At 66.0% G+C, this 57,027-nt stretch carries 46 protein-coding genes and 2 tRNA genes (2 of these 48 running past the window's edge); 22 read left to right on the plus strand and 26 right to left on the minus strand.

Annotated features, from left to right (window positions below):
- From AC1Q6P_RS02575 to AC1Q6P_RS02600, 6 genes are all read left to right on the plus strand, one after another.
- Positions 1-2 carry a 2-nt sliver of a hypothetical protein gene (locus AC1Q6P_RS02575; RefSeq protein ID WP_492662907.1) on the plus strand. It extends 250 nt beyond the left edge of the window, so just 2 of its 252 coding nucleotides fall inside the window; its start codon lies beyond the left edge, outside the window; the stop codon is cut by the window's left edge — 2 of its three bases fall inside, at positions 1-2.
- A 12-nt stretch (positions 3-14) separates the two neighbouring features.
- Complete coding sequence (locus tag AC1Q6P_RS02580) at positions 15-410, plus strand: hypothetical protein (protein WP_492662908.1); 396 nt, start codon at positions 15-17, stop codon at positions 408-410.
- Positions 397-603, plus strand: a complete 207-nt coding sequence (locus AC1Q6P_RS02585) for a hypothetical protein (protein ID WP_492662909.1) — start codon at positions 397-399, stop codon at positions 601-603. The genes AC1Q6P_RS02580 and AC1Q6P_RS02585 overlap by 14 nt, the downstream gene beginning before the upstream one ends.
- A gap of 229 nt (positions 604-832) precedes the next feature.
- Positions 833-1,747: a DNA cytosine methyltransferase gene (locus AC1Q6P_RS02590; protein ID WP_492662910.1), complete on the plus strand. Its 915-nt coding sequence runs from the start codon at positions 833-835 to the stop codon at positions 1,745-1,747.
- Entirely contained in the window at positions 1,744-2,169 is a 426-nt protein-coding gene (locus tag AC1Q6P_RS02595; RefSeq protein WP_492662911.1) for a hypothetical protein, read from the plus strand. The genes AC1Q6P_RS02590 and AC1Q6P_RS02595 overlap by 4 nt, the downstream gene beginning before the upstream one ends.
- Positions 2,166-2,711, plus strand: coding sequence for a Gp49 family protein (locus AC1Q6P_RS02600; RefSeq protein WP_492662912.1), 546 nt, complete (start codon positions 2,166-2,168; stop codon positions 2,709-2,711). The genes AC1Q6P_RS02595 and AC1Q6P_RS02600 overlap by 4 nt, the downstream gene beginning before the upstream one ends.
- Before the next feature lie 131 nt (positions 2,712-2,842).
- Here AC1Q6P_RS02600 and AC1Q6P_RS02605 read toward each other — a convergent pair whose 3' ends face one another.
- Entirely contained in the window at positions 2,843-3,223 is a 381-nt protein-coding gene (locus AC1Q6P_RS02605) for a hypothetical protein (protein ID WP_492662913.1), read from the minus strand.
- 164 nt (positions 3,224-3,387) lie between these two features.
- Here AC1Q6P_RS02605 and AC1Q6P_RS02610 point away from each other — a divergent pair, with 164 nt between their 5' ends.
- The 6 genes from AC1Q6P_RS02610 (at position 3,388) to AC1Q6P_RS02635 (ending at position 8,098) form a co-directional block, all read left to right on the plus strand.
- Entirely contained in the window at positions 3,388-3,645 is a 258-nt protein-coding gene (locus AC1Q6P_RS02610; RefSeq protein WP_492662914.1) for a type II toxin-antitoxin system RelE family toxin, read from the plus strand.
- The gene (locus tag AC1Q6P_RS02615; RefSeq protein WP_492662915.1) at positions 3,629-3,958 is read left to right on the plus strand and encodes a helix-turn-helix domain-containing protein; all 330 of its coding nucleotides are present in this window, start codon (positions 3,629-3,631) and stop codon (positions 3,956-3,958) included. Before AC1Q6P_RS02610 ends, AC1Q6P_RS02615 begins: the two co-directional genes overlap by 17 nt.
- A gap of 289 nt (positions 3,959-4,247) precedes the next feature.
- Positions 4,248-6,407, plus strand: coding sequence for a TonB-dependent siderophore receptor (locus AC1Q6P_RS02620; protein ID WP_492662916.1), 2,160 nt, complete (start codon positions 4,248-4,250; stop codon positions 6,405-6,407).
- Between the two features lie 36 nt (positions 6,408-6,443).
- Positions 6,444-6,519 (plus strand) — tRNA-Asn (locus tag AC1Q6P_RS02625).
- Between the two features lie 69 nt (positions 6,520-6,588).
- Positions 6,589-6,664, plus strand: a tRNA-Asn gene (locus AC1Q6P_RS02630).
- A gap of 93 nt (positions 6,665-6,757) precedes the next feature.
- Complete coding sequence (locus AC1Q6P_RS02635; RefSeq protein ID WP_492662917.1) at positions 6,758-8,098, plus strand: leucine-rich repeat-containing protein kinase family protein; 1,341 nt, start codon at positions 6,758-6,760, stop codon at positions 8,096-8,098.
- Positions 8,099-8,111: 13 nt separating this feature from the next.
- Here AC1Q6P_RS02635 and AC1Q6P_RS02640 read toward each other — a convergent pair whose 3' ends face one another.
- Positions 8,112-9,692, minus strand: a complete 1,581-nt coding sequence (locus AC1Q6P_RS02640; RefSeq protein WP_492662918.1) for a PH domain-containing protein — start codon at positions 9,690-9,692, stop codon at positions 8,112-8,114.
- Complete coding sequence (locus AC1Q6P_RS02645; RefSeq protein WP_492662919.1) at positions 9,685-10,191, minus strand: PH domain-containing protein; 507 nt, start codon at positions 10,189-10,191, stop codon at positions 9,685-9,687. Before AC1Q6P_RS02645 ends, AC1Q6P_RS02640 begins: the two co-directional genes overlap by 8 nt.
- 193 nt (positions 10,192-10,384) lie before the next feature.
- Here AC1Q6P_RS02645 and AC1Q6P_RS02650 point away from each other — a divergent pair, with 193 nt between their 5' ends.
- Positions 10,385-10,579 carry a hypothetical protein gene (locus AC1Q6P_RS02650; protein ID WP_102767601.1) on the plus strand — a complete coding sequence of 65 codons (195 nt, stop codon included), beginning with the start codon at positions 10,385-10,387 and terminating at the stop codon, positions 10,577-10,579.
- A 12-nt stretch (positions 10,580-10,591) separates the two neighbouring features.
- On the opposite strand, the gene AC1Q6P_RS02655 is transcribed toward AC1Q6P_RS02650, so the two are convergent.
- The 4 genes from AC1Q6P_RS02655 to rsgA all read right to left on the minus strand — a co-directional run bounded on the left by AC1Q6P_RS02655 (position 10,592) and on the right by rsgA (position 17,047).
- A complete protein-coding gene (locus AC1Q6P_RS02655) occupies positions 10,592-12,856 on the minus strand; it encodes a diguanylate cyclase (RefSeq protein ID WP_492662920.1) in 2,265 nt (754 codons plus the stop codon).
- 80 nt (positions 12,857-12,936) lie between these two features.
- On the minus strand, positions 12,937-15,261 hold the full coding sequence (locus AC1Q6P_RS02660; RefSeq protein WP_492662921.1) for a TonB-dependent receptor plug domain-containing protein: 2,325 nt from the start codon (positions 15,259-15,261) through the stop codon (positions 12,937-12,939).
- A 170-nt stretch (positions 15,262-15,431) separates the two neighbouring features.
- On the minus strand, positions 15,432-15,803 hold the full coding sequence (locus AC1Q6P_RS02665) for a nuclear transport factor 2 family protein (RefSeq protein ID WP_492662922.1): 372 nt from the start codon (positions 15,801-15,803) through the stop codon (positions 15,432-15,434).
- Between the two features lie 95 nt (positions 15,804-15,898).
- On the minus strand, positions 15,899-17,047 hold the full coding sequence (gene rsgA / locus AC1Q6P_RS02670) for a ribosome small subunit-dependent GTPase A (RefSeq protein ID WP_492662923.1): 1,149 nt from the start codon (positions 17,045-17,047) through the stop codon (positions 15,899-15,901).
- Between the two features lie 879 nt (positions 17,048-17,926).
- Between rsgA and AC1Q6P_RS02675 the strand changes: the two genes are divergently transcribed.
- Positions 17,927-18,913, plus strand: a complete 987-nt coding sequence (locus AC1Q6P_RS02675; protein WP_492662924.1) for a helix-turn-helix transcriptional regulator — start codon at positions 17,927-17,929, stop codon at positions 18,911-18,913.
- A gap of 102 nt (positions 18,914-19,015) precedes the next feature.
- On the opposite strand, the gene AC1Q6P_RS02680 is transcribed toward AC1Q6P_RS02675, so the two are convergent.
- From AC1Q6P_RS02680 to AC1Q6P_RS02705, 6 genes are read right to left on the minus strand one after another with little or no spacing between them, the layout of a single operon-like run.
- Positions 19,016-20,191, minus strand: a complete 1,176-nt coding sequence (locus tag AC1Q6P_RS02680; RefSeq protein ID WP_492662925.1) for a BMP family ABC transporter substrate-binding protein — start codon at positions 20,189-20,191, stop codon at positions 19,016-19,018.
- Between the two features lie 49 nt (positions 20,192-20,240).
- Entirely contained in the window at positions 20,241-21,161 is a 921-nt protein-coding gene (locus AC1Q6P_RS02685; RefSeq protein ID WP_492662926.1) for an ABC transporter permease, read from the minus strand.
- Positions 21,162-21,168: 7 nt separating this feature from the next.
- On the minus strand, positions 21,169-22,254 hold the full coding sequence (locus AC1Q6P_RS02690; RefSeq protein WP_492662927.1) for an ABC transporter permease: 1,086 nt from the start codon (positions 22,252-22,254) through the stop codon (positions 21,169-21,171).
- Complete coding sequence (locus tag AC1Q6P_RS02695) at positions 22,241-23,776, minus strand: ABC transporter ATP-binding protein (protein WP_492662928.1); 1,536 nt, start codon at positions 23,774-23,776, stop codon at positions 22,241-22,243. Before AC1Q6P_RS02695 ends, AC1Q6P_RS02690 begins: the two co-directional genes overlap by 14 nt.
- Positions 23,777-23,819: 43 nt before the next feature.
- A complete protein-coding gene (gene guaD / locus AC1Q6P_RS02700) occupies positions 23,820-25,172 on the minus strand; it encodes a guanine deaminase (protein ID WP_492662929.1) in 1,353 nt (450 codons plus the stop codon).
- A 39-nt stretch (positions 25,173-25,211) separates the two neighbouring features.
- Entirely contained in the window at positions 25,212-26,201 is a 990-nt protein-coding gene (locus AC1Q6P_RS02705) for a LysR family transcriptional regulator (RefSeq protein WP_492662930.1), read from the minus strand.
- Between the two features lie 131 nt (positions 26,202-26,332).
- On the opposite strand from AC1Q6P_RS02705, the gene xdhA reads away from it, so the two are divergent.
- Together xdhA and xdhB are read left to right on the plus strand one after the other, a co-directional pair.
- A complete protein-coding gene (xdhA, locus tag AC1Q6P_RS02710; RefSeq protein ID WP_492662931.1) occupies positions 26,333-27,874 on the plus strand; it encodes a xanthine dehydrogenase small subunit in 1,542 nt (513 codons plus the stop codon).
- A gap of 11 nt (positions 27,875-27,885) precedes the next feature.
- A complete protein-coding gene (gene xdhB, locus AC1Q6P_RS02715; protein ID WP_492662932.1) occupies positions 27,886-30,243 on the plus strand; it encodes a xanthine dehydrogenase molybdopterin binding subunit in 2,358 nt (785 codons plus the stop codon).
- 278 nt (positions 30,244-30,521) lie between these two features.
- On the opposite strand, the gene AC1Q6P_RS02720 is transcribed toward xdhB, so the two are convergent.
- Positions 30,522-32,921 carry a YCF48-related protein gene (locus AC1Q6P_RS02720; RefSeq protein WP_492662933.1) on the minus strand — a complete coding sequence of 800 codons (2,400 nt, stop codon included), beginning with the start codon at positions 32,919-32,921 and terminating at the stop codon, positions 30,522-30,524.
- A gap of 89 nt (positions 32,922-33,010) precedes the next feature.
- Positions 33,011-35,389 (minus strand): hypothetical protein, encoded by a 2,379-nt coding sequence (locus AC1Q6P_RS02725; protein WP_492662934.1) that lies wholly within the window; start codon positions 35,387-35,389, stop codon positions 33,011-33,013.
- A 224-nt stretch (positions 35,390-35,613) separates the two neighbouring features.
- Here AC1Q6P_RS02725 and AC1Q6P_RS02730 point away from each other — a divergent pair, with 224 nt between their 5' ends.
- From AC1Q6P_RS02730 to AC1Q6P_RS02740, 3 genes are all read left to right on the plus strand, one after another.
- Positions 35,614-36,003 carry a DUF4124 domain-containing protein gene (locus AC1Q6P_RS02730; RefSeq protein ID WP_492662935.1) on the plus strand — a complete coding sequence of 130 codons (390 nt, stop codon included), beginning with the start codon at positions 35,614-35,616 and terminating at the stop codon, positions 36,001-36,003.
- Between the two features lie 388 nt (positions 36,004-36,391).
- Positions 36,392-36,874, plus strand: a complete 483-nt coding sequence (locus tag AC1Q6P_RS02735) for a hypothetical protein (RefSeq protein ID WP_133155148.1) — start codon at positions 36,392-36,394, stop codon at positions 36,872-36,874.
- Positions 36,871-37,908 carry an RDD family protein gene (locus tag AC1Q6P_RS02740; RefSeq protein ID WP_492662936.1) on the plus strand — a complete coding sequence of 346 codons (1,038 nt, stop codon included), beginning with the start codon at positions 36,871-36,873 and terminating at the stop codon, positions 37,906-37,908. Before AC1Q6P_RS02735 ends, AC1Q6P_RS02740 begins: the two co-directional genes overlap by 4 nt.
- 79 nt (positions 37,909-37,987) lie before the next feature.
- On the opposite strand, the gene AC1Q6P_RS02745 is transcribed toward AC1Q6P_RS02740, so the two are convergent.
- Together AC1Q6P_RS02745 and AC1Q6P_RS02750 are read right to left on the minus strand one after the other, a co-directional pair.
- The gene (locus AC1Q6P_RS02745) at positions 37,988-39,163 is read right to left on the minus strand and encodes a M23 family metallopeptidase (RefSeq protein WP_492662937.1); all 1,176 of its coding nucleotides are present in this window, start codon (positions 39,161-39,163) and stop codon (positions 37,988-37,990) included.
- Between the two features lie 234 nt (positions 39,164-39,397).
- A complete protein-coding gene (locus AC1Q6P_RS02750; protein WP_492662938.1) occupies positions 39,398-39,769 on the minus strand; it encodes a hypothetical protein in 372 nt (123 codons plus the stop codon).
- 373 nt (positions 39,770-40,142) lie between these two features.
- On the opposite strand from AC1Q6P_RS02750, the gene AC1Q6P_RS02755 reads away from it, so the two are divergent.
- From AC1Q6P_RS02755 to AC1Q6P_RS02765, 3 genes are read left to right on the plus strand one after another with little or no spacing between them, the layout of a single operon-like run.
- Positions 40,143-40,640, plus strand: a complete 498-nt coding sequence (locus AC1Q6P_RS02755) for a MarR family winged helix-turn-helix transcriptional regulator (RefSeq protein ID WP_102767620.1) — start codon at positions 40,143-40,145, stop codon at positions 40,638-40,640.
- On the plus strand, positions 40,631-42,514 hold the full coding sequence (gene arsN2 / locus AC1Q6P_RS02760) for an arsenic resistance N-acetyltransferase ArsN2 (RefSeq protein ID WP_492662939.1): 1,884 nt from the start codon (positions 40,631-40,633) through the stop codon (positions 42,512-42,514). Before AC1Q6P_RS02755 ends, arsN2 begins: the two co-directional genes overlap by 10 nt.
- Positions 42,507-43,742, plus strand: a complete 1,236-nt coding sequence (locus AC1Q6P_RS02765) for an MFS transporter (protein ID WP_492662940.1) — start codon at positions 42,507-42,509, stop codon at positions 43,740-43,742. The genes arsN2 and AC1Q6P_RS02765 overlap by 8 nt, the downstream gene beginning before the upstream one ends.
- A 169-nt stretch (positions 43,743-43,911) precedes the next feature.
- On the opposite strand, the gene AC1Q6P_RS02770 is transcribed toward AC1Q6P_RS02765, so the two are convergent.
- The 9 genes from AC1Q6P_RS02770 to AC1Q6P_RS02810 all read right to left on the minus strand — a co-directional run.
- Complete coding sequence (locus tag AC1Q6P_RS02770) at positions 43,912-45,810, minus strand: M48 family metallopeptidase (RefSeq protein WP_492662941.1); 1,899 nt, start codon at positions 45,808-45,810, stop codon at positions 43,912-43,914.
- A gap of 161 nt (positions 45,811-45,971) precedes the next feature.
- On the minus strand, positions 45,972-46,619 hold the full coding sequence (locus AC1Q6P_RS02775; protein WP_171825679.1) for a DUF47 domain-containing protein: 648 nt from the start codon (positions 46,617-46,619) through the stop codon (positions 45,972-45,974).
- Positions 46,620-46,656: 37 nt separating this feature from the next.
- Positions 46,657-47,670: an inorganic phosphate transporter gene (locus tag AC1Q6P_RS02780; RefSeq protein ID WP_102767624.1), complete on the minus strand. Its 1,014-nt coding sequence runs from the start codon at positions 47,668-47,670 to the stop codon at positions 46,657-46,659.
- Between the two features lie 9 nt (positions 47,671-47,679).
- Entirely contained in the window at positions 47,680-48,318 is a 639-nt protein-coding gene (locus AC1Q6P_RS02785) for a DUF47 domain-containing protein (RefSeq protein WP_171825678.1), read from the minus strand.
- Positions 48,319-48,643: 325 nt separating this feature from the next.
- Positions 48,644-49,486, minus strand: a complete 843-nt coding sequence (locus AC1Q6P_RS02790; RefSeq protein ID WP_133155150.1) for an HDOD domain-containing protein — start codon at positions 49,484-49,486, stop codon at positions 48,644-48,646.
- A 162-nt stretch (positions 49,487-49,648) separates the two neighbouring features.
- Positions 49,649-50,413, minus strand: a complete 765-nt coding sequence (locus AC1Q6P_RS02795; protein WP_171825677.1) for a Crp/Fnr family transcriptional regulator — start codon at positions 50,411-50,413, stop codon at positions 49,649-49,651.
- Between the two features lie 140 nt (positions 50,414-50,553).
- Positions 50,554-51,891, minus strand: a complete 1,338-nt coding sequence (locus AC1Q6P_RS02800) for a glycerate kinase type-2 family protein (protein WP_492662942.1) — start codon at positions 51,889-51,891, stop codon at positions 50,554-50,556.
- Complete coding sequence (locus tag AC1Q6P_RS02805; protein ID WP_492662943.1) at positions 51,864-53,087, minus strand: urate hydroxylase PuuD; 1,224 nt, start codon at positions 53,085-53,087, stop codon at positions 51,864-51,866. Before AC1Q6P_RS02805 ends, AC1Q6P_RS02800 begins: the two co-directional genes overlap by 28 nt.
- A 246-nt stretch (positions 53,088-53,333) precedes the next feature.
- Positions 53,334-57,027, minus strand: the 3' portion of a protein-coding gene (locus AC1Q6P_RS02810; RefSeq protein WP_492662944.1) for a DUF7379 domain-containing protein. The gene runs 2,345 nt beyond the window's last position; the window shows 3,694 of its 6,039 coding nt (coding positions 2,346-6,039); its start codon lies off the right edge, out of view; its stop codon occupies positions 53,334-53,336.

Genomic DNA, 57,027 nt, shown 5'->3' on the forward strand with positions numbered 1-57,027 from the left:
GAGGACCGCGCGCCATGCAAGCCACCATCACCATCACCGTCGATACCGACAGCCTGCAGAGCTACACGGACACCTATCTGGCGCAGCTCTGGCATGTCGCCCAAGCCAACCCCATGGACGGCTTTGCCAACTCAGAGCCTGGGCAACTGGCCGAGCGCATCGGCCGAGAAATCATCCGCCGCTTTCTGGCCAACACAGCACCGGAGCTGTGGCACCACCAGGGCAGCCACCACCCTTTCCATTTGCACCTCAACGAGCAAGGGAAGCAGGCCGCCGAAACCATGGATCGCTTCGCCATGTGGGCTGATGCACAGCCAGCTGATGGCTGGCGAGGCCGCACAGCCAGCGACATGGCCCGCCAGTTCGCCAAGACCTTGACCCCGGAGGGCGCACCCCATGCGGACGCTTGAACTCAAGGTCTACGACCTGCCCGAGCTGCCCGACGCCGACACCGATGTGATCGTGTTTTTTGAAGCAGGCGGCAGCACCCTCGGCGCCTGGGATGGCGAGCGCTGGATTGATTGCACCGGCATGACATTGAATCAATACAACTCGTTTGACCGGGTTATCGCCTGGGCGGACTTCCCAGAGCTGGAGGCCTGATGCGACTCAACAGCCACCCTCACCAGAGCAAGGCACCGCTCTGGATGCGCATCGAAACCTACCGCGCTTGCGACCTCTGCATACATGTGCAGGCTGGCCAAGTAGAGCGCCATTGCGGCCACGCAAGCGCCACCCGAGCCAGCGGCCAGCTGCCCGTCAATGAGGCCCGGGCATCCGATGGCCCCTGCGGACCGAACGCTAACCACATGGCCGCAGCAGGATGGCAAGCATGATCGCCATCGACATGTTTGCCGGCCTCGGCGGCTTCTCGACCGGCGCCACGATGGCAGGCGCCTTTGTCGCCTGGGCCGCCAACCACTGGCCCACGGCCGTGCGATGGCACGCAGCCAACCACCCAGACACCACCCACGCCTGCCAAGACCTGCAGCAGGCCAACTTTCACGACGCGCCAGCACATGACATCCTGCTGGCCAGCCCCGCATGCCAGGGCCACAGCTTGGCGCGCGGCGCCGAGCGTCCGCACCACGATGGCCAGCGCTCGACAGCCTGGGCCGTGGTGACTTGCGCCGAAGTCCACCGCCCACAAGCCGCTATCGTTGAGAACGTGCCCGAGTTCGCCAGCTGGCAGCTCTATCGCGCATGGTGCGCGGCCATGCATGCCCTGGGCTACGCCCTCGCCCCCATGGTGCTGGATGCCGCCGACCATGGCGTACCCCAAAACCGCCGCCGCCTCATCATTGTGGCCACCCGCAGCAAACACCCCATCGAGCTGCAACTGAAGGCCCGCGCACCGCGCAGCGCCGTCGATTGCATCGACATGAACGCCGGCCGCTGGAGCCCCATCGAGCGCCCCGGCCGCAGCCCGCGCACCCTCGCCCGCATCGCCGCAGGCCGCGCCCGCTTTGGCGAGCAATTCCTGGCCCCGTACTACGGCAGCGGCTCAGGCGAAACCGGCCGCAGCCTGCAGCGCCCCATCGGCACCCTCACCACCCGCGCTCGCTGGGCTGTCATCAACGGCGACCGCATGCGCATGGTGCTGGCCAGCGAGGGCCGCGAGCTGATGGGCTTCCCCACCACAACCCAGCTACCCGCCAACGAGGCCACGGCCTGGCACCTGATCGGCAATGCCGTCTGCCCACCGCTGGCCGCCGATGTCATCACCGCACTGAAGGAGGCAGCGTGACCAATCTCGACCTTTTCCCCGAAACCCAGGGCCTGGCCATCAGCACCGTCACCGCCTGGACCGGCACGCGCCGCGACGAGTGGGGCCACCCCATTTCGGTGTTGCGCCTGATCCCCTCATGGAGCCCACAGAAGGGCTGGACCTGCGGCTGGTTCCTGCAGATCGGCCGGGCCGTGGACGAGTGGCACCCCAACAACCCGAACAAACACAAGGAGCTGCAGCACTACCCCTGGCACCGCCCCGAGCAGATGGCCACCAGCAAGACCTTGGCCATCGCCGCAGCCATCGCAACTCGGGCCGCCAATATCGTGCTGGAGCAGATGCTGCCCTACGCACTCGATGCCGACCACGCCGCCGAAATCAAGATCGTGCAGGAGACGGCCGAGGCCCGAGCCAGGCACTGGCTGTGCGAGGAGCCATGAACGAAGACGACGACAGCCCAACTGTGCAGCTTGCGATGCGCCGAGCCTCGCCCTGGCCAGCAGCCCGCACCGTCATCACCAGCAATTACGAACCGGGCCGCCGCGACGGCTTCGCAACCTTTCACTGGCCCGGCCACACCCGACGCCACCCCATCAAGCATTTGCAATCAACGCCGCTCGCTGCCACGGCCTCCAATGGCAGCACAACCCAGAGACCACGAATGAACGACGCTCAGATTGAACAAGCCATCCAGGCCAAGAGCCTCAACGCCCCGCGAGTCACACCCGATGAACTCATGGACAACATCGCCGATGTGGAATACGTCAAGCACGTTTCCAAGTCCGGCCAGGTGCTGCGCTGGGCCGTCATCACCACCCGCAACGGCTTCGCCGTGGCCGGCCGACCGAGCTGCGCAGCATCTTCCGCAAACGATGACGAAGAACTGGGCAAAGACATGGCCTTCGCCAACGCAAAAAACGAGCTATGGCCACTGATGGGCTACGAGCTGCGCAGCCGCATCGCCGCAGCCGCCGCACGCTGAGCGCGGCGAGTTAAGCCTAACGCCTGAACTACACTACCCTCCCATCCCGCTGCAGCTCCCTCCTGAAACATGCGCAGCGGCCTCAGCCCAGCCCTCACCCGGCTGGGCTTTTTTTTTACCAAGGCGGCAAGTCAGTAGGCCCACAACTCACGAGCGCGCCAACCAGTCAACCCAACCAGAGCGGCCAAGACCGAATACTTGATGTACGGCACCACCGCTGGCACCTTTTCAAACATGCCCAAGTTGTTCGGGTCCGAGCCATTGAGAGCAACGCTGTCAATCACCGGGAAGCCAAGCGCCCACAGCATCACCGATGCCACCAGGGCACAAAACAAGGCGTCCAACCCACCCCGGAAGGCGAGGAATGCCAGCGTCAAAATGACCGCCGCCGCAGCCACAAACTTCATGAGCGTCGGGAAATGGCAACCTATCTGCTTCGACAGCAGAAAGACCCCAACCACCCCGGCAACTATCGCCGCAAAGACAAGCTGACCTCGCGCATCTGAGTTCATTGGCGCTCCGTTTGAGAGTTAGCACGAACGCTAAGTCTGCACGGGATCTTTCCAAAACTTTGCAACGAGTTGCAGCCAAGTGTGTCAAATCGCGTCCGCGACTCTCGGGCCTCAATTTATTAGATTTATCTTGATATTCCTAATAATTTGCTTATACTTGCGGCATGAACACAATCAACTGGCAACCCAAAGCATTCAAGCAACTGCGCAAGCTGCCAGCCCCTGCCGCCCAGAGCATCACGGCCGCCGTCAAGTCAGAGCTGACCGACCTGGCCCAGGCACGCAACGTCAAGAAGCTGACCGGCCATGAGTATGGCTACCGCCTGCGAGTCGGCAACTACCGGGTACTTTTTGACTTTGACGGCACCGTCCGCATCGTCACCATTGAAGAAGTAAGGAAGCGCGATGAACAAACCTATTAACTTCCAGACCATCCTCGGAGAGGATGGCAGCCCCGCCTTTGTGGTGGTGCCCTACGCTGAGTTCGTGCGCCGCTTCGAGCAGGCCGGCGACCTCATCCCTCATGCCGTGGTGGAGCTGGTCATTGACCAAGGGATGACCCCGGCCAAGGCCTGGCGCACCCACCTGCAGCTGACTCAGGAAACGGTGGCCAAGCGCTTGGAAATCACCCAGGGCGCTTATGCCCAGTTGGAGGCCAGCCCCAAGCCGCGCAAGACCTCGCTGGAGCGCATCGCCAAGGCGCTCGGCATCAGCGCCGCACAGTTGGATGTCTGAGAAAACGGCCACCACATAGAATGGCCGCCCCGGCACTTGTTGCCGGGCACGCTAGGGGTGCTGGCCAGGGAAACCGGGCCGGCTGAGAAAGTCCCTTTGAACCTGATTGACGGCGCTTTTGCCGTCAGGCCACAAATGTTTATCTTTGTGGCACGAGTTAATCCTCGCGCAGGGAAGCATCTGAGGCACAGCCCGTCGGCTCGCAGCACCCGCGCTGCGGCCTGCCGCGGCGCCCTGGCTTGCCGCCCTGCAGCGTCTGTTGTTGTTCTTGACTTCACTGCAGTTCCCGATGCCCACATTCCTTTCGCCCCGCCCTGCCCTGGCCCTGCGCCCGAGCCTTGTTTCATCCGCCCTGGCCCTGCTGCTCGGCAGCAGCCTGGCCCAGGCGCAAAGCCTGCCCGCCGTCTCGGTCAGCGGCCGCACGGCTGAGATGCCGGCCCAGGTGGGCGGCTTCGGCGAAACCCCGGTGGCCAAGCTGCCGCTGCAGATCAGCCTGTTCAGCCAGGAGCGTCTGCTGGACGCCGGCATCTCGGCTCTCTCGGGCCTGACCGCCCTGGACGCCAGCGTCGGTGATGCCTACAACGCCGCCGGCTATATCTCCTACCTGAAGATCCGCGGCTACGACCTGGACAACCGCTTCAACTACCGCCGCGACGGCCTGCCCATCAACGGCGAGACCATGCTGGACCTGGGCAACAAGAGCAGCATCGAAGTGCTCAAGGGCAGCAGCGGCATCCAGGCCGGCACCAGCTCGCCCGGCGGCCTGGTGAACCTGGTGGTCAAGCGCCCGACGGCGCAAGCACAGACCATCCTCAGCGGCGGCTTCAGCGAGCGCGGCACGTTTGAGGCGGCCATCGACTGGAGCCAGCGCTTCGGCGGCAGCGGCGAGTTCGGCCTGCGCGTCAATGCAGCCGCGGCCGACCTGCATCCGCAGCTGCGCGATGCCACGGGCACGCGCCAGCTGCTGGCCGTGGCCGGCGAGTGGCGCGTGCAGCCGGGCACCCTGCTCGAGGCCGAGTTCGAACTGAACCGCCACAGCCAGCCCAGCCAGCCGGGCATGAGCCTCTTGGGCAACAAGCTGCCCGACGCCAAGGCTTTTGATCCCCGCACCAATCTGAACAACCAGACTTGGACCCTGCCCGTCGAGTTCGACAACCAGCACGCCTCGCTGCGCCTGCAGCAGCGCCTGAGCGCCGAATGGAGCGCCCAAGCCCATCTGGCCGTGCAGCGCCTCAAGACCGACGACCGCCTGGCCTATGCCTACGGCTGCGACAAGGAAGGCAACTACGACCGCTACTGCAGCGACGGCAGCTACGACATGTTCGACTTCCGCAGCGAGAACGAGCGCCGCAACAGCGAAGCCCTGGACCTGACCCTGAGCGGGCGCTTCGACACCGGCCCGCTGCGCCACCAGCTGAGCACCGGCTTCCTGATCAGCCACTACAAGAGCCGCGCTCAGGCCCAGGCCTACAACGGCGTGGGCCCCGGCCGCATCGACAGCAGCGCGGTCAACCCCGCCGACCCCAGCCTGACCGACCAGAACACCTTGCGTGACGAACGCAGCCGCGAGTTCTCGCTGCGCGACGCGGTGCAGCTGAGCGCCGAGCTGCAAGCCTGGGTCGGCCTGCGCCACACCCAGCTGAACCGCAGCAGCGTGCGCACCAATGGCTCACGCCCGACCGACTACAGCCAGAGCCTGAGCACGCCCTGGCTGGGCCTGAGCTATGCCATCAACCCGCAGCTGATGGCCTATGCCAGCTGGGGTGAAGGTGTGGAAAGCGAAGTCACGCCCAACCGCAAGCGCTACGGCGACGCGGCAGGCCGCGCCCTGCCTGCGCTGAAGAGCCGCCAGAGCGAGATCGGCCTCAAGGCCGGCAGCAAGGCCGTGGACTGGTCGATCAATGCCTTCCAGATCAACCGCCCGGTCTGGGACGATTTCGGTGACTGCAGCGACAGCACGCCCGGCAGCTGCGTGCGCCGCCCCGATGGCATCGCCCGCCACCAGGGCCTGGAGGCCCAGGCCGACTTGAAATGGTCTGGCGGCGGCCTGCTGGCCAGCGCCATGAAGCTCAAGGCCCGCCGTGCCGACAGCAGCGTGGCCGGCATCAACGGCCTCAAGCCCGTCAACGTGGCCGAGAACAGTCTGCGCCTGCACGTGCGTCAAGATGTGCCCGCGCTGGCTGGCCTGCAGCTGAACGCTGGCCTGGTGTTTGAGGGCCCGCGCGCCGTGCTGCGCGACAACAGCCTCAACATCCCGGGCTGGACCCGTCTCAATGCCGGCGCGCACTTCGAGCAGAGCTGGGGCCGCCAGCTGCTGATCTGGCGCGTCGGCGTGGACAACATCGCCAACAAGCGCGCCTGGAAAGAGTCGCCCTTCCAGTTCGACCATGTCTACCTCTACCCCCTGGCGCCGAGAACTTTCCGAACAAGTTTGGAAATCCACTTGTAAACCTCTCAAAATTCATCCTATAATGCGAGGCTCTGTTCCTCGATAGCTCAGTCGGTAGAGCGCCGGACTGTTAATCCGTAGGTCCCTGGTTCGAGCCCAGGTCGAGGAGCCAGAAATTCAGCGTTGCAGCGGTTCGGATTGCCTGCTGCAACACAAAAATTAGAAGTACCGAAAAGACAATTCCTCGATAGCTCAGTCGGTAGAGCGCCGGACTGTTAATCCGTAGGTCCCTGGTTCGAGCCCAGGTCGAGGAGCCAAATTCAAAACCCCCACCATCGCAAGATGCTGGGGGTTTTTTCTTGCCCTGCCAACCGGCCACGCCACGCTTTCCGCCCTCGGATCCACCACCCATGAGCTCGAACACCGCATCGCTGCAAAGACTGGACACCCTGCGCCAGGGCGGTCTGCAAGGCTGCAGCCACCTCGACCTGCGTGGCTGCGGGCTGCAGGAGCTACCCGCTGAGATTCAGCGTTTGGCCGCCAGCCTGGAGGTGCTCGATGTTTCCAGCAACGCACTGAGCCAGCTGCCCGACTGGCTCGCCGAGCTGCCACGGCTGCGCATCGTGTTTGCCTCCAGCAACCGCTTCACCGAGCTGCCAGAGGTGCTGGGCCGCTGCCCGGAACTGGAAATGGTGGGCTTCAAGAGCAACCGCATCGAACGCGTCAGCGGCGCCGCCCTGCCCGCGCGTCTGCGCTGGTTGATCCTGACCGACAACCGCATCGAGACGCTGCCGGCCGAGATCGGCCGCTGCGCGCGGCTGCAGAAGCTGGCCCTGGCGGGCAACCGGCTGCGTGAGCTACCGACCGAGCTGCAGCACTGCCGGTCGCTGGAGCTGATCCGCGTCTCGGCCAATGAATTGCAGGCCTTGCCCGAATTGCTTTTGCAGCTGCCACGCCTGAGCTGGCTGGCCTTCGGCGGCAACCCGTTCAACCGCGAGTTGGAGCAAGCGGCGTTGGCGCACACGCCCCTGCCCACCCTGCCCTGGCCGCGGCTGCGGCTGGAGGCGCAGCTCGGCGAAGGTGCGTCCGGCGTGATCCACCGCGCGCGGCAGGTCGATACGGGCGAGTCGGTCGCCGTCAAGGTCTTCAAGGGCGAGGTCACCAGCGATGGCCTGCCCGCCAGCGAGATGGCCGCGGCCCTGCAGGCCGGTGCCCACCCGCATCTGATCCCGCTGCGCGCCAAGCTCAGCGCCCACCCGAACGATGCCCAAGGCCTGGCGCTCGATCTGATCAGCCCGGCCTTTCAGAGCCTGGCCGGCCCGCCCAGCCTGGCCAGCTGCAGCCGCGATGTCTACACCGAGGACACCCGCTTCAGCCTGAGCGCTCTGCTGCGGATCGCCCGCGGCATGGCCTCGGCCCTGGCGCAGCTGCAGGCGCGCGGCCTCAGCCATGGCGACTTTTATGCCCACAACATCCTGCACGACGGCCAGGGCCAGGCCTATCTCGGCGACTTTGGGGCGGCCTCTTTCTTGCCGGCAGAGGCCAGCGCGGCGCAGCGGGAGGCGGTGGCGCGCGTCGAGGTGCGCGCCTTTGGCTGCCTGCTGGAGGAATTGCTGGCGCGTTGCGAGGAGGCGAGCCCCCAATCTCTGCGGGCCCTGCTGACCTTGCGTGATGCCTGCCTGGCCGAGGACGCCGCACAACGCCCCTCGTGGCCCTCCATCATCCGCAGCCTGGAGTCACAGGCATTCTGAGGGCCTGCAGCGCTCAGACACGGCGCCAGAGCCGCTGATGCAAAGCATCTGCCTGGGCACGCTCCAGGCAGGGGATGTCCAGCGCCCGCTGCAGTTTCGAGCCGCCCTGGGTGTCGAGCTGCAAGTGCACCAGCCCCAGGCGGCGATCCAGCGCATTGCTGGAAAAGCGCAAGGTCTGCACACGCGAAGCGGCCACGATCACCCAGCGCTGCGTGAACACACCGCTGCGGAAGACCAGAACATCGTCGGTCAGCGCATAGGCCGAAAACGCAACCCAGGCGCGTGCGTACAGCCACCCGGCCGTCAGGAGCATGGCGGCGACCGCGGCAATCCCCCACCAGGGCAGCGCCCAGTCCCGCCACAGGCCGGCGGCCAGCAGCAGCACCAGGCCAAGCGGCAGACCCAGTCGCCATTGCCCGTAGAGCAGACGGCGCAAGCTGGGCCGCCCCAGGCGCTGCCACGGCAGCGCAGACCAGCTCAGGCCTGGCAGGCACAGATGCAAGAGCGCCTGGGCTTGCGCCGGCGTCGCCAGAGGCGCCATTTCGCTGAACTGGCCGACTGGCCCCAGCCCTTCACTCTCTTGATGGGCGGTATCGCCCGCCACCGACACCGCCAAACGGCATCGGCCCAGCCGGCGCTGCAGCCAGCTGGCACTGAGCTCCCAGCGCTGCAACCGAGGCAGACGCGCGCCCGCGCGCACCCGGGTGCTGAGGCCATGCGAGGCCAGCAGGCGCTCGCCCTGCAGCTCGAGGCGGAAGCCGTGATACCTCAGCACCGCCAAGACCACCGAGAGCAGGCGCATCAGCAGCAGCACCATCAGCACGGCACTGAGGCCCAGCATCAGGAGATGCAGCCAGCGGTGGTCTTTCATATCGTCGATGAACAACCGCCCCAACGCGCGCGCAGGCGCCCCCAGCCACTGGCCGAGCAGACGGCGCGCCTGATCATTGGGCATGACGGCGCCAAAAAAGGCGCCCACCAGCAACATGCCGCCGTTGGAACTCAGGCCCAGCAACACGATCTCGCGCAAGGGCAGGGTCAGCAAGACGCGGGGCGAGTCCGCACCGACCGATGCGGACTGGCTGGCCTGGATCGGCATCGCTGGCGCGGCTTCGTCGCTGACCTCGGCACGCTGGCCACGCAGAACGGCCTCCAGGCGGGCCGCCTCGGCCAGACTCAGCACGGCCATCACCGCCTCGGGCTTGCCGCCCGCGGCTGAATCCAGGCGCAGCACGGTCACGCCCAGCAATCGGTGAAAAAACTGGCTCTGCTGGCTGATGTTGTGGATGCGCGCAAACGGGATGTGGCGCTGGGTCCGATCCAGCAAGCCTTCGCGCACCAGCAGCTCGCTGCCCAAGACCTGGTAGCTGAAGCTACGGGTGTGCAAGACCGCCCACAAGGCATACAGGCCCAAGGGACCGATCAACCAGACCGACCACTCCGAATCGCGCTGCCCCAGCAGCAGATAAGCCAGGATGGGCAGCAACAGCTGGCGCGCGACCCCGCCGACCGCAAACAGCCAGGACAGGGGATGCAGGCGGCGCTGCACGGCCGCCCCAGGCTCGCCCGGCGCGCTGTGGCCGGCCTCACTCATGCTCACCCCGATGGCGCGGCAGCAGGCGCTCGCGCAGGCGGTGGGCCAGGGCCTGGGGCAGGCCGTCAATCTGGGTGTGGTGGTCATGCGTGCCGGCCGTGTGCAGGCTCAGCGAGGCCATGGCCCAGCGCCGGTCCAGCGGCCCCTGGCTGACATCGAGATGCTGCAAGCGCGCCATCGGCACCCAGACCTCGCTGCGCCACCAGACCCCGTCGTAGAGCACCACGCCCTCCTGCTCGCGCAACTCGGCCCGGTACAGGGCGTGGCGGCGTGCGCCATACCACCAGCCCAGCAAGGCACCCAGCGCCAGCACGGCAAGCCCGATGCCGAGCAGCACCGGGCGGTCGACTGCGTTGCGGCGCAAGCTCAGCAGCAGATGCAGCAGCAACAAGGCGCCACCCGGGATGGCCAGCATGAGCGCGTACTTGAACCGCCAGTAGCGGCCCAGCTCAGGCAAGGTGTCCAAGATGACGGGCGGAGAAGACAGTTCGTGATCCATGCACAAGGCTCCTGCGCGTGCCGAAGAGGGTGCACACCCTCTGCTCGCTGGCTCGCGTCGCCGCGCATTCTGCCTGCGGACGGTCGCGCCGGGATGCAGCCGATGCCACGCGGTGTGCGGCCCATCGCCTGGCTGCAGCCGGAGCGGCCCGGTGCTGGCTACAGTCAGCCCCGACCCCACTGAGGCCGACCGCATGAAACTGCTGCTCTGGTTGATCCTGCTCGTGATCTGCTGGCCCCTGGCCTTGATGGCCTTGCTGCTCTGGCCCCTGGTCTGGCTGATCAGCCTGCCCTTCCGCCTGATCGGCATCAGCGTCGAGGCCGTCTTTGCCCTGCTGCGCGCCCTGCTCTTTCTGCCGGCGCGCCTGCTCGGTCACCGCGACGCCTGATCACACAAGGGATCACACACCCTCAGCCAGGCTGCCCGGCGGCAGATGGTCGCTGCGGCGTTTCTTCATGCCGGCCTTGACCTCGTACATGCGGGCATCCGCCTGGGCGATGCAGGCATGGAGCGACTGCTCGGGCGACTCGCGCATGGCATGACCCAGGGCCGCGCTGGGGCTGACCCAGAAGCCCGGCGCCAGCTCGCGGCGGTTGTTCTGGCAGCGCGTTTTCAGCGCCTCCAGCTCGGCCAGCAGGGCCGACTCACGGCGGTGCGGCAGCAGGAACAAGAACTCGTCGCCGCCGATGCGGTAGGCATCGGCCTCGGGCCACTGGGCGCGCACGGTTTCGGCAAAGAGCTGAATCAGCGCATCGCCGGCCGCATGGCCGTGGGCATCGTTGACATGCTTGAGGTTGTTCATGTCCGCCACCACCACGGCCTGCGGGAAGTCTGCCGCCTGGGCCGGCTCGCCATGGTCGGGCCGGTGGCTGAAGTAGTTGCGGTTGTGAAAACCCGTCAGGCTGTCGGTGTAGAGCAGGTGCTCGCGCTCGTGCAGGAACTGGGTCTTGGCGCGTTGCTCGATCAGCTTGCGCACCGTGCGCACGGTCAGCACCAGGATCAGGAGCAGCACCGCACCCAGCAGAGCCAGCAGCATCAAGAGGCGGCTGTTGGCCTCGTTGCGCAGCGAGGGCACAGACTGGATGCCCAGGTACTTCATCTCCTCGAACTGGATCAGGGGGATGACCTTGTCCATGATGCCGGCCAGCTCGGGCTGGCGGCGGCTGACGCCGAAGTAGATGAAGGAATCCTTGGAGGTGATGCCACGCTTGACCACATCGCCATAGCCCAGGCCATTGATGTAGAACTCGGCCACGGTCGGGTTCTCGATCAGATAGGCCACCTTGCCGTCGCGCACCAGCTGCAGCGATTCGATGATGCTGGCCGTGGTCACGATCTGCGGGTTCTTGAGGTTCTTGCGCAGGTACTCCTCGTGCCAGAAGCCCTCGATCACGGCCACGCGCAGGCCGTCCAGGCCATAGACATCCTGCACCGGCGGGCTGCTCTTGAGGCCGACGATGATGTCGCGCTCATTGCTGATGGCGCGCGGAAAGATGAAATCGGCCAGGCGGTCGTCGGTCTTGGCCATGTTCAGCACATCGACGCGGCCACTGCGCGCCTGATCCATCAGCTGCGCAAACGGCGCACCCACCACCTTGAAGCGGATGCCGATGATGTCGCTGATGCGCTGCAAGGTGGCGCCGGCAATGCCTTTGTACTGGCCCTTGTCGAAATGGTCGAAGGGCAGGTAGTCCTCGGCCACGCCGACCACGGCCTCGCCGCGCTCATCCAGCCATTTCAGCTCGGCCGGACTCAGGCGCAGCACCTTGCGGTTGTAGCTGCGCGCGGCCTCCTGGGCCAGGGCGCGAATCTGCTGCGGGCGCTGGGCGATGTAGCGATCGATGATCTGGCTCAGCAGCACCCGCTCCTTGGCCACGGCGAAGGTCATGTCCGAGGTGATGGACTTGAGCTCGGCCACCAGGGTCAGGCCGGGGAACTGGTGCAGAAACTCGTATTCGACGCCGCCACCCGAGGTGACGAAGCCATCGACCAGGCCTTCGCTGAGCGCACGCAGGCCAGCGGCCTGGTCGTCAAAGCTGGCGACCTGGAACTTGATATTGGGAAACTCCTTGGGCAGTTGCTCGATCACAAAGTCGGCCGAGAGGAAACCCACCGTCTTGCCGTCCAGATCACCCAGGGTCTGCACGCTCGATTCCTTGCGCGCGAACACGACGTAGGGGTAGCGCTGCGCCGCCTGGGTGAAGCGCATGATCTTCTCGCGCTCGGGCGTGGGGTTGGCGCCGTAGAGCACATCGATCTCGCCGCGCAAGAAGCGGCTGTAGGCATCGTCCCAGCCCTTCACATCGGCCGGCACCAGGCGCAGGCCCAGCTGGCTCTGCATGTCCTTGAGCAGCGCCGGCAGCAGGCCCATGCGCTGGCCGCGGAACTCGAAGCTGTCCATGCCGGCGAAGGGATCGAAGCCCACGCTCAGGGAGCGATGGCGGTGCTGGTCGATCCAGGCCCGCTCCTCCTCGCTGAGTTGGATCATGGCGCTGGCCGCCGTGGCGGCCGGCTGAGGCGAAACCGGCGCTGCATGGGCGCAGGAAACAGCGGCGGCCAGGCCCCAGAAGACCCCAAGCACCCAAACCGGGAAGCGCGTCAACCGCGTCAGTCGCGCCACGCCCAGGCCGACCCAAACCACCAGATGGCTCATGCGTTCACTCAAGGACAGCACCCTCCCGCTGAAGAAGCGGGACCATGCTAGCCGAGAACGCGGGCGGGGCTTCAACCCGAAGTCTTGACCGATCAGATTTTCATTTCCAGGCGCAGCTGCCAGACCGTGTAACTCCGCCCGCCGCCCTCACTGACGACCTGGCGGGTGTCGGTGGTGGTGGTGCTGCCGGTGGTGTAGTCCAGCGGTGCCAGATTGCTGGCCGACAGGCGCAGCTGGGTGTCGCGGTCGAAGTTCCAGAGCGCAAACGCGTCCAGCACCACCTTGCGGCTGCTGCGCGCTTCGGTCAGCAGGTTCTGCTGCACGGTGTTGGCCGGCGTCCAGTTCAGGCCGGCGCCCAGGCTCAGCGGCAGGCTGCGCAGCTTGTAGTCGGCGCCCAGGTTGGCGGTGGCGCGCGGCTGCGGGTCGAGGCGGTTGTTGGGGCCGGGGATGCCGTCCACGCGCGAGCTGAACAGGCTCAGGTTGCTGCGCAGATTGACCGGCCAGGCGTCCTCGATGAACTCATCGAGCCGGAACTTGGCTTCCAGTTCCACGCCCATGGTCAGTGCCCGGCCGATATTGGTCGGCCGGGTCACCCAGCGCGGCACCGAGGCCCAGGACACGGTCTCCAAGGTGGTGACATTGCGCATCAGGTCGGTGATGCGGCGGGCGAAGAAGCTGGCGCTGAGGATGCCGCCCTTGCTCAGGTAGTTCTCGTAGGCGATGTCGATGCCGGTGGCCAGCTCGGGGCGCAGCAGGGGGTTGCCGGCCCGGTCGGGATGGTCCACTTCGTTGGCGCCGCAGGACTTGCCGCTCGGGCAGGGGTAGAAGGAATTGATGCTGGGCCGGGCGATCAGGTCCTGCAAATTGGGGCTGCGGTAGCTGCGCGTGAGGCTGGCGCGGATCTGGTCGCGGCTCTTTTCGTTGAACTTCCAGACCCCGTGCAGCAGCGGTGTCCAGACGCTGGCCCGGTGGCTGACCGCGTAGTTGGCCGCCGAGCTGCGCGTGGCAATCGTCTCGCCGCGCAGGCCGGCGTAGAAGGACCATTGCTTGCCCACGCTCCACTCGTCCTGGGCGTACAGCGCCACGCGCTGGGTCGAGGCCGAGAGGTCGTCGCCAAAGTCCAGCAGGCCCGGGCAGGCCTCGCCGTCTTGGAGGCAGTTGCGCTCCTGCCGGCGGCGCGTGCCCTCGCCTTCCAGGCCGGCCACCAGGCTGTGTTCGTTTTCCAGCTGGCGCGAGAACTTGCCATTCAGGCTCCAGCTGCGGTCGCGGCTGTCGGTCGTGTCCTGCTGGATACGGCTGGCGGCGGGCGTGCCGGTCTTGAACTCTTCGCGCAGGCTGCTCGAATCGCCGCGCCCGGCGCCGGCACCGGCACGCAGCTCCAGACGTGTTTCCTCGTCGATGCGGTGGCTCCACTGGGTGTTGAAGCGCAGCATCTCCATGGCATTGCGTGAAGCTGTCTGGCTGCGGTCAAAGGTGTTCAGCGCCGGGGTGCTCTCGCCTTCGCGCTGCAGCTGGGCCTGGTTCCATCCCTTGCTGCGCATGGCCATCAAGAAGGGCTGAATGGCCAGGGTGTCGCCGCCGTTCAGGCGCCACTGCAGGCGCGAAGTCAGGTGCAGATGGCGGCGCTGGTCCTCGCTCTGGGTCTCGGTGCGCTGCAGGCTTTGCAGCCCGGTCTTGAGATCACGGCTCAGCGAGCTGGACAGATTGTTGTCGCGGTTCTCGCTCTGCTGCACATTGATGCTGAGGTTGTAGGCGCCGCCCTGGTCATCGAGCTTGTCGTTGCGGCTCCAGCTCAGGCTGGGGCTGAAATGGCCGCGCTCCAGGCTCAGGCCCGCGCGCCAATCGTTCAGGCGCTTTTGCAAGGCCTCGCGCAGCACCACATTGATGGTGCCAGCCACGGCCCGGGCGCCGAACTCGGCCGTGGGCGCGCGCATCACCTCGATGCGCTCCACCTGCTCGGGTGGCAATTGGTCGAGCGAAAAGCCCGGCGGCATGCGCTCGCCATTGACCAGGATCTGCGTGTAGCCGCCGCCCATGCCGCGCATGCGCACCTCGCCACCGCGGCCGGGGCGGCCGCCGGTGGTGACGCCAGGCAGACGCTTGAGGGTTTCGCCCACGCTGCTGTCGCCGAAACGGTCGATCTCCTCGCGGGTGATGATGATTTTGGAGGCCGTCGAGGCGCGCCGCACGGCCTCGTCGCTGGGCCCGCCGCTGACCTCGACGCGCTGCAGCTGCTCCTTGCTCTTGGCCGCCGGCTGCGCCGCAGGAGCGCGCGGTTTGGCCGGCGCGCTCGCTGCACCGGCCGGGGGCTCCACGCTCTGGGCCAGGGCCATCTGGGTCATGGCCATCAGCGTGACACTCAGCGAGAAGGCGGATGGAGTCGCAAGAAGGCAAGCCAGACGGGGAACAGTTTTCATGGTGAGACCGGGTGGCGCTGCGCGCTCAGCGCGCAAGTTTCGAATCGGCGCGAAGCATGGCACAGCCCGACCGAGCCACCCTTCGCGACGGTCGGCCTTTTAACTTCTTTACCGCCCCGGGGCGAATGCCGCACAAGCCCCCTCCCCCCCTTTCCTCCCCGCCTCTCCTTTCAGAAGGTCTCATTCGGGAAGAAATAGACCTCGGCAATGCGCCCCGCCCGGCAGCGGTAGATCACCATCACCTGCTGCGGCTCGGGGCCGCGGCCGTGCACCCATTCATGGTCAACCACGGTCTGCCCCATGAGCAAGCGCTCGCGCACCTCGGCCTGCACCTGCGGCTGGGCAAACGGCCCCGTGCGATAGCTCTCGCGAAACGCCGTCAGGCCCACCGTGCGCGGCGCTGCGGCCGGCATGCGCCAGACCTGCACGTCCTCGCTGTAACAGGCGCAGAAGGCCTCCAGATCCTTGGCGTTGTAGGCCTCCAGCTGGGCCTGGGCCAGATCGACGGGGCTGCGTTCAGGCGTGGTTTCAGGGCTGCTCATGGGTTGCGCTCTCAAGCAAGGATCGGTCAATGAATAAATGAATGAACTGAACGAGGAACCGGGGCCGCAGTGTCCCACGCGGCCCCGGTCGAGCTTCAACCACGCTTGAGCTTGGTGGCCATGCGGCTGCTCTGCACCATGGCCTTCCACTGCGAGAGCTGATGGCGACGGTCCAGCGGGCTTTGCTGATCGCGCTCGGCCTCGCGCTGCAGCTTGTGAAAGCTCTTCACCCGTGCCGCGCTGAGCTGACCCACCACCGCACAGCCCGGCTCGCCGCTGTGGCTGCAGTTGCGAAAGCGGCAGTGCTGGGCGAGCTCACTGACATCGTCAAAAGCCGCGCGAACCGCCGCCACATCGGCATCGAGCTGCAAGCTGCGCAGGCCCGGCGTGTCGATGATGCAGACCCCCGCCACGCTGGCGCGCAGGCTGCGCGTGGTGGTGGTGTGGCGGCCGCGGCTGTCGTCCTGACGCACTGCACCGGTGAGCTGCTGCAGCCCGTCTTCGGCACACAGCGCATTGCTCAGCGTCGACTTGCCCGCGCCGCTGGAGCCCAGCAGCACCAGGGTCTGGCCGCGGCCCAGCCAAGGGTGCAGGGCGGCGCGGCAAGACTCAGGCCGGCCATCGAGCGCCAGCACCTCCAGCACGCTGCTGCCCAGCTGTCGCCCCAGATGCGCGCGCACCTCGGCCAGCCTGCGCTCCAGATCCGGGCACAGATCGGCCTTGCTGAGCACCAGCAGGGCCGGCAGCTCGGCCGCATGCGTCAGCACCAGGTAACGGTCCAGTCGAGCGAGCTTGAAATCATGATCCAGGCCCATCACCAGCAAGGCCAGGTCCACGTTGTTGACCAGGGCCTGGCGAAAGCCCTCGGGGTCGCGCCGGCTCAGGCTGTTGAAGGGCGGCAGCCGCGCCTCGGCCCAGAGCTCGCCCTGGGCATTCTCGCGCGCCAGCAACCAGTCGCCAACGGCCAACTGCTCGCCCTGGGCATGCAGGGCCTGGATCAAGCCCGGCAGCGCCCGCGCCGCACGCAGGCCGGCCGGCGATTGCAGCCGCGCATGGCCGTCTCTTTGCAGCTCGATCAAGCGCCAGGGCTGGGCCGGCGTCGCGCCTGCAGGCAGATCCATGGCTTGCAAGGCCGGCAGGTGGTGTTGCAGTGAAAAGCCCAGGGCTTGCAGCGCGGGCAATTGAGAGTCAAAGAATTGAGCGTTGAAGAATTGGGAAGCGAAGAAGTCTTCGGAGAGTTCCATGATGGGTATGCGTTCTCTTGCGAGTGGCGCATGCGCCTGCGTGCCAAGACCGGTTCGCCTGCAAGCCCTGCTCGCAGCGACACACCGGCCCGAACGCAAGCACAGCGCCGCGGCCCGCGCGCACGCCCCATGCACAGGCGTGACGACACAGGCCTGTGGACGACAGGTGACTTGTGTGGGAGGGGGTGAGGCGCGGCGTCGGCGGCGTGCCGGTACGCTGGCAGCCCGGGCGAACAAGGCCGGGCGTATGGACTCAGAACGTCAACTCAGGGCAGCCGGGCTGTTGAACCCGGCATCACCTCAGCGGCGTGAGTGAGCGCAGCGCAGGAGTGCAGCCGACGACCGCAGCGCGATGACAAGATCATTTGCAGCCATGGTGGACTCCTTTGCAGTGAGGGGTGAAGGATGAAGAGCGAAGCAGCGAGCAAGAATGCAAGCGAGCACCGCTCGCCGCGCAGTGTGGCGGCCCCGGGCGCGCAGCGTCAAGTACCGATCGCCAGGCGGCATTCAAGGCCGCCGGATCTGCGACATGCGCGCCACACATTCCGACCATCCAAAAGCAAAGGGCCACGCACCCTGAGGTTGTGGCCCTTCTGACTTCCGGACACTCCATGCGGAGCGACGGTTTCCAACGCGCTGGTGACGGGTTCCAGAACTCTGCCCAATCTGCAGCCGGTTTCTCGCCTTGGATGCCCTGCATTGTGCACGCAATCTGTGACAGTGATTTGACGAAAAGCAAAGTCTCTGCACCCCAGATCTCCACGGCATCGCAGCGCCCCACTGCCCCCCTGTTTCGCCCGTCCTCTGCTCGGTCGTTCGGGTCAACAAGTCGTCACATCGCCCACTTAAGCTGCGCCGGCAGCCGCTACCGGCACACCCATGGACGACATGCACACCTTTCCCGACTGCCCGCCCGCTCTTTCCCCTGACCCCGCTGCCGCTCTCGCCCCTGCGCTGGGCGGCTTGCCTGCGGGCTTTCCCGCAGCGGCACCGGCTGCGCTGGAAGCACCCGCACGCAGCGATGAACATGGTGGTTATCTGAACGGCAAGCATGTCGAGGCCATCGTGCGCGCGGCCGAGACCGCGCTCGAGGTGCGCCGCCGCTACCAGTTCTTCGTATGGACGCAGAGCAATCTGCAAATCCTGCTGCCGCACCAGCTGCTCAGCTGCGGCGCCTACCAGCGCCAGCGCCGCGAGCTGCATTTTGAGCTGTTCAACAATGTGGCCGTGGCGCCCGAGTTGCAGCTGGCCTTGAGCGACAGCCGCAGCCCGCTGCTGCAACTGCTGCAGCAACGCTGGATCGAGCATCGCTGCAAGCCCCTGCATGTCGACGTGGTCGAGCTGCTGGAGCCCGAGCTGGAGCCGCTGCGCCTGGCCCTGCTGGCCGGCGGCTACAGCAGCCTCTGGGTGCACGGCATCTCGCGCCCGCAGCGTCCGGCCGAGGTGGAGAGCTTCTTTGTGCTGGCCCCGTCGGGCAGCCATGCCCTGGTCGAAGGTTTGCCCCTGCAGTCCATGCTGCTGGAGCTGCTGACGCCCTATCTGCACGGCACCTGGCAGCGCGTGCAAACCGTGGAGCGCGAGATCCACGAAGCGCCGCGCACCGCTGCTGCCCAGGCCCGCCAGACCGGCGCCTGCGGCATCACCGACCGCGAGCGCGAAATCCTGGGCTGGCTGCGAGAAGGCATGAGCAATCTGCAGATCGGCGTCAAGCTGGGCATCAGCGCCCTGACGGTGAAGAACCATGTGCAGAAGATTCTGCGCAAGCTCAACGCCGCCAACCGCGCCCAGGCCGTGGCCCGCGCCATGTCCATGAACCTGCTGGGCCGCTCGCCCAGCGAGGAAGCCGCCGTCCGCGAGGACGACTGAGCCGCGCGCTGCAAAAAATAGCAAACAAAAAGGGCGTGAACCTCGTTCACGCCCTTTTTGCGTTTGGCCGGCGGCACGCAGCCCCGGCCTGCCAAGCGAGGCTCACTTGCCGCTCGGCACCTTGCCTTCCACGCCCTTGAGGTAGAAATTGATGCCGGACAGGAATTTGTCGTCGGCCACTTCACCGGCCTTCAGCACTTCCTTGCCGTCCTGGTCGAGCAAGGGGCCTTTCCAGATGGCGAAGCTGCCATCCTTAAGGCCGGCCTTGATCTTGTCGATCTCGGCGCGGGTTTCGGCGGGCACCTTGTCCGAGATGGAGACCAAGTCGATCGCGCCCTCCTTGACACCCCACCAGGCATGCTTGCCCGGGCCGGCGGCCCACGTGCCGTCCAAGGCCTCACGCACAGCAGCAATGTAGTACGGCGCCCAGTTGATGATGGCCGAGCCCAGATGGGCCTTGGGGCCGTAGGCGGTCATGTCGGAATCCCAGCCGAAGGCCAGCTTGCCGTTCTTCTCGGCCGTCTGCAGCACGGCGCTGGAGTCGGTGTTCTGCATCAGCACGTCGGCGCCACCGTTGATCAGGGTCTGGGCGGCTTCAGTCTCCTGCGGCGGGTCGAACCACTTGTTGACCCAGACCACCTTGACCTGAATCTTCGGGTTGCCTGTCTGCGCGCCCAGGGTGAAGCTGTTGATATTGCGGATCACTTCCGGGATGGGGATGGAGCCCACCACGCCGATCACGCCGCTCTTGCTCATCTTGCCGGCGATCACGCCGGCCATGTAGGCGCCCTCGTAGGTGCGCGAGTCGTAGGTGCGCTGGTTGGCGGCCTGCTTGTAGCCGGTGGCATGCTCGAACTTGACGTTCGGGGCATCGGCCGCGACCTTGAGCATGGGCTCGCCATAGCCAAAGGTGGTGCCGAAGATCAACTGATTGCCCTGGCCCACCATGTCGCGGAAGACGCGCTCGGCATCGGCCGCCTCGGGCACTTTCTCGACAAAGCTGGTCTGCACACGGTCGCCAAACTCTTTCTCCACCGCCTTGCGGGCGTTGTCATGGGCAAAGGTCCAGCCGCCATCGCCGACCGGGCCGACGTAGGCGAAGGCGATCTTCAGCGGCTCGGCCTTGCCGGCGCTGGCCGAGGCGGGGGCCGATGCCGCCGCAGGCGCGGCCGCCTCCCCCTTCTTGCCGCAGCCCACCAGGGCGGCAGTCAGGACCAGGCTCGAACACGCAGCCAGCTTCAGAGCATGGCGTTTGGGGAGATCAGACGGCGAGGACATGGTGCGCACTCCTTGTGTTGAATCTTTGAGGGGATCAGAAAACGAATGATCAAGTACCGGGGAAAAACGGCTTGCCCAAGGCAGCCGGCATATTGGCACGAATGAAACCGGGCTTGCTGGAGATCAGCACCAGCACGGCAATCGTGCTGAGGTAGGGCAGCATGCTCAGGAACTGGCTGGCGATCTGCACGCCCTGCCCTTGCAGATGGAACTGCAGCATGGTGACAAAGCCGAACAGGTAGGCACCGGCCAGCACGCGCGCCGGGCGCCAGGTGGCAAAGGTCGTCAGGGCCAGGGCGATCCAGCCCTTGCCGGCCGTCATGCCCTCCACCCACAGCGGCGTGTAAACCACCGAGAGGAAGGCGCCCGCCAGCCCACACAGCGCCCCACCGGCCACCACCGCCGCCAGGCGGATGCGCCGCACGGGGTAACCGAGCGCATGCGCGGACTCCGGCGACTCGCCCACCGCGCGCAGCACCAGGCCGGCGCGCGAGCGGTAGAGAAACCAGGCCAGAAACAGCGTCAAAGCCATGGCCGCATACACCAGCGGATGCTGCTTGAACAAGGCCGGGCCGATGAAGGGGATGTCGGCCAGCACCGGGATCTCGAAACTCGGCCGCGGGCCCAGCTTCTCCTGCGTGTAGCGCAGACCGACAAAGGCCGAGAAGCCGCTGCCGAACAGGCTCAGCGCCAGGCCGGCCGCGTACTGGTTGGTGTTGAGCCAGATCACCAGCAGCCCGAACAAGGCCGCCAGCAGGCCGCCCGCGCCCATGCCGGCGGCAAAGGCCAGCACATCGCTGCCGCTGTGCACGGCGGTGGCATAGCCGGCAATGGCGGCCACCAGCATCAGGCCTTCGGCCCCGAGGTTGACAATGCCGGCCCGCTCGTTGATGAGCAGGCCCAGGGCCGCCAGGGCCAGCAAGGTGCCGGCGTTCAGCGAGGCGGCGATCAGAAGCGCAATGGCGTCCATGGCTGCCTCAAACACCCACCGCGCCGGCACCCATCGATGGGCGGCGCAGACGGATGCGGTGGTGGATCAAGGTGTCGCAGGCCAGCAGCGAAAACAGCAGCAGGCCCTGGAACACCCCGGTGATGGATTTGGGCAGGCCCAGGCGCGACTGCGCCAGCTCTCCGCCGATGTAGAACATGCTCATCAAGAGGCCCGAGAACACGATGCCCGCCGGATGCAGGCGGCCGACAAAGGCGACGATGATGGCGGCGAATCCGTAGCCCGCCGGAACATACGGCGTCAGCTGGCCCAGCGGCCCGGCCACTTCCAGCGCACCGGCCAGGCCGGCCATGGCGCCCGAAAGCAGCAAGGCCGTCCAGAGCGCGCGGCTGGACGAAAAGCCGGCGTAGCGCGCCGCCGCCGGCGCCATGCCGCCCACCTGCAGGGCAAAGCCGGCGTAGGTGCGGAACAGCAGCAGCCAGAAGGCCAGCACCGAGCCGGCCGCGATCAGCACCCCGATGTTCAGGCGCGAGCCCTCCATCAGGCGCGGGATCTTGGTCACGGCCAGAAAGCTGATGCTTTGCGGGAAGTTGTAGCCGCCCGGGTCTTTCCAGGGCCCGTAGACCAGATAGCCGAGCAGCAGATCGGCCACATAGACCAGCATCAGGCTGACCAGAATCTCATTGGCATGAAAGCGCGCGCGCAGCAGCGCCGTGATGCCGGCCCAGGCCATGCCACCGGCCACGCCCGCAGCCAGGATGGCCAGCACGATCCAACGGCTGCTGTCCGGCCCGGCCTGCATGGCCACCCAGCCGCCGGCCAGGGCGCCGATGATGAACTGCCCCTCGGCGCCGATGTTCCAGACATTGGAGCGGAAGCACACCGCCAGGCCCAGGGCGATCAGCACAAGAGGCGTGGCCTTGAGGCCCAGCTCGCTCCAGGCATAGGCCGAGCGAATCGGCTCCCAGAAGAACATCTGCAGGCCACGCAGCGGGTCCTTGCCCAGCAGCAGAAAGAGGCCCACGCCGAGCAGCACCGTCAGGCCCAGGGCCAGCAGCGGCGAGGCCAGGGACATCAGCTTGGAAGGCTGGGGGCGGGATTCAAGCCGCAGCATGGGCACCTCCTGCTTCCAGAGAGCTCTCGCGGCCCCACAGCCCGCTCATCCATTCGCCGATTTGCGCCCGGCTGGTCTCGGCCACCGGCACGGCCGGCGACAGCCGTCCCTGGGCCATGACGGCCAGGCGGTCAGAGAGTTCAAACAATTCGTCCAGCTCCTCGCTGATCACCAAAATCGCACAGCCGGCATCACGCAGGCGCAGCAGCTCGGCACGGATCTGCGCCGCCGCCCCCACATCGACGCCCCAGGTCGGCTGCGCGATCAGCAGCACCTTGGGCGCCGCATCGATCTCACGGCCGACGATGAACTTCTGCAAATTGCCGCCCGAGAGGCTGCGTGCCGCTGCCCCGGCGCCACCGGCGCGCACCTGGTAGCGGGCGATCAAATGCTGGGCCAGGCGCTGCACCTGGGCCTGGCGCAGCCAACCCCAGCGCGTGACGGCCTCGGTGCGGGTCAGCAAGGTGTTCTGCGCCAGCGAAAGCTCGGGCACGGCGCCGCGGCCCAGGCGCTCCTCGGGCACGAAATGCAGCCCCATGCGGCGGCGGCGGCGCGGGCTGGCGCGGGCGATATCGCTGCCGAAGAGTGAGACGCTGCCGCGCGGCGCGCGCGGGTCTTCGCCGCTCAGCGCCGCCAGCAGCTCCTGCTGGCCATTGCCCGAGACACCCGCCACACCGAGGATCTCGCCGGCATGCAGGCGCAGGCCCACATCGACCAGGGTGCTACCAAAGGGCTGGGCCTTGGCCAGGCTCAGACGCTGCACCTCCAGCGCCAGCGCGCCGGCCTTGGCCGCCCGGCTGGGCAGGGCCGGCGGCTCGGCGCCAATCATCAGGCGCGAGAGCTCGGCGCTGCTCTGGGTGCGCGGGTCCACCTCGCCGGTCACCCGGCCGGCACGCAGCACCGTGCAATGGCTGCACAGGGCGCGGATCTCGTCCAGCTTGTGGCTGATGTAGAGGATGGCGCAGCCCTGGGCGGCCAGCTGGCGCAGGGTGGCAAAGAGCTGCTCGACGGCGCGCGGGGTCAGCACCGAGGTCGGCTCATCCAAGATGAGAAGTTGCGGCTCGGTCAGCAGCGCGCGCAGGATCTCCACCCGCTGCCGCTCGCCCACCGAGAGCGAATGCACCGGCCGGGACGGGTCCACCTCCAGGCCGTAGCTGGCCGAAAGCTGCTGCATGCGGGTGATCACCTCGGCCAGGCTGAAGGCCTTGTCCAGGCCCAGCCAGACGTTCTCGGCCGCCGTCAGCGTGTCGAACAGCGAGAAGTGCTGGTAGACCATGCTGATGCCCAGGGCCCGGGCCTGGGCCGGGCTTTTCAGGCGCACGGGCTGGCCGTTCCAGAGCATCTGGCCGGCGTCGGGCTGGACGGCACCATAGATGATCTTCATCAGCGTGGACTTGCCCGCGCCGTTCTCGCCCAGCACCGCATGGATCTGGCCGGGCTGCACCGACAGGCTGATGTCGTCATTGGCCTTGACGGCCGGGTATTGCTTGCTGATGCCGGTGAGTGCGAGTCGCAAAATCATGGAGTCGTGGATCCGGCAATCGCAATGGAGGATGAAACAAGTCCTAAGAATCTCGCCGATGGCGGCACTGGCCGGCCACATAGCAGCTGTGCAGATTGCGCTCGTCGGACAAACTCATCCAGGCGAACACGCGTTCATGCAAAGCTTGAGGCTCATGGCCGGGCGCCACCCGCTCGTCGCGTGCCTGGGCCACCGGGCCACGGGCCCAATCCCAGACGCAAACATCCGCCAGTGTACCGAGGCCAAAGTGGCCCACTTCCTGCTGCAAACCCAGGGCTTCCGCCGCGCCGCGGGTGGCGGCGTGCAAAGCCACCCAGGCGCTCAGGCGCTGGCCCGACAAAGCCTGGATCTTGTAGGCATCCAGCAGATTGCGCTGCATGGACAAGCTGGTGCCGCCGCCCACATCGCTGGCCATGCTGACACCCAGGCCGCTGGCCCGCGCCGCCGGCCAGTCAAAGAGGCCGCTGCCCAGGAAGAGATTGCTGGACGGGCTGTGCGCCACCTGCCCGCCGCGCGCGGCCAGCAGCTGCCGGTCGGTCTCGTCCAGCCAGATGCCGTGGGCCAGGATGGCGCGCTCATGCAGCAGGCCGACGCGCTCGTAGACATCGAGATAACTGCGCGCCTCGGGGAAGAGCTCGGCCACCCAGCGCACCTCCTCGCGGTTCTCGGCCACATGGGTTTGCATGTAGAGCGAAGCATCGGCGCGGCACAGCGCGCCGGCCATGGCCAGCTGGGCCGGGCTGCTGGTGGGGGCGAAACGCGGCGTCACGGCGTAAGCCAAGCGGCCCTTGCCATGCCAGCGCTGGATCAGATCGATGCAGTCGCGCTCGGCGCCGGCCACATCGTCCAGCAGCTCGGTCGGCGCGTGGCGGTCCATCAGCACCTTGCCGGTGATCAGGCGCATGCCGCGCGCCTCGGCTGCGGCGAACAAGGCCTCGGCCGAGCCCTTGTGCACGGTCGGAAACACCACGGCCGAGGTGCTGCCATGGGCCAGCAGCGCATCCAGAAAACGCGCCGCGCCGGCCGCCGCCACGACCGGGTCGGCATAGCGGCGCTCGGCCGGGAAGGTGTAGCGGCTGAGCCAATCCAGCAGCTCGGCGCCGTAGGAGGCGATCACATCCAGCTGCGGGCAATGCACATGGGTGTCGATGAAGCCGGGCAGGATCAGGCGGCCGCGGTGGTCCACCTGCTGCCAGCTGGCGTCGGGCGCCTCCGCCTGGGTGCCGGCGATGCGGCCGGCCTCGTCGATCAGCAGCCAGTGGTCGGGCTGGAAACGCACGGCCGGGCTGTCCAGCTGGCCCCAGTCGGGCTGGGCAGTGAAGTCCAGCAGGTCGCCGCGCAGGGCGATCTTGCGGCCGGGGCCGGTGGAGGGGGTCGAAGGGTTCAAATCGGGCATGGGAGGGTTCAAAGATTGGGGTTCGGGCGCATCGCCGCATCAATTGGCTTCGGCGGCCTTCTTGGCGACCGCGCTGCGAGCGAGTTCACGCGCCACCTCCCGCACCTGCTCGCGCAGCCAGCGCTGGGCGGCGGCCTGGTGCGAGAGCGCATGCCAGAGCTGGTAATAGCTCAGCCGCGGAAACGCCACCGGGCAACGCAGCACCACCACCGGCAGGCTGGCCAGGTAGCGGCTGCAGAACTGGCGGCCGGTGGTCAGCACCAGGGAGCTGCGCGCCACCATCAGCGGCAGCTGGCCGAAATGGGCGCTGCGCACGGCGATCTGGCGCGCCAGGCCCTGCTCGGCCAGATGCTGGTCGATCACGCCCGGCTGGCCGGCCGACAGCGGCATGGGCGCCAGATGCTGGCTGTCCAGATAGCGCTGCACGGTCCAGTCCTTGGGCCGCAGCTTGAGCAAAGGGTGATCGCGCGCCACCAGGCAGACCACCTCGTCGCTGAACAAGCGGCCCAGGTGCAGCTCCTCCGGCGGGCGCAGCCAGTTGCCGATGACCAGATCGATCTGGCCGCTGGCCAGGCCGCGGCGGTAATCGAACTCGGCCGAGAGCGGCTGCAAGTCCAGGCGCAGGCCCGGCGAGAGCCGCTGCAGGCGCGACACCAGCTCGGGCAGGAACAGCGGGTCGAGGTAATCGCTGGCGGCGATGCGCAGGTTCAGCTCGGCGCTGGCCGGGTCAAAGCCGGCGCCGCGGCTGCTGCGCTGGGGCGCGCCGAACAGGCGGGCCGCATCCTGCAGCAGGCGCTGGGCCGGCTCCAGCAGCTCCAGGGCCGTGGCCGTGGGCCGCATGCCGGCGCCGCTGCGCACCAGCAGAGCATCGCCCGTGAGCGCACGCAGGCGCCGCAGCTGGGCGCTGACGGCCGGCTGCGTGCTGTGCAGGCGCAGGGCTGCCTTCGAGACGCTTTGCTCGCTGATCACGGTATGCAAGACTCGCACGAGTTGAAGCTCGATCTTGTCGAAATCGGCGCGCAAGTTCATGCCGCAGTGCATATAGTCATCATGCGGCTGATCGTATATCGAAGCCGGCGGCAGGCGCTACCTTTCGACATTGCCGTCGCCCGCACCCACGCGCGCGACCGCCCACTCTTGCACCAGGCCTGAACCACACCATGTCCACCCGCCCCATCCGCTTTTTCCACCGCGGCCAGATCCAGGCCGTGGACGGCCTGGCGCCGACCACCACCGTGCTGGGCTATCTGCGCGAACATGCCCAGCCCCATTGCAGCGGCACCAAGGAAGGCTGCGCCGAGGGGGACTGCGGCGCCTGCACCGTGCTGCTCGGTGAACTCGATGCGTCGGGCCAGATGCAACTGCGCAGTGTCAACGCCTGCACCCAGTTCCTGCCCACGCTGGACGGCCAGGCCTTGTGGACGGTGGAAGACCTCGGCAGCGCCGAGGCGCTGAACCCGGTGCAACAAGCCCTGGTGGACTGCCACGCCTCGCAGTGCGGCTTCTGCACGCCGGGTTTTGCCATGAGCTTGCAGGCCTGCTACGAGCACCACTGCCAGAGCGGCAGCCGGCCCGACCGCCAGGAGCTGGCCGACGCCCTGGCCGGCAACCTCTGCCGCTGCACCGGCTACCGGCCCCTGCTGGATGCCGGCCAGCGCATGTTCGAGCTGCCCCAGCAAACCCTGGACCTGGCACCTGCCCGCGCGGCCCTGCACAGCCTGCAGCAAGACCCGCCCCTGCACTACGCGGCCGCCCAGCCCGCCATCCCGGGCCGCCTTGACCAGTTCCATGCCCCGCGCAGCCTGGCCGAGCTGGCCACGCTGCGCGAAGCCAAACCGCAGGCGCGCCTGCTGGCCGGCTCCACCGACATCGGACTCTGGGTCAACAAGCGCTTCCGCGACTTGGGCGACGTGATCTACCTCGGTGCCGTGGCCGAGCTCAAGGCCATCCGGCCCGAGCCCTTCAACGGACAGCTCGGCCTGTGGATTGGCGCAGGCGCCAGCCTCGAAGCCGCCTGGAGCGCCCTGAGCGCCGCTGTGCCGCCGCTGCGCGAGCTCTGGCTGCGCTTTGCCTCGCCGCCGGTGCGCCAGGCCGGCACCCTGGGCGGCAATATCGCCAACGGCTCGCCCATCGGCGACGGCGCCCCGGCCCTGATTGCCCTGGGCGCGCAGATCGTGCTGCGCCGCGGCAGCCAGCAGCGCCGCCTGGCCCTGGAAGACTTCTACTTGGGCTATATGCAAAACGCCCTGCAGCTCGGTGAGTTTGTCGAGGCCATGCACCTGCCGCTGCCCGGCCCGGACCAGCGCATCCGCGCTTACAAGATCGCCAAGCGCTACGACAGCGACATCTCGGCCGTCTGCGCCGCCCTGAGCCTGCGCCTGGACGAGGCGGGCTGCGTGCAGGGGGCGCGCCTGGCCTTCGGCGGCATGGCCGCCATCGTGCGGCGCAGCGCGCCGGCCGAGCAGGCCTTGCTGGGCCAGCGTTGGAGCGACGAAGCCGCCCTGCAAGCGGCCCAGGCCGCCCTGGCGCTGGACTTCCAGCCCTTGAGCGATATGCGCGCCAGCGCCGACTACCGCCTGCAGGTGGCGCAAAACCTCCTACGCCGCTTCTGGCTGGAGACCCGTCCCGATGCACCCCTGCCCGCCGCCAACCTCAGCGTCTGGCAGGCCGTGCGTTTCAGCGATGCGGAGCAGGCGCGATGAGCACAACAGCCATGAACACCTCTTCTGCACCCTCCACGCTCCACCCGCACACCGTGGGCCGCAGCCATGCCCACGAGTCGGCCGCCCTGCATGTCAGCGGCGAAGCGATTTACACCGACGACATCCCCGAAGCTGAGGGCACGCTGCACGCCGCCCTGGGCCTCTCGCCCATCGCCCATGGCCGGATCGTCGCCATCGACCTGCCCCTGCTTCGCGCCCAGCCCGGCGTGCAGCTGGTGCTGACGGCCGAAGACATCCCCGGCGAAAACAACTGCGGCCCCCTGCTGCATGACGACCCCATCCTCGCCGCGGGCGAGGTGCGTTATGTCGGCCAGCCGGTGTTTGCCATCATCGCCAGCAGCCGCGAGCTGGCCCGCCGCGCGGCCGCCCTGGCCGGCCAGGCCCTCAAGATCGAGCCCATGCCCGCCGTGTTGACCGCCCTGGAGGCCCATGCCGCCGGCCAGTATGTGGTGCCGCCCATGCACCTGAACCGCGGCGACGCGGCCCACGCCATCGCGCAAGCGCCGCAGCGCCTGCATGGCAGTTGGTCGGTGGGCGGGCAGGAGCAGTTTTACCTAGAAGGCCAGATCAGCTACGCCATACCCCAGGAAAACCGCGGCCTGCTCGTCCACTGCTCGACCCAGCACCCCAGCGAGATGCAACAGCTGATCAGCCATGCCCTGGGCTGGGCCAGCCACCAGGTGCAGGTGCAATGCCGGCGCATGGGCGGCGGCTTCGGCGGCAAAGAATCGCAATCGGCCCTGTTCGCCTGCGTGGCCGGCCTGGCCGCCAGCCGCCTGCGCCGCCCGGTCAAGCTGCGCCTGGACCGCGACGACGATTTCATGATCATCGGCCGCCGCCACGGTTTCGACTACCGCTGGGACGTGGGCTTTGATCAAGGGGGCCACATCCTCGGCGCCGAGGTGGAGCTGATCTCCAACTGCGGCCACTCGGCCGACCTCTCGGCCCCGGTGATGACGCGGGCGCTCTGCCATTTCGACAACGCCTACTGGCTGCCCCATGTGGCCCTGCATGGCTTCTGCGCCCGCACGAACACGCAGAGCAACACCGCCTTCCGCGGCTTTGGCGGGCCCCAGGGCGCGCTGGCCGTGGAGATGATTCTGGACTCCATCGCCCGCCGCCTGGGCCTGGACCCGCTGCTCGTGCGGCAGCGCAATTTCTACCGCGACGCCGGCGCGCGCAACATCACGCCCTACGGCCAGACCGTGGAAGACAACCAGTTGCAGCCCCTGACCGATCAGCTGGTCGAGAGCAGCGGCTACCACGCCCGCCGCGCCGAGATCCAAGCCTTCAACGCCGCCAGCCCGGTGCTGAAAAAAGGCCTGGCCCTGACGCCGCTGAAATTCGGCATCAGCTTCAATGTCGTGCACCTGAACCAGGCGGGGGCCCTGGTGCATGTCTACACCGACGGCTCGGTGCTGGTGAACCACGGCGGCACCGAGATGGGCCAGGGCCTGAACACCAAGGTGGCGCAGGTGGTGGCCGAAGAGCTGGGCCTGAGCCTGGCGCGCGTGCGCTGCAGCGCCACCGACACCCAAAAAGTGGCCAACACCTCGGCCACCGCCGCCTCCACCGGCAGCGACCTCAACGGCAAGGCCGCGCAAGACGCCGCCCGCCAGATCCGCCTGCGCCTGCAGCCCCTGGCCGCCCAGCTGCTGGGCTGCGCGGAAGCGGAGCTGCGCTTTGCCGGCGACCATGTGCATGGCGCGGGTGACAACTCGCTGCCCTTCACCGAACTGGTCGCCAAGGCCTACCTGCAGCGCATCCAGCTCTGGAGCGATGGTTTCTATGCCACCCCCGGCCTGCACTGGGACCGCGCCCGCCTGCAGGGCAAACCGTTTTACTACTTCGCCTACGGCGCAGCCGTGGCCGAGGTGCTGGTGGACACCCTCACCGGGGAGAGCCGCGTCACCCGCGCCGATGTGCTGCACGACGCCGGCCGCTCGCTCAACCCCGCCCTGGACATCGGCCAGGTCGAAGGCGCTTTCGTTCAAGGCCTGGGCTGGCTGACCATGGAAGAGCTGGTCTGGCACCCCAAGACCGGCGCCCTCAGCACCCACGCCCCCAGCACCTACAAAATCCCCACCGCCAACGACAGCCCGCCCGACTTCCGCGTGGCGCTGTACGCCCAAGCCAACGCAGCCGACAGCATCCACCGCTCCAAGGCCGTGGGCGAACCGCCTTTGCTCCTGCCCTTCTCGGTCTTGCTGGCGATCAAGGATGCGGTTGCGGCGGCGGGGCCGCTGGGGTGTGATCCGGAGTTGAGGGCGCCGGCGACGGCGGAGGCGGTGTTGAGGGCGGTGAGTGGGGTGATGGGCTGCGGAGCTGTACCGAATATCCGCAAATGAAGCGGCCCAGCAGCCGCTTGCGCCGGTCGCAGGTCAACTTTGTCCGTTCCTTTCAGGCCCCGTGGCATTCTCGAAATCCTGGTTTCCGACTCAATCTGCTTCGTCAATCAATGTCAGACCCGAGTGGACTCTGAAGCTGAACTGAGTCCTGAAAGGACGCCTGCCTGAGCAGATGAATTCGTTTGCAAGATGAGCACGAAGCTCGCCAAAGAGCTTGAGCGCCTGCCCAAACATGAAAATCCGGTCTTATCCAAAAACTGCTTGACAGGCCAAACCCATCAATTGGATGCACTTGTGAAGTAGAGCTTGGTTCCCGCATTTAGTGCCAGCACATCGAAGCCCAGGTACCGCAATTCAGCACTCAAGGGAGCCGACCTGCGACTCCAAGTCGAACCACCGTCTCGGGACGTAAAGAGCGTCACTTGTTGATCAGATTCGGTGCCAAGAAGCCAAAGCGTATCTCCATCGGCCGCAAAGGCTTGCCTCGAGATTGTTGTTTGCGCCAATCGGACCCAAGTCTTGCCGTCATCAGCAGAACCCCAAATCTTGCCTGTCTCAGTGACAAGCCAGAGGCGGCCCGTAGAGGTCACAGTCACACGCCCTCTGGATTCACCGATGGTTTGAGCAGACAAAACACTTGACCAAGTCTCTCCGTTGGCATCTGACTTCAGCAGACCTTCTCCATCTACAAAACTCATCATGCCGGCTTTGGTAAAGACAATTTGCGAAGTTCTAGCAGGCGTCTTCACATAGCTCCAAGTTAAACCACCATCGTTGGTCACCATGCCATTGCCGCTACGTGAATAGCCCTCGACAAGCGTTATCCAGCCTCTATTTTCATCTTGAAAGTCAAAGTCTGCCATGTCGACCGCGGTCTTCGTGGCTATTTTCCAGGTGCTACCACCATCGCGAGAGGTGTACAGATCATATTCTGAACCCATGCTCGCGAACAGAACTCCGGACTTGCTAACTCTGATTCGCCTGAGAAAAACTGAGTTTCCGCTATCGTCTCGTGTGGTGAATTGGCGCCACGACATGCCACCATCATTGGATCTGAACCATGTATCGCCTGAACCTGTTGCGTCGCGTTGAATGTGCGACGATGCAGAAAGCATGAATATCAGGCCCTGAGGTGTTTTACTTCTCTCTACTGCGGCCTCATAAGATTGACCAGATAACGATGACCAGCCATTGCTGCCTTTCCTGCTATCAAAAATGTGGCCGATGCCATTTGACGAATTGGTGCAGGTATAGATGACAGGCGTCACCTGATCAAGCCTGCAATGACTGGATGCTATTGCTAATGTATTGTCGGCGGACGACCAGGTGGAACCATAGTCAGTGCTGTAGAAAATTGCCGGTCGGTTGGTGCCCGGGTTGAGCCCCATAAAGGCGACCGCAGACCCATTTGATACTATGGAGCTCCAGTAAGGAAAGCTAGGCATGACGGTCAAGCCTTTGACAGGTCTTGGCGCCGCTCCTTGTTCCGAATAGATTTGCAACCCTCCATCAATCGCACCGGCCAAAACTTCATTGGTCTGTGGATTGACGCTGATTGCTGACTGGTCGATATTGGATTGAATCCAATTACTACCGGAATCCTTCGTGTAGTAATATTTACCATCACTCTTGATTCGCCAATCTTCCTTGGTGAAAAAATTCAATTCAACGATGGGCTCGATTGCGGAGCCTTGGAACACGCTACGCCATGCTCCGTCAAATGGATTGAATAAATGCAAGATGCTAGGCATTCCGACAACAGGAGCGCCCCGGCGATAAAAAATCCCTGGAACGAGTGAGTTCTGGTGAAGTACGTTGTAGTTCTCCCACTCTATTTTTCTGAATGTCTTGCCGCGATCTACGCTGTAAATCCCAAGATCTTCGTTGAATATTTTGCTTGCATCGTGAAATTTAAGCGAAAGTGGCGTGCTTGAAAGGCCCAGTGCATTGAGGTATTTCAAGGTTGAGCCCCACTCTGCTGCAATCGGACGCCATGTCTTCCCGGAATCCTCGGTCAATAGTTGTGCGCCGTCTTTGTATGCGGCAATCGCAAGATTGCTGTCAAAAGCACTGACCTGCACAATATCGAAACTGACCCTCGGGTAGAGCGTTGTCCAACTCTTTCCGCCGTCCTCTGTGCGTTCAATCAGACCTTGTTCACCATAGCGCCAGCCCACCCGTTCGTCCACCATGGCGTAGCCCTCTATCTTTTTGAATCTGGGGCTGACCTGGCACCATCCTTTGTAAGCGGGTTCGCTGCATGACATATTTGCTGCGGCGAAAACACCTCCAACAATAATATCTCCCTTGTACTCCCTGGTGTCGCCAGCTTGATTTCTTAGCTTGAGCACGGGGGTGTAAAAACCCGCACTCTTGTACGTGTACGTGGAGCTGGTTCCGGTATTTCCATCTCCATAGTCCCAAGTAGCAGCGAATGCGCTGATGTCGCTGATGCCAGTTTGCAACGTAACCGTATTGCTGGATGAAATCCTGTCGATTTGAATTGACAGCTCAATGGGCAGTGGCTTGTTCGACAGAGTGCTACCGCTTGAAGAAGCAGTGTCAGAGCTGCCACCTCCACCGCAACCGACAACAGCCAATGTGATGGCAAATGCTGAGAGTGACTTGATCGACTGGGATTTTTCTGGCTTTGGTTCTTGTATGGGATTGGTTCTCATGGCGACGAGAAAGTACGAATAAAGGTTATTGAATCTGTGCCCCACTTGGTGTTTTCGCGTGCAGGCGCTTGTCTGCCGAAGAATTCGACTTAGTAGGCAATCAAAAACACTCGCTTTTCAAAATTGCCGGTGGACGAATTGTGAAGTGATCCAATAGTCAAAATTTTTCGCTTCTCAATTTTCGGAATTCGTTCTTGATAGACAGGGTTGAGCGAGAGCAATTGATTGGCAGCACCGCGCAGATCTACCTGCCAAGGAATGAATTGACGAAGTGTCAGGTCTTTATTTCTGATGTTGAAACCATTCCCCCCGAGACAAACAATTTCGCTGCTTGAAGCTCCGCAGGATCGTTCGACATCCGTGATGTCGCCTGTAATATCACCAGTTTTATAATCAATCAATCGTCTGAAACCGTTGGAGTAAAGGAGACTCCCATCAAGGCGATCTGCATATGAGGCATAGTTTTCAGATGTCTTTTTGGCATCGAGCGGTCCAAACATTAAGCTGCTGCTGGATGTCGCTTGACTCGAAATGGATGTCTCCGTGGAGCTATGGAAGTCGAGAGAAATTGGCAAGCCCCTGCCATATGTATTTCTCAATACTTGCTTTGATGCCGGATCCCAGTAAATAAAGCTCGAAAACAGTCTATCCGGAGCATCATCGATTGGCACGGAGTCTTGAATTGCAGTGCTCTTACTGACAATGATGTGGTCGTACCGGCCGGTCACTAGAACATCATCTCTGCTGTATGGCGACGGAATCAGTTGGACGGAATTGCACCTTGACTTGTAGAGTCCAGGCTTGGTTTTCGATGGGTACGGCGGTAGATTGACGACGTATTTCTGTGTCAAGGTTATTGAGTCGTAGGCAGTCAGCGTGGGGCTCTTGGACCTGGCTTCGTCGAGACTGAGGCTCTCGTTGATGTACGGACAGACGTCAGGCTCTTTCAGCATGAAGATGGTCTTGCCATCGATAGATGAGCGAAATTGCCGGTAGTAGGTAGGCAAACCCTTGACTTGAACAGTAGGTGTTTTGCCCGTCAAGTCGATGTAATTTAGCCGGTTGGTTTGCTCAATCGGATCCGTATCCAAAACCACGACGGAAGATTCGCTGGGTTTGGCAATGATCGTTGCCTGCGAGTAGCCGGACTCAGGGAGGGGATAGCTGTCGACATGAACTCTTCCTGGCCAAGAGACTTTATTGGCAACGGCTCGGCTTGCGGTAAAGCCTGTGGTGAATGAACTCGAACTGCCTTTGTTATTCGTGGTATTGACCGCGGATTGGAATTTGGCTACCCCCAAAAATGGGATGCTCCATTGGCGGCGGGATTCATTGAAAATAATGTTGCCGCCTGCACTCGTCCGCACTCTGATGCTGGTCGTGACATCTATGGCCAAGCTTGGACGGCGTTCGCCAAAGATTTCAATTGTTTCAATGCCAGCTGTCGATTGTTTGACGGAGAATTCGACGGGGTCACCCTTACCGTCTCCGTCAAAATCATAGTTATTACCGCTTTGATTGACCCTAACAAGGTCTTTTGGTGCGCTGCTTTCGTAATCAAATGAGAATGTCCGAATGCTGCCCAAGGAGTAAAAAAGCTGCTGCGTAAAAGCATCACTACTCCAATATGAAGTTTGATTGACGCCATCTTCAGCCAATGTGTATCCGACTTCAGCACGCGCAGCACCATAGCTCGATGTTTTCCAGCTGTCTGTTTTGCTGAGGCTTGGATCTCGAACGGTGTAGGTTGTGATTTTTTCTGAAGTATTGCCTGCGAACTCCGCAGCGCTCTCGGTGTATCCGGCGAAACCACCCAGGTCGCCAAACGTCTCGGGAAGCTTCCCAGAGCTTGAGATTGCGTCTAGCGCTGCCTTAGCGGCGGGGTCGGACCTGATCCACCACCGCATGTCATCAATGTCAATCTGATTGTTTGTGCTACGGCCATTGAGCAGCAGCATCAGTGAAACCGTGTTTTGGAGCCTTGCAAGGCGTTCTTCGCTCAAGCCGAGCTCGCCGCCGAAACGGCTCTTGGCAGCCAATAGTTCTTGCACAAACGCTTCAGAATGCGGGCCGAGCTGAACTTTGGGCAAAACGGCCAGCGCACGCCAAGTCTGTCCTGAGGTGCTGGTCGTGTGCAGCACCAAGTCGCGAGAAAGTTTGGTTCCTGCGGGAAGGGAAATGGTGAACTGCCCGTTGGCATCAGTGCTGGCTGAGCCGAGGACTTCGGGACTGACCGTGCCGTCCGCACCGAGTCGCGAGAGTTTGATCGCGGTGGAAGCTATGGGCTTGAGCAGGGGGCTGTCTTCAGCGATCACCTGCAGCGTGCCCGAGACCGTGTTCGCCGCTGGTGGTGTGCTGGTGTCCGGGACAGCGCCGCCAGAATTGGGTGCTGACGCTTCGTTGCCTCCGCCCCCACCACAAGCTGATACTGTCAAACTGATGACGACCGCGAGCAAAGCACTACGCATTGCTACCTCCCTGTAATGAATAAATTGAACCCACAAAGGTCTACGCCTTGTTTCCGGGCAGGGAGGATACCTGAGATGGATATATCCGCTTAGACAGCGTCCGCCGCCTTCCTTCTGGCAGCGAGCTGAAGAAGCTCGCCTGTCTTTTGTGCTGCAGCATCGGCCAAGCGGCCCTCGCACAAACCCAGCTTCCCGCCCCTTCCCGCACCGCCTTCAAATGCGAAGTGGACGGCAAGGTCAGCTACTCCGACAGCCCTTGTCTGGGTGCCAAGAAGGTGGATTTGGAGCCCACGCGGGGCCTGAGCAGCAGCGTTTCGGGCAAGTCTCCTCTTTCTGCTTCGCCGCCGCTCGGGGCCGATGTCCAGCGCGAACGCCAGCGCGAGGCCTTGGCCGAAGCGATCAAGCCGATCACGGGCTTGGGCGCCAAGCAGTTCGACATCCAGGGGCGCCGCTTGAAACAGCTGTCGCCCGAGGCGCGTCAAAGCTGCGCAAGGCTGGACCGCGCGATCCCCGCAGCGGAAGCGGCCGAAGCCAGCGCCAACAAAGCAAGCCTGCCTGCTGCGCAAGAACACCTGCTGCAGTTGCGCCGACAGTTCAGAGAGCTGCGTTGCTGACCGGGCCAAGCAAAGGCGCCAGGCAGCTTGAACCCATTCCCGCACGGAGCTCGAAAGCCTGTGCCCCATCTTCAGCGGCTTGATCCGCGGGCTGGTGCTTGCTGACCTGCTGGCGCGGGCGGGCCGCAAGCCCAGCCCCGCGGCTTCGGATGCCATGGGCAATCGTAGGCGCCCCGGGATGGGCCCGATTCGCCCGGGCGGGCTGCTGGCTACACTGCGTCGCGCCAAAACATACAGATCATCCGGCATGGGCCGGGCACTCCGATCAAAAGATGCGGCCAAGCACCCAGGCGCAAGCAGACCCTGGCCGCAGCCACATGGCCATGCGGAAAAAACAAGGGCTCGGCCTGCACTGACGCACACCGATGCACACCGAGGGAGGACGTTGATGAAGATGAAGGTTCCAGGACGCCCAGCATGGCTGCTGGCGCTGTGTTTGTGCTCGGCTGCAAGCGCAATCGCGCAAACGGCCAACCTGCCCGGGAACGATCCCGGTTCCCTGGGTGACAGCAAGGCAAACGCCATCGAGGTGTGCCGCGCCGCGGGTCAGCGCGCCTACCTGGCCCGCTTGCTTTGCGCTGACGGCTCCCGCCCCGAGATCAGCCGGGTCGGCAGCGTCGGCTCGAGAACCGAGCCCCGGGCGCCTTTGAGCGAGGAACAAGAGCGCGAGCTCTTGGATGCCATGCTGCGGGGCCTGCCACTCAAAGCCGGCCAGCCAGACTTCCACATCGTGGACCTGTACCAAGCCACCTGCGGCCAGGTCCAACGCCAGCTCTACCTGGACATGTACCACTGCGACAACCCAGCTCCCGCGCAAGCGCCGGCCGGCTTCAGCTTGCGCGCCAAACCCACGGCCAGCACCACACCATGAGCAGCACAGCAGAACCTACGGCCCAGAGCCAGGCGACGCCAACACAGGCTCAGCCTTCGCCATCGACCGCCTCAAGTACAAGCCCCATCGCCGGCTTCTGGCGCCGCGTCGCCGCCTTCATGCTCGATGGCCTGGCGCTGGGCCTCATCGGCATGGCCCTGGGTGCGCTGGCGTCCGATGCCCTGGTCGGGCTCGGGCCTTGGGGCCGGCTGCTCGGGTTCGGGATTGCGCTTGCCTACTTCGGCTTCTTCAACAGCCAGCTGGGCTGGGGCCAGAGCTTGGGCAAACGCCTGCTGCAGATCAAGGTGGTGGATGCGCAGGGCGCTGAGTTGCCACTCGGCCGTGCCGTGCCGCGCTACCTGCCCGTGGGTACGGTCTGGTTCCTGAGCAATGCGCAGCTGCCGGACGCGCTGCTGTTCAGCGCCTGGGCGGCCGTGCTGGGCCTGGCCATCTTCGGCCTGGGCGCCTGCCTGCTCTACCTCTTTCTGTTCAACCGGCGCTCCCGCCAAGCCCTGCACGATGTGCTGAGCGGGTCCTTCGTGGTGAACGCGGCCTGGCAAGGCCCCCTGCCCGCAGACCTGGCGGCGCCACTGCCCACGCTGCACCGCGCGGTCTGCGCCATGCTTCTGCTGCTGGGTACGCTGGGGCCGCTGATCTCGCAGCAATGGCTGCAGAAGGACAGCCAGACGCCCTTCGCGCCCCTGGCGCAGATCCTGCGCGCCGTCAACGCCGAGCCCTGGGTGCAGTCCTCGGCCGTGAATCAAGGCGTGACCTACACCCAATCCAGCAAGGACGGGGGAAGCAGCAGGACCATCCGGCATCTTAGCATCCACGCCATCTCGCGCGACGCCGACATTGACCAGGCCCAGCGCCTGCAAGCATTGGCCCGCCTGGCGCTGGCCGCCCACCCGGATGCGGCCACGCTGGACCAGATCCAGATCACCTTGGCCCACGGCTACGACATCGGCATCGCCACCTCCTGGCGCTACCAGCGTCGGGTTCTGAGCCCAGCCGAATGGGCGGCCTCGCCCTGAAAAGCGCACTGAAAGGCCGCCCTGTCTGCCGGCCGCGGCTCGGGCCCTCAGGCGGGCCCGCGCGCCAGGCTTTCCAGCCTCACTGGCTGAAGTAGCCCGAGCACTTCTTGACCCCGTTCTTGGTCAGGTAGAAGCGGTTGCAGTTGGTGTCATAGCTGCTGCCCGTGGCGGTGATGGTCCAGCCGGCCAGGTTGACGGTGTTGAGGTGCTGCCAGGCGCCGTTGGACTTGAGGCTCCAGTGCTGGTGCGGGCCAGTGGAAGCGCCGCCATTGCACAGTGCTTGCGCCTTGTTGTTGGCCGGGTTGCCGATGAAGGCGTTCTTGGCCACATTTGCGCCGGTGTTGTACTGCAGCTTGTCCATGTGATAGTAGGTGGTGGACCAGCCGCCGCTGTGCACGATCTCGGCGAAGCAGCTGGAGTGACGCTTGAAGGTGCCGGCCGCCGAGGCCGACACACGCACTCCCGTCTGGTTGCTGCCCCAGCCGCCGCCCTTGCTCATGTCCAGCGAAGACATGGGGTAGTTGCCACTGCCGGTGTTGGTGTGGGCTCCGCCCACATGCCAAGAGTCGCCAATTGGGAACGGGAACTGCAGGAAGCCGGCCGGCGGCCCGGCCAGACTGGTGTCAGGCGCGGCGGCACCGGCTTCTTTGCCGGAGCGAGCAGCTGGATCATGCAGCGCGCGGGCGGCCTCGGTGTCGAAGCTGAGGCCGAACAGGCGCTGGTAGGTGGCGGCGAACTCGGCCTCACTGGCGCTGGTGTTTGCCAGCAGCGCGCGCAGGGGCGCAGCCCGCGCTGCATCACCGCCGAACTCACCAGCCGCCTCATGAGGCGCAGGCTCGTAGAGCTTGCGTGCCAGCTGATCGGCTACATCGCGCACCTGCTCATTGAAACCGCTGCGCGTGGACAGCGCACCCATGGGGCGATGAATGGCGGCGCGCTGACCGGGCTTGCTCAAGAGGCCGCTCTGCTGCTCAATCAGCGCCAGCAAGACACGGGGACTGATGCTGCTGTAGCCCGCCCAATGGGAAATCACCTCCGCATACTGAGCCAAGGCGGGCGCCCGGGCCAGCAAGTAGCTTTCGGTGTCGAAGCTGAACATTTCGGCATGGCTGTAGAGCAAGGAGTTGGGCGAGCTTGCCGGGCCCGCAGACTCGCTTGCAGCTTGTGCCTGCGACAGGGTGAACAGGCTTGCTGCAGCCATGGCTCGCAGCACGAGCAGCAGGGAAGGCTTGAAGAACTGAGAGCTGGGTTTCATGGGAATGCGCTTTCTCTCTGAATGAGTTAAAGGCGGGCCGGGCGCCCGGGCGCTGCCCCAAACGGCCAAGGCCAGCGGACTGAACCGGAGGGGTTCAGCCTCGCTTGCAAGCAAGCGCGGGACATGCCAACTCAGTCTAGGAAGCGAGGCCGCTGGCGTCGCCTGTTCAAGCTGCCATCTTGTCCCAGCACTGGGACTGTGCTAACGGCGCAGGCCGCCGCACACCGAGCGCCATCAATTGCCCGTCAGCCACAGCAGCAGCGCCAGCAACATGCTGGCTGAGGCAATTTTGTCGAGCGCCGCGCGCAGGGGCGAACGGCGTGCCGTGCTTGCTTTCAGCGCTGCCACTGTGAAGGGGCGAAACAGCGCATCGGGTTCGACGGCGATGTTGAAGCAGGTGATCGCCATGCCCAGCACAAAGATCGTGTAGGCCATGCTCCAGCCGGAGCTGTAACTCAGCCAAGCCAGGACGTGGAGGATGGCGCTGACGCCAAAGAAGGTAGACGCCGCTTTCAGCTGGAGCGAGCTCGGCGCTGCACCCCGGCCAGGCTCCTCATCGGGGCCTTGATCCGACGCTCGTCCCGGACGCTCGCCCTGCTCGCTCACGTTTCAACTCCCGTTCACCCGTCTCAACAGATCACCCTGCACCTTGCGCCGTGCCGGCTCGCATGCCGCCCACAACTGAACATTGACGACGGATACGGATCATTGGACCAAGCAAAGGCGGCTTTGGGCAAGCCCGCGAAGCGCGGCAATGTCTGCAAGCGCCGAATGGCAGGTTCGCCAGGGCAGCTGCAAGCCGCCCACTCGGGCTGGCGCATATAGTTGCTATTGACAACTTAAAGAGCGAAAGCTATCGTTGCCACAAGCTGCATCGGGCGGGTTCGCTTCAGCTGGTTTTTAGTTGCTATACGAAACATTATTCTCGGAACTATCATGCGCGAACATAGTTGCTACACACCACCAGGACAGCCACGCCATGAACCTCACCAACGCCACGCCCGGCAGCCTGCTGCGCGAAGTCGCACGCCTCTACACCCGCGCTCAACGTGTGGTGGCCGATTGCTGCCGCACCACCAGCACGCAGTGCTACCTGCTGACCGAACTGGCCCGTTCGGGGCCGCAGCCTCTCTCGGAACTCGGCACCCGCCTCAGTCTGGAGAAGAGCTGGGTGTCGCGTGCGGTGGAGGGCATGGTCGCGCGTGGCTTGGTGAGCAAGGAGCCGAATCCGAACGACGCAAGGAGCTGGCTCGTCACGCTCACCGCCGAAGGCGAACGCACCTGCACTGAACTGAATCAAACCCTGGACACCCACGCCGCTGAGCTGCTGAGTGCCCTGAACGAGCGCGAACGCGCCGCAGTCGAGAGCTCACTGCTCTTGCTCTTGAAGGCCCTGCAAGCGGATACCGCAGCCAATTGCTGCCTGCCGCCACCCATGGCCCACAAGGAACCGAGAACGAATCCATCATGTCGCTGAACACCAAGACCATTTCCCTTCGTCAGGCCACTCCGGCCGATTGGCCCGCCGTGGCCGCACTCCTGCATGCCCATCAACTGCCCATCGATGGCGCACAGGACCATTTGTCAACGTTTGTGCTGGCCCTGTCCCAAGGCGAACTGCTGGGCTGTGCGGGCGCCGAGGTCTATGGCGAGCACGCGCTGCTGCGCTCTGTGGCGGTAGCGCCCGGCCAGCAAAAGCAGGGGCTGGGCCGCGCCATGCTGAGCCTGCTGATCGACGAGGCGCGCCGCCGCAATCTCAGCCGCCTCTTTGTGCTGACACTGACGGCGCGCGAGTACTTCAGCGCGCTGGGCTTCCAGGCAGCGTCCAGCCAAGAGGCGCCGGACGCACTCAAGGCCTCGGCGCTGCTGCAAGGCGCTTGCCCTGCCGAGGCCCACTTCATGTCACTCAGCCTGCTGGCCGCCGAAGCGACAGCGCCCGAGGACTTGCCGATTGCCGTGCTCGGCGCCGGCCCGGTCGGCCTGGCCGCGGTCGCCAAGCTGATCGCGCGTGGCCTGCCTTTTGTGGCACTGGAAGCGGCGCCGCAAGTTGGCGCCCATCTGCTGGACTACGGACATGTGCGCCTGTTCTCTTCCTGGCGCTACAACCTCGATGCCGATATGGCCCGCCAGTTGGCGGCCACAGGCTGGCAGCCGCCGGATGCCGAGGCCCTGCCGCTGGCGGCCGAGGTGGTGGAGCAGGTGCTGCAGCCGTTTGCTGAACTGCCGGCTGTGGCGCCAGGCCTGATGCTCAACACCCGCGTGCGGGCCATCAGTCGCGCCGGCTTTGACAAGGTCAAGAGTGCCGGCCGCGCCCAGGCGCCCTTCATCATCCGCGCCGAACAGAAGGGTCGTGTGATTGAGCTGCGCGCGCGGGCGGTCATCGATGCCACAGGCACCTGGGGCCAGCCCAACCCGCTGGGCGCCAGTGGCTTGCCCGCCTTGGGCGAGGCCGAGGCAGCGGCGCAGGTCTTCTACGGCATTCCCGATGTCTTGGGTCGGGAACGGGCGCGTTATGCCGGCCGCAAAACCCTGGTGGTCGGCGCCGGCCATTCGGCGGCCAATGCCCTGCTCGCCCTGGCCGAATTGGCGCAGCAGGAGCCGGGAACACGCCTGGCCTGGGCGGTGCGATCGCCGGTCCTGAAACGGGTGTTTGGCGGCGGCGATGCAGACGCCTTGCCGGCGCGCGGCCAGCTGGGCCAAGCCTTGCGTTCCCTGCAGTCCAGCGGCGCCATGGAGTTCATCGCTGGCCTGCGCATCAACGAGCTGCGCCGGGTGGGGCATCAGCTCAGCGTGCTCGGCCAGGGCGCGAACGGCGAGCCCCTGCAGTTCGACGGCATCGACGAGATCATCTGCGCCACCGGGCAGCGCCCGGATCTGAGCCTCAGCAGCGAGCTGCGCGTCAAGCTCGACCCCTGGCTGGAATCCACCGAGGCCCTGGGCCCCCTGATCGACCCGAATCTGCACAGCTGCGGTACGGTGCGCCCGCATGGTCACCGCGAACTGGCCCATCCCGAGCCAGGCCTCTACACCGTCGGGGTGAAAAGCTATGGCCGGGCGCCCACCTTCTTGATGGCCACCGGCTTCGAGCAAGCACGCTCGGTGGTGGCTGCGCTGGCGGGCGACCTGGCGGCCGCAGACCGGGTGGAACTGGATCTACCCGAAACCGGGGTCTGCAGCAGCGAATCCTTTGAGGCGCCGGGCTCGCCAACGCCGGCTGCAGCAGAAGCAGTAGCAGCAGCGGCAGCGGCAGCGGCAGGCGGGTCCTGCTGCGGCCCGAGGCCCGTGGCCCAGGCCGCGGCTTCAGCGCCCGCGCGCTCCTGCAGCCCCAAACAGACCAGCTGCTGTGGCTGATCCTGCACGCGCTGTGCCCTGGCAGACCGTCGCCAATCTGGGGCTGGCCCAAACCGTGGCCTGGGCATCGTCCTACTACCTGCCGGCCATGCTGGCCACGCCCATGGCGGCCGATCTGGGCGTGACCGGCGCGACCGTGTTCGCCGCCTTTTCGCTGGCCTTGCTCGTCTCCGCCCTGCTGGGCCACGCCGCCGGCCGAGCCATCGACCGACACGGTGGCCGGCCCGTGCTGATGGCCTCCAACCTGGTCTTTGCGCTGGGCCTGTGCGCCATGAGCCAGGCTCAGGGCCAGTTGGGGCTGTTCGCCGCCTGGCTGCTGATGGGCCTGGCCATGGGCTCGGGGCTGTATGAGGCAGCCTTTGCCACCGTGGTTCGCCTGCACGGGCGGGACGCACGCCAAGCCATCACCGGCATCACCTTGATCGCCGGCTTTGCCAGCACGGTGGGCTGGCCCTTGACGACGCTGCTGGAGCAGCATGGGGGCTGGCGCGGCGCCTGTCTGGCCTGGGCTGGCTTGCATCTGCTGATTGCATTGCCCTTGAACTGGCGCCTGCCGGGCCTGCCGGGGCAGCATCAGCACGCGAGCGCAGATGCCGAAACGACAGCGCCGCAAGCAGACAGCGCACGCGGCCCGGCGACAAGCGCCAGCGCCGCGCAGCAAGCCCGTGCCAGGCGGGCCACGGCCTTGCTGGCCTTGGTGTTTGCCATCATGGGTTTTGCGGGCACGGCCATGGCGGCCCACCTGCCCCGGCTGCTGCAAGCCCATGGCAGCAGCTTGGCGGCCGCCGTGGCCGTGGGCGCACTGATCGGGCCGGCCCAGGTCGGCGCGCGTCTGCTGGAGTACGGCTTGCTGCGCCGTGCCCACCCCTTGTGGGTGGCACGCGTGGCAGCGGCCATGCATCCGATGGGCGCCCTGGCGCTGCTTGCGCTCGGTCCCCCGGCCGCGCTGTGCTTTGGCCTGCTGCACGGCGCCGGCAACGGCATCCTGACCATTGTCAAAGGCACCTTGCCCTTGGCGCACTTCGGGCCGCAAGGCTATGGGCAGCGCATGGGTGTGCTGATGGCACCAGCACGGGTGGCGCAGGCGCTGGCGCCCTGGCTGTTCGGCCTTTGCCTGGACCGATTCGGGGCTGGCAGTCTGTGGCTGTCGGCAGCTCTCGGTGTGCTGGCGGTCGCCGCCCTGATGCTTGTGCCCAAGCCAAGCGCTGCAGCGAGCGGAGCGCCTTGAGCCTGGCCCAACAAGCTGATGGGCGCAGGTCTTCGCGTGCGCAAAGGTGATGGGCGCAGGTCTTCGCGTGCGCAAAGGCCCAGGCACCAGAGCACAGCGGCCATCAATATGCACACCAGGCTGGTCTTCGAGAGGGCGGCACCGGCCTGGCCTCGTGCCTGCTCAGGCTTCAGCCCCGCTGCACCAGACTCAGCAGATCGCCCTGCACCTTGCGCCGTGCCGGCTCGACATGGCGGCCCAGCACCATCACGCGCAGGCGGCCCGGCAGCTCGGTGTCGCGCAAGGCATGGAAGAGCCGCTCGGCCAGGGCGTCGGCCGAGTCCTCGCTCCAGCCCGGCTTGGCCTGCACCCAGAACGTGAAGTGGCGACGCGCGGGTTTGACGTCCAGCTCTTGCTCACCCAACCAGGCGGCCTGCAGCTCGGGCTCGCGCAGCAGCACGCCGCGCAGCTCACGCAGCTGGTCGGCACTGAGGCGGGGCGCCAGGGTCTGCTCCCAGGGCGGCAGCTCGGCGAAACGCTCCCAGGCGCTGTGCTCCATGGCCTCGCTCTCGCTGAGGCGCTGGCGCCAGAGGCGCCGCTGTTCGGGCGGCAGCACCTGGTCGCGCGCCTGGGCGGCATCCATCCAATCCTGGGCCAGGCGCGCCGCGAACCAGGCCTGGTCTTCGTGATGCTGGAAGAGCTGCTCCAGCCAGTCGCCCACACGCAAATCGGCCTGCGGTGCATGGCGCAGGGCCAGACGACGCAGGGCTTGGGGGTGGCGTGGCGCCAGGCTCAGCGCACGCTCCAGCAGCGGGGTCGGGTCTTGGTCGCTCAGTGCCTCCATCGCGTCCGCCCAGGCCAGCCATTCCTCGGCCACCAGGGGTTGGGTGCCGGCGCGAGCCCGCTGCTGCAACTCCAGGGCCTGGGCATGCTGCTGGCGCAGGCGTTCGCCATGAGCGCGCCAGTCAGCGCGGTGCTGTTCCCACCAGGCGCCGTCCAGCGCCTGGCCGATGCGCTCGCGCGCCACGCCCAGCAGGCCCAAGGCGTGGCCGGCAGAAGGCTGGGGCGGGCGCGGCAGCGGTGGGCGATCCGGGTCGGGCGCCAGGGCCGCCAGGCGGTCCTTGAGCACCGGATGGGTGTCGTCAAAACTGGCCAGCCGGCGCAGCTCACGGCGCAGGGCCTCTTGCTGCCAGCCGGGCTCGCTGGCGCGCTGCAAGCTCGTGGGCAGGTTGCTGAAGGGACTGGGCTGCGCCTCGACCCGGGCCAGGCGCCAGTGGCGGCGCCAGAACTCCTGCTCGTACCACTGGGCCTTGATGGCGATCTCCAGCAGGGCCTGGCTGGCCACCTCGGAACCGAAGAGCCGGGCCGAGACCCGATCGGCCTCGTACTCGTCCTCACGCGCCAGCGCAAAGCTGAGCGCATCGAAACGCGGAAAGTACCAGCCGGCAAAGCCACCCAGCACCCAGCTGACCGGCGAGCCGCCTTCGCGGTAGCGGCGGCTCAGCCGAATCCAGGCCAGGCGCGTGCGGTAGATCCAGGCCGACAGCTTGCCGTGATCGCCGCGCAGGTGACCATACTCGTGGGCAATGACGGCGAACAGGCGGCGCGGCTCCAGGGCCGACAGCATGGGCCAGCCCAGCAGCAGATGGTTGCGATGGTGCAGGCCCAGGAACAAGGGCTGCTGGACGATGGCGGCATTGAAATCACCGGTGATCCAGACCCGGTGCAAGGCCGGACCGCCGACTTTGGCGCGGATCTTCTCCAGCACACCGAAGAGCTCGGGCGCATCCGCCGCGGTCAAGACCTGGCCCTCGGGCGCATCGAAGGGCACACGCAGGCCTTGCAAGGCCGCAATCAGCAGCCCCAGGCAGGCCAGGCCCACCCACACCATCCAGCCCCCGGGCCGGCCACCATTCTGAAGATGCCAGGCCAGGCCCAGGACACCGGCCAGACCGAGCACGGCGCAGAGCAGCACGACGCCGTAGCCCAGCAGGGCAAAGCGCAGCACGCGGCGGCGATAACGCTCAGGTTCATCGCGGCTGGCCTGTTCATTCAGGCGCAGCAGGTGCACATGGTCGGCCGAATTCACGCCCCTCTCCCTCCACAAATGAAAATCGCCCCTTCTTGGGGGCGACGGCATTGTGACGGAATTGGCAGAACTGGCGAATGCGTCAGCGCACCCTGCTGGGATTTCAGCTTAGGGAGATGGCGCTGCAACCCGCCGCGGCGCCGCCCTCCCCAAGCACGGCTTCAGGCGTTTTCGATCAGGATCTCTTCGATCGTGCCGGCGGCACGTTTGCAGGCTTCCATCACGGTTTCGAGCAGCGAGTAGAGCTCGCGCAGCTTGATGGCCCGCCAGGCGGCGGCGTCATCGCCCTCTTGCTCGAACATGGCCTTGATGGCGCGCTTGCGCAAGGTATCGACCTCATGCTCGATGCGGTCGATCTCCTTGCACAGATCCAGGGTTTCCTGGCCGCGGGTCTTGTCGGGCAAGGCCAGCACGGCGCGATCCAGGCGCAGGCAGGCATCGGCCACCAGGGCGGCCATGGTGCGGGCTTCCTGGGTGGTTTCGTTGATCCGGTAGGCGCCGACGGCGTTGCAGACATGCTGCAACTCGTCCAGCACCCGGTCCAGATCCAATGCCAGGGTGTGCAGCTGATCGCGGTTGATCGGGGTGGTGAAGCTCTCGTAGAGCAGACGGATCAGATCCTCAAGAATCTTGTCCGCGCTGGTCTCGTACTCATGCACTTCCTCGATCAATTCCAGCGTCTGAGCACCGGGCTGGCCCAGGCCCGTGATCAGGCGCAGGGTTGCGTTGCCGCCCGCCACCATGCGGGTGGTGTGCGAAGCCAGCAGTTCGAAAAAGGCGTTGCGTTTGGGAGTCAGGTGGCTGCTCATTTCAGATTCTCAGTCGGAGTCGGCATGCGGCCAGGCATCACAGGATGCCGCGGCCGATGTACCAGAACAGCGCAGCGATCAAGCCCGAGGCTGGAATCGTCAGCACCCAGGCCACCACCAGATTGAAGGTCACCCCCCAGCGCACGGCCTTCACATCCTGGGCTGCGCCCACGCCGACGATGGCGCCGGTGATGGTATGGGTGGTGGAGACCGGAATGCCGCCCAGCGTCGCCAGACCCAGGCTGATGGCGCCGCCCATGGAGGCGCAGGAGCCGCTGACCGAGTTCAGCTTGGTGATCTTGGTGCCCATGGTCTTGACGATGCGCCAGCCGCCCAGATACGTGCCCCAGGCAATGGCGATGTAGCAGGCATAGATCACCCAGTTGGGCAAGGTGTGCACATCGGTGGTAGCCGCGCCGGCCGAGATCAAGAGCAGCCAGATGATGCCGATGGTCTTCTGCGCATCATTGCCACCGTGGCCCAGGCTGTAGGCCGCGGCAGCCACCAACTGGGCGTTCTTGAACCACTTGGAGGCCTGGTGGGGCGAGCGGTTTCGAAACGCCCAGGCCACCGCCACCATCAGCAAGCCCCCGAGCATGAAGCCCACGAATGGCGAAATGATGATGAAGGCCAGGATCTTGCCAAAGCCGCTCCAGACGATGGGCGCGCCCGAACCGGCCTTGATCATGGTGGCGCCAATCAGGCCGCCGACCAGGGCGTGGGACGAGGACGAGGGGATGCCGTAGTACCAGGTGATGATGTTCCAGATCAGCGCCCCCATCAGGGCGCCAAAAATCACGTAGTAATCGACAAAGCTCGGGTCCACCGTGCCCTTGCCGATGGTGGCCGCCACCTTGAGCTGGAACACCCAGATGGCCGCAAAGTTGAAGAAGGCCGCAAAGGCCACGGCCTGCTTGGGCGTCAGGGCGCCGGTGGCCACGATAGTCGAAATCGAGTTCGCGCCATCATGGAAACCATTCATGAAGTCGAATGCCAGGGCCACAAAAATAAGCAGGCCCAGCACCCAGATGCTGATCGTTAGTCCTTCCATGACATGTCCTCAGGAGTTCTCGATCAGGATTTCTTCAATCGTCTTGGCGGCGTCTTCGCAGCAGTCCAGCACGTCTTCTTGCAGGCCGTAGAACTCGCGCATCTTCATGGCGATCCAGGGGCTGCCGCCGGCCTCGAACAGGCGGGTCACCGCGCTGCGCTCGATGCGGTCGCCCTTGGACTCGATCACCTCGATCTGCTTGCACAGGTCGATGATCTCGGCGGTGCGCTTCTTGTCGCCCAACAGGCTGACGGCCTGGTTCAGACGCAGGCAGGCGTCGGCGCCCAGCGAGGCCATTTCGCGGCCTTCGACCGTGGAGTCGGTGATGTTGTACATCTCCACCGCCTGTGCCACACGGCGCAGGGCGTTGATGACCTGATCGATCTCGATCGTCAGGGTGTGGATCTGGTCGCGGTTGATCGGCGTGGTGAAGGACTTGTGCAGCAACTGGATCAAGGCCGCCTTGATCTTGTCGGCGCTCTTCTCGTTCTGATCGACCTCCTGGGCCAGCGCTGCCACATCTTGGTTGCGCTCACCGAGGCTGTTGACCAGGCGCAACATGGCGTTGGCACCGGCAACCACGCGGTCTGAGTGCGCCGCAAGAAGCTCATAGAACTCCCTGCGCTGTGGCATCAGGCTACTGAACATCGAATACTCCTGGGGGACTTGAATGGGGGCCGTGGGCGCCAGAGCATCCCGCCAAAAGCGGGCGCCTCTCGCCCGCCTTGGGGGTCAGCGGCCGGATTTTGCCCTTGTCAACAAGGGCTAGTGCTGATTTGTGTCACCGTGATGACGACAAACCACATATTTTCGCATCCCCGGCCACCCGCCGGCCTCGGGAGCGCACTCAAACCCTCATCCAGGGGTGAAAACAACAGGCAGCCGGCGCCTCGCACCGCCCGACCGAAAGCAAAAAAAGCCGCCTTCACGTGAAGGCGGCCGGCTTGGAGGGCGCGGGGCGGGTCAGGTCTTGCTAGCTGAGCAGTTGCTCGACATCGCTGGTCACATCGCCCGCGGCCGTGATCTTGGCCTCCAGGAAGGCCAAGTCCAGGTGCAGGTGCTCGACCAGTTCGGGCACCGCCACCAGCAGGGACTGGCTGGGGTTGTCATGGTGCTCGGCCGCGTCGGCCAGCACCTCGGCCAGATGCAGCACGGCCGCCATCAGCGAAAAGGGGCGGATCTCCATCGGCGTGTCGGCGTCCTTGAAGGCCTCGACCATAGGCGCCGGGAAATGCCAGTGCGCGGCCAGGCAGGCGGTGACGTCAGCATGGGTGCAGCCAAAGCGGTGCATCTCCAGCGAGAAGCGGCTGCCCGGCTCGGCCGCATGGGCCTCGACATCGGCCACCAGCTCGGGGTCGCGCAGCGCCATCAAGAGCTGGCCGGTGCGCAGCATCAGGCCGGACAGATAAGCCGTGTCGGCATCGAGCTGCAGCATGCGGCTAAGGATGCGCGAGTAGGCCGCGGTGGCAATGCTGTGGCGCCAGAACAGGGTGCGGTCCAGGCCAGGGATGACCGGGAAGGCGCTGGAGAGGCAGGCGGCCAGCGAGAGATTGCGCAAGGTCTCCATGCCCAGCGCAGCGGCCGCGTCGTTGAGGCTGGAGATCTGGTGCGAGGGGCTGTAGCGCGCCGAGTTGGCCAGGCGCAGGACCTTGGCCGCCAGGGCGGCGTCCTTGCCGATCAGATCGGCAACGGCACCGAGGCTGATGTTCTCGTCGTCAAAGCTGCGAATCAAGCGACTGGCCACCTCGGGCATGGTGGGCAGGGCATTGTTCTTCTCGAAGAATTTTTCGGCGGCTGCCATGGCTGCTGCGGTCACATTGCTCTCCTGGCTGAACGGGTCGACGGGCCCGTGTTCGCTTGCAGTCTAAGTGAGGGCTTGGCCGCTTCAAAGCCTGCAAATGCGCCGCGAAGGCGGTGTATTCATGCTGGAGCCAACAATGCACGTTTGCGCGGCGCTTGCCGCTGGCTGGCGCCGGTTTCAGCCCTGGGCCAGGCTCTGCAGCGCCGCCAGATTGAGCAGCTTGATGGAGTAGCCGCGCACCTCGATCAGGCCGGCGCTCATCAGCTGGCGCAGCAGGCGCGAGAGGGTCTCGGGCGTGATGGCCAGTTGGGCAGCCAGCTCGCGCTTGCGCTCGCGCAGGGCCACCTCTTCACCGCTGGCCGGGCTGCGTTGCAGCAGCCAAGTCGCCAGACGCTTTTGCGCGTCCTTGGCCATCAAATCATGGGCCGCACCGGTCAGGTTCTGCACCGACTGGGCCAGGCATTGCAGCAATCGCTCGCTCATCACCGGGTGGCGGTTCAGCAGCACACGCACGCCGCTGACCGGCAGTTCCAGCAGCCGCGCCGGCATCAAGGCCTGGGCGTCCTGGGTGCGGCCTTTTTCCAGCCAGGCGCTGCTGTTGTCCAGCCACTGCGGGCCATGGATGGCGCGCTCGAGCTGGAACTGGCCGCCCTGCCCCGGCATGGCCGGCGCCGTGGCACTGCCACTGGCATGGGTGCCCAGGCCGACCGCGCCTTCGAGCACGGCCACCAGGGTGTCGGCCGGATCACCACGCTTGAAGGCACAGGCGCCGCTGCACAGGCTGCGCACCCGGGCCAGTTCCTGCAGACCCCGCAGCTCATCGGCCGCCAGGCGTGGCGGGCCGAACAGCGTGGTCCACACCGAGGCCGGCACCAGCGAGGGCGCAGCAGCAGGGGTCGGCGTGGCGGGAGTGAGGACCTTGTCCAAGATGGGCAACGACATGAGTGGCATGAGAACGATGGCTGCCACTGTCGGCCAGAAGCGCGGCTTTGTCTTTGAGCAAGGTCAAAGCATGCGGAGCTAGGCCGGCGCCAAGCGCTGCCGCCTCTGACGATCACGCAGAGGATCACTCCGCGGATCACTCAGAGAATCAGCAGGGCGCGGAAGTCGTTGACATTGGTGAAGCTGGGCCCGGTGATCAAGAGATCGCCCAGGGGCGCGAAGAAACCGCGGGCGTTGTGGGCCTCCAGCTCGGCGCGGGGATTCAGACCCAGGGCACGGGCGCGGGCCAGGCTGCTAGGCGTGAGGAAGGCGCCGGCGTTGTCACCGACACCATCGATGCCATCGGTGTCGGCCGAGAGCCCGTAGACGCCGGCCTCGCCATCGAGGGCGATGGCGCAGGCCAGCAAGAACTCGGTGGCCCGGCCGCCCTGCCCGAGCGCTTGCCCCGATGGCGGGGGCTTCACGGTGACCGTGGTCTCGCCACCCGAGATCAGCACACAGGGCTTGGCAAAGGGCTGGCCGCGCCGCGCCGCCGCGCGGGCCAGCGCCGCATGCACGCGGCCCACCTCGCGCGCCTCGCCCTCGATCTCGTCGCTGAGGATGTGAGCGGCCAGGCCCAGCGCGCGCGCCGCCTCGGCCGCGGCCTCCAGGCTCATCTGCGGCGTGGCCAGCATGCGCAGCTGCTGCTGGGCCCAGAAGGCCTCGCCCGGCTTGACCGTCTCGAAGGCGCCCGACTCCAAGCCGGCGCGCGCCGCAGCCGGCAGGCTCAGGCGGTAGCGGGCGCAAATGGCCAGGGCATCGCGGCAGCTGCTGGCATCGGCCACCGTGGGGCCGGAGGCGATCACGCCGGGCTCATCGCCGGGCACATCGCTGATCAAGAGGGTCAGGACTTGCCCGGGCGCGCAAGCCGCCGCCAGGCGCCCGCCCTTGATGGCCGAGAGGTGCTTGCGCACGCAGTTCATCTCGCCGATCGAGGCGCCGCTGTGCAGCAGGGCCCGATTCAGCACCTGCTTGTCGGCCAGGCTCAGGCCCGGGGCCGGCAGGCTCAGCAGGGAGGAGCCCCCGCCCGAGATCAGGCAGATCACCAGATCGTCGGCGCTCAGGCCCTGGCACAGGGCCAGCATGCGCTGCGCCGCGGCCTGGCCCGCGGCATCGGGCACCGGGTGGGCCGCTTCGACCAGCTCGAGGCGCCGCGGCCGGTAGCCCGGCGGGGTGTGGCCATAGGCCGTGATCACCAGGCCCGACACGGGTGCGTCGGTCGGCCATTGCGACTGCAAAGCGGCCTCCAGCGCCTGCGCCATGGCGCCGGCCGCCTTGCCGGCGCCGAGCACCAGGGTGCGGCCACGCGGCGGCGCGGGCGGCAGCTCGGCCGCCAGGGTGCGCGCCGGCAAGGCGCGGTCCACGGCCGCCTGGTAGAGCTGGCGCAGCAAGGCCTTGGGGTCGGGCAGGGTCAAGGCTGGGCTCCGGCCTCGAACCATTGGCCCAGCAGGGCGCGCTCCGCGTCGGTGATCTGGGTGGCGTTGTTCATGGGCATGAGTTTTTGCACCACGGCCTGCTGGTAGAGCGCCTGGGCGTTGTGACGAATCAGCTCGGGGCTGTGCAGCTGCACCCCCTTCTGCGCCAATTGTGCGTTATGGCACATCACACAGCGCTGCGTGACGATGGCTTGCACCTCGGCCATGCCCGGGGCCGCAGGAGCTGGGGCCGCTGCTGCTGAAGCATCTGGAGCCGGCGCCGACCGCGGCGCCATCCAGACGATCAAGCCCGCCAGCAGGGCCAGCGCGGCCGCCACAAAGCGCCAGTCCTGCACGCCTTTGTGGCGCTGGACGAAGAACACCCGCACCAGCACGCCCACGGCCATCAGCAGCACCAGCACCAGCCAGTTCTGGGCATGGCTGTAGAGCATGCCGTAGTGGTTGGACAGCATGGCAATCAGCACCGGCAGGGTGAAATAAGTGTTGTGCACGCTGCGCTGCTTGCCGCGCTGGCCGAACACCGGGCTGACCGGCCGGCCGGCGCGCATGTCGGCAATCACCTGCTTCTGGCCCGGGATGATCCAGAACAGCACATTGGCGCTCATCATCGTGGCCAGCATGGCGCCAATGATCAGAAAGGCCGCACGGCCGGCAAACAGCTGGCTGGCCGCCCAGCTGGCGCCGACGACAAAGACCGCAATCAGGCCCAGCACCCGGCCGTCGTTGCCGATGCTGCCATCGGCCTTGTGGCCGAAGCGGCGGCAGATCTGGTCGTAGACCAACCAGCCCGAGGCCAGAAAGCCCAGGGCCGCAGCCACAGCAGCCGGCGCACTCCAGGCATGGACGCGGGGATCGATCAGATAGGTGTTGGCGTTGGCCAGGTACAGCAGCACAAAGAGCGCGAAGCCGCTGATCCAGGTCCAGTAGCTTTCCCAGTAGAACCAGTGCAGCTGCTGCGGCAGATCGGGCGGCGCCACCATGTACTTCTGCGGGTTGTAGAAGCCGCCGCCGTGCACGGCCCAGAGCTCGCCATCCACGCCTCGCGCGCGCAGCTCGGGCGCGCTGGGTTTTTGCAGATGGTTGTCCAGCCAGACGAAGTAGAAGGAGGCGCCGATCCAGGCAATGCCGACGATGACGTGCAACCAGCGCAGCAGCAAGGCAGCCCAGTCCAGCAGATAGGCGGGCGAGAAAACATCCATGGTTGAAGCGGTTCCGAGTCAGAGGCGGCTCACCACAGGCGGGCGCTGTGAGCTGCAATCCCTGTCGCGTGGGGCCAGTGCAAAGCCTGGCCCGACTCCTCTGCCCGCCGCCGCGGGGCAGCCGGGCCGCGCGGCGCGCCGGCAGCGCTCCGCTGCGACGAGTGGGCAAAGTGTATACAGTTCCGCCCCACCCGCCTGTTCGGGTTTTCTTTCAGTCGACGCTCTGACAGGCCCGGAACGCCATGCTCAACGGCGCTTGGCTTTGGCCTTCGCCGCTGGCTTGGGGCCTGACTTGGCGGCCGGCTTGACTGCAGCCCCGGCCTGCAGTGCCTCGGCGCCCGTGCGGGGCCGATCCGCGCGCAGCGCCCGCCCGGGTAGCAGGCGTGCGGCCAGGTCGGCCAGGCCGGCCGCGGTGCGCTCCAGCGCCTCGTCACGGTAGCGCACCAGGGCCAGGGCATCGTGGAAGCGTGAGAGCCGCTCCAGCCGGTTGACCATGGCTTCCAGCTGCGCCGGCCGGGCGCTGACGCCGTCCAGCGCTTGCAGATAGGCACTGGCGAGATCTTCCTGCGCGCGCCGCCCTTCTTCGCCGGCACGCCCCAGGCTGCCGTCAAGCAGGCGCTCGACCAGCAAGGCTTCGGGCTGGATCAGCAAGTCCCAGGGGCTGGGCTCGATGGCGAACTTCTGCGCCGCATCGCGCCGGCATTGCTGGGCCAGGGCGATGGCCGCGTCGCGCTGGGCCGGGCTCTGCCAATCGGTCAGGGCATCCAGGGCCAGGCGGTAGAGCGCATGGCAGGCGCTGAAGCTATCGCTACCCGGCTGCCCCTCGCCGGCCTTGTAGGCCGCCACGCTGTTCTGCAAGGCCTGGTCCATCAAGCGCGCGGCCTCATCGGCAGCCGCCATGTCCAGTTGGCCGCTGAGCAAGCGCCGCGCCTGCAAGCTGGCCAGGCGCTGCCAGGCGCTGCCGCGCAAGGCCGTGCGCTCGGAGTGGTTGGAGGCCGGAAGCGCGTCCTGCGCTGCAGCGGCCGGCCCGGCCAGCAAGACATCGAGGCCGTCGAGGCGGCGCAGGGCCAGCTCGATCAGGCCGGTGTCCAGAGGCTCGGCTGCGTGAGAGCCAGACTTGCCCGCCTTGCCCGCCTGGGTCGAGCGGCTCAGCGCGTCGACCGCCTGCGCCTCGCCGAGGCGCGTCTCCACATCGACCAGCTTTTCCAGATCCGAAATCGGCACGGCGCCGCTGCGATCCACCGCCTGCACCGCGCGCAGCAAGGCCTCGCGCGCCTGCTCCAGCTGGCCCAGCTCCATCCAGGTGCGGCCCAGCGCCGACTGCAGCTGCGGCAGCTCCAGCCAACCGGCCGGGCAGCGCCGGTCCAGGGTGTCCTGCACACGCTGGCCCAAGGCCTCAAGCTCACGCGCACTCAGGTGATCGCGGCGGCGCGAGAGATCCGCCCGCAGCCGTGCCAGCTCGTCCAGCCATTCCTCGGGCGAGACGAACAGGGGCGGGCCTCCACCCTCGCCCGCATCTGCACGGCGGGCCTCGTCCCCGCCCTGCCCCTGTGGCTCAGCCATCCAGCCTGGGTCGCCATAGGCCTGGAAGGCGCCCCAGGTGATGTCCTCGGGGTGGCTGTCCCAGACCGCACGGCGGGCCCGAAAGACGGCATCGCCAAAGCTCTGGCGGCGCAGCAGCAGCTGCTCGTAGAAGACCTGGCCGAAGCGCCGCGCCGATTCATCGTTAACAGCCCAGCCGGCGACGATGACACAGCGCACGCCGATCTCGATCAGCTCGCGGGCCACGCTGGCGGCCAGCTTGTTGCTGCCCTGGCCTTTGCCGGCCGGGTCCACCTGGCCGAGGTGGCAGCAGTTCAGGAACACCAGCTCGGGCACGGTCTCCATGGCCTCGATCTCGGCGGCAGTGATCAAGAGACCGTCCGAGAGCAGCACGCCGCTGCGCGCCTGACCATCGGCATGCGTGAGGTTGAACACCCCGTGGGCCGAGATATGCAGCAAGCGCCAGGGCTGGCTGTACAGCTTGGCCAGCACATCGCTGGCCCGAAGCCAGTTGCCGACCTGGGACTCGACCTCGTAGCCGATGCGGCTCAGCAAAGCCGTGATCTGCTGGCCCTCGGCTTCGGCGCCGGGCAGATCCGGCGGTGCCGCGCTGGGCTGGCCGGCGATCATCGGGAAGCCCTTGGCAAAGCCTTCGCTGCTGGGGTTGGCGATCACCAGCGCGCGCCGGCCGCTGCCCTGACGCACGACATTGCGGAATCGTGGCGAGGCCAGCTGGCGTACCACAGCCGTGCGCAGGGCCAGAGGCAGCTTTTCCTCGGCCGGGCGCTCGGGGTCGTCACCGAGCAGCAGCTCCCAGGGCAGGTTGGCGGTGTAGGCATCGACCACCAGCACCACCCGGTCCAATTGCCGAGCCGCATCCTTGAAGTCATGCGGCACCATCAGCTGGAACAGCAGGCGGCCGAAGTCTTCGTTCCAGATCGGGTTGCCGATCTGCTGGCTGACCAGCTGCTCGATCAAACCCGGCTGCCGCTGCAGCGCCACCGATTCGGCCCGGGCGCGCTGGCCGACATAGGTGTAGCGCAGGCGCTGGGCGAGCGCTGCGGCATTGTTGCCGGCCGGAGCGGGGGCATCGGCGCTGCGGTCGGCATCGGCGACGATCAGGCGCGGCCAGTAGCTGGCACTGCCGGCATCGAAGAGGCGCGAGCGCAGGCCCTCGCCCTGCTGCAGCTCACCGCGGCAGAGCAAGGAAATGCCCTGGCGCTCGGCCTGGTCACTCAGCGTGGCGCTGAGCTGGCGCAAGGCATAGGTGGCGCTGATGGCGGTGTCGAGGTAGAGCTCGATCAAATCCAAGCGGCCGATGCGGATGTTGAGACCGGTGGTGGCGAAGAAGCGCGCATTGGCCTCCATCACGCCGCGCACCAGAGCCTCGACCGAAGCCGCCACGGTCAGATTGGCCGAAGAGTTGTAGCCCAGCAGCAGGCTGGCCAGGGTCAGCTCTCGCTCGCCCTTGCCCAGCACATCGATGACCTGCAGCAGGTAGCGCAACGCGCCGGTGCGCACCGCCTCGGTCAGGTCGGCCGGGTTGAGCGGCAAATCGTAAGAACCCAGGCCGGTCACCACGGCACCACTGAGGTTGCCGCGGCGGCGCTCGGCATCACCGGGCACGCGCAGCACCACGACGGCAGAACCGCGGCTGCCGGCATACAGGCCCAGGCTGTGGCGCTCGCTGAGTTCACCGCTGAGCAGCTCGCGGTCAATCAGGCTCTCGGCACCGGCAATCGGGTCGCGCAGGTAGTGGCCCACCATGATGGGATCGGTCACGAAACGCAGGTCCATGGCGCGCACCTGGACCTCCAGCCGTCGCTTGGTACGGGCCGGAACGCGGTCGCGGGCCGAGGCGCCGAGCAGGCCGCGCAGCAAGGCATCGGGGTCCTCGGCGCTCGGCGGGCCGGCGTCGTAATGGGTGGGCATGGCCTGCTCGATGGCACGCTGGGCCGGCGGATTGACGGCCAGGCGGGCAGTCTGACCCGAGGTCAGCAGCTCCACCAGCGCCGGGAAATGGGCCGGCGTGGCCAGCAGGTCACCATGCGCGGCCGGCATGTAGAAGAAGCGGCCGATGCCGCCGATGCGGCCGGAGTCCCAGCTGACCGTGCCATCGCCACGGGTGGTGCCCACCATCTTGAGCCGGCGAGAGTTGTCCTTGCCTTCGATGCGAATGCCGCATGGCGTGTTGGGCGCCTGGCCAAAGATGTAGACGCTCTTGCTCGCGTAGGCCAGAGGCAGGCTGGGCAGCCCCGGGCCATCCTGCTGCCACAGCCAGCTGGCAGCATCCAGCACGGGCTGGGGCGGGGTGCCGGCGCGGCCGTTGCCGAACCAGAAATCGCGCACCAGGCCTTTGAGCTCGGCCCAGGTCTCGGCCTGTTGGTAGGCCAGGCTG

This window comes from Roseateles sp. GW835-FHT13E02, from assembly GCF_058794035.1.

Excerpts from the sequence above, each read along its gene's own strand:
- AC1Q6P_RS02580 (WP_492662908.1), top strand. The coding sequence starts at position 15 with ATGCAAGCCACCATCACCATCACCGTCGATACCGACAGCCTGCAGAGC.
- AC1Q6P_RS02585 (WP_492662909.1), top strand. The coding sequence starts at position 397 with ATGCGGACGCTTGAACTCAAGGTCTACGACCTGCCCGAGCTGCCCGAC.
- AC1Q6P_RS02590 (WP_492662910.1), top strand. The coding sequence starts at position 833 with ATGATCGCCATCGACATGTTTGCCGGCCTCGGCGGCTTCTCGACCGGC.
- AC1Q6P_RS02600 (WP_492662912.1), top strand. The coding sequence starts at position 2,166 with ATGAACGAAGACGACGACAGCCCAACTGTGCAGCTTGCGATGCGCCGA.
- AC1Q6P_RS02605 (WP_492662913.1), bottom strand. The coding sequence starts at position 3,223 with ATGAACTCAGATGCGCGAGGTCAGCTTGTCTTTGCGGCGATAGTTGCC.
- AC1Q6P_RS02610 (WP_492662914.1), top strand. The coding sequence starts at position 3,388 with ATGAACACAATCAACTGGCAACCCAAAGCATTCAAGCAACTGCGCAAG.
- AC1Q6P_RS02615 (WP_492662915.1), top strand. The coding sequence starts at position 3,629 with ATGAACAAACCTATTAACTTCCAGACCATCCTCGGAGAGGATGGCAGC.
- AC1Q6P_RS02620 (WP_492662916.1), top strand. The coding sequence starts at position 4,248 with ATGCCCACATTCCTTTCGCCCCGCCCTGCCCTGGCCCTGCGCCCGAGC.
- AC1Q6P_RS02635 (WP_492662917.1), top strand. The coding sequence starts at position 6,758 with ATGAGCTCGAACACCGCATCGCTGCAAAGACTGGACACCCTGCGCCAG.
- AC1Q6P_RS02640 (WP_492662918.1), bottom strand. The coding sequence starts at position 9,692 with ATGAGTGAGGCCGGCCACAGCGCGCCGGGCGAGCCTGGGGCGGCCGTG.
- AC1Q6P_RS02645 (WP_492662919.1), bottom strand. The coding sequence starts at position 10,191 with ATGGATCACGAACTGTCTTCTCCGCCCGTCATCTTGGACACCTTGCCT.
- AC1Q6P_RS02650 (WP_102767601.1), top strand. The coding sequence starts at position 10,385 with ATGAAACTGCTGCTCTGGTTGATCCTGCTCGTGATCTGCTGGCCCCTG.
- AC1Q6P_RS02660 (WP_492662921.1), bottom strand. The coding sequence starts at position 15,261 with ATGAAAACTGTTCCCCGTCTGGCTTGCCTTCTTGCGACTCCATCCGCC.
- AC1Q6P_RS02665 (WP_492662922.1), bottom strand. The coding sequence starts at position 15,803 with ATGAGCAGCCCTGAAACCACGCCTGAACGCAGCCCCGTCGATCTGGCC.
- rsgA (WP_492662923.1), bottom strand. The coding sequence starts at position 17,047 with ATGGAACTCTCCGAAGACTTCTTCGCTTCCCAATTCTTCAACGCTCAA.
- AC1Q6P_RS02675 (WP_492662924.1), top strand. The coding sequence starts at position 17,927 with ATGGACGACATGCACACCTTTCCCGACTGCCCGCCCGCTCTTTCCCCT.
- AC1Q6P_RS02680 (WP_492662925.1), bottom strand. The coding sequence starts at position 20,191 with ATGTCCTCGCCGTCTGATCTCCCCAAACGCCATGCTCTGAAGCTGGCT.
- AC1Q6P_RS02685 (WP_492662926.1), bottom strand. The coding sequence starts at position 21,161 with ATGGACGCCATTGCGCTTCTGATCGCCGCCTCGCTGAACGCCGGCACC.
- AC1Q6P_RS02690 (WP_492662927.1), bottom strand. The coding sequence starts at position 22,254 with ATGCTGCGGCTTGAATCCCGCCCCCAGCCTTCCAAGCTGATGTCCCTG.
- AC1Q6P_RS02695 (WP_492662928.1), bottom strand. The coding sequence starts at position 23,776 with ATGATTTTGCGACTCGCACTCACCGGCATCAGCAAGCAATACCCGGCC.
- guaD (WP_492662929.1), bottom strand. The coding sequence starts at position 25,172 with ATGCCCGATTTGAACCCTTCGACCCCCTCCACCGGCCCCGGCCGCAAG.
- AC1Q6P_RS02705 (WP_492662930.1), bottom strand. The coding sequence starts at position 26,201 with ATGAACTTGCGCGCCGATTTCGACAAGATCGAGCTTCAACTCGTGCGA.
- xdhA (WP_492662931.1), top strand. The coding sequence starts at position 26,333 with ATGTCCACCCGCCCCATCCGCTTTTTCCACCGCGGCCAGATCCAGGCC.
- xdhB (WP_492662932.1), top strand. The coding sequence starts at position 27,886 with ATGAACACCTCTTCTGCACCCTCCACGCTCCACCCGCACACCGTGGGC.
- AC1Q6P_RS02720 (WP_492662933.1), bottom strand. The coding sequence starts at position 32,921 with ATGAGAACCAATCCCATACAAGAACCAAAGCCAGAAAAATCCCAGTCG.
- AC1Q6P_RS02725 (WP_492662934.1), bottom strand. The coding sequence starts at position 35,389 with ATGCGTAGTGCTTTGCTCGCGGTCGTCATCAGTTTGACAGTATCAGCT.
- AC1Q6P_RS02735 (WP_133155148.1), top strand. The coding sequence starts at position 36,392 with ATGAAGATGAAGGTTCCAGGACGCCCAGCATGGCTGCTGGCGCTGTGT.
- AC1Q6P_RS02740 (WP_492662936.1), top strand. The coding sequence starts at position 36,871 with ATGAGCAGCACAGCAGAACCTACGGCCCAGAGCCAGGCGACGCCAACA.
- AC1Q6P_RS02745 (WP_492662937.1), bottom strand. The coding sequence starts at position 39,163 with ATGAAACCCAGCTCTCAGTTCTTCAAGCCTTCCCTGCTGCTCGTGCTG.
- AC1Q6P_RS02755 (WP_102767620.1), top strand. The coding sequence starts at position 40,143 with ATGAACCTCACCAACGCCACGCCCGGCAGCCTGCTGCGCGAAGTCGCA.
- arsN2 (WP_492662939.1), top strand. The coding sequence starts at position 40,631 with ATGTCGCTGAACACCAAGACCATTTCCCTTCGTCAGGCCACTCCGGCC.
- AC1Q6P_RS02775 (WP_171825679.1), bottom strand. The coding sequence starts at position 46,619 with ATGAGCAGCCACCTGACTCCCAAACGCAACGCCTTTTTCGAACTGCTG.
- AC1Q6P_RS02780 (WP_102767624.1), bottom strand. The coding sequence starts at position 47,670 with ATGGAAGGACTAACGATCAGCATCTGGGTGCTGGGCCTGCTTATTTTT.
- AC1Q6P_RS02785 (WP_171825678.1), bottom strand. The coding sequence starts at position 48,318 with ATGTTCAGTAGCCTGATGCCACAGCGCAGGGAGTTCTATGAGCTTCTT.
- AC1Q6P_RS02795 (WP_171825677.1), bottom strand. The coding sequence starts at position 50,413 with ATGTCGTTGCCCATCTTGGACAAGGTCCTCACTCCCGCCACGCCGACC.
- AC1Q6P_RS02800 (WP_492662942.1), bottom strand. The coding sequence starts at position 51,891 with ATGGTTCGAGGCCGGAGCCCAGCCTTGACCCTGCCCGACCCCAAGGCC.
- AC1Q6P_RS02805 (WP_492662943.1), bottom strand. The coding sequence starts at position 53,087 with ATGGATGTTTTCTCGCCCGCCTATCTGCTGGACTGGGCTGCCTTGCTG.